Here is a 55750-nt window from a genome sequence, read left to right on the forward strand (position 1 = left end):
AGCAACAGCATCAACACCAGCAGTGCCGCGCCGCCCACGGCCACCACGGTGCGCACCGGGCGGCTGATCAAGGATTTCGGCGCGAGGATTTCCACGTTCCAGCCGGTTTCGGCGATGGCCGTGGACTGGCGCAACCAGGCGGTGCTGCTCAGGTTCAGCGGCTGTGGATCGCGGGTCGGGTAGGGCTGGATTGCGATGATAGCCTGCCGCTCTTCAGCGGTGAGCGGGCGCGTGGCGCGGAATCGCCATTGCGGGCGTGACGTCAGGATCACCACGCCGTTGTGGTCGGTGACCAGCAGTTGTTCCGGGGTGTTACCCCACAGGCTTTCGGTGTGATCCAGGTCCACCTTGACCACCAGCACGCCGATGACTTTTTCACCGTCGCGCACCGCCGCGGCGAAGAAGTACCCGCGCTTGGCGGAGGTGGTGCCCAGGCCGAAGAATCGACCCAAGCGCCCGGCCATGGCTTCACTGAAGTAGGGGCGGAATGAAAAGTTACGTCCGACGAAGCTGTCCTGTTTATCCCAGTTCGACGCGGCGAGGGTCTTACCGGTGGTGTCCATTAGATACATCACTTCCACGCCGGCCTGGGCCGCCACGTCTTTGAGCAGCAGGTTAGCGTTGGCCAGGTGGGTACTGACCTCGGGCGCCGCCAGCGCGGTGCGCAGGGCGGGCAGATCGCCGAGGATCTGCGGCAGTACTTCGTAGCGGTGCAGGGTACCCAACAGGTTGGCGACGTACAGGTCGAGGGTCTGGCGGTTTTGTCCGGCCAGCTCACTGCGATAGTAGCGCTCGGCCAGGTGTTCCAACGGCCACAGCAGCGGGGCCAGGCACAACGCCAGCAATGCGAGGCTGCGCCAGCGGGGTCGTCGCGGAAGAGGTGGAGTCATGGGAGTCGTGCGCCTGGGGGTACAGGCGCATTATGCCTAGTGCGGCTGTGCAAGACACTCGCGCAGTGCGTCCAGCCAATGCGGTTGGGCGACATGCCACTGTTGCTGCAAGCGGCTGCAGTCCAAACGCGAGTTCAGCGGGCGTTTGGCGGGTGTCGGGTAAGCGCTGGAAGGGATGGCCTCCAGCTCGGCGCAGGCTTTGCCGGTGGCCCGCAGATGCTCGCCGATGGCTTGGGCAAAGCCGAACCACGACGTTTCGCTTTGGGCCGTCAGGTGATACACCCCCCACGCGCCGGCGGCCCCAGCCTGCCAATGTTCGATCAGGGCGCGAGTGCTGTCGGCGATGGTGCCGGCCCAGGTCGGCGCACCGATCTGGTCGGCGACGATGCGCATCTGCGGCTTTTCCTGCAGCAGGCGTTGCATGGTCAGCAGGAAGTTCTTGCCGTGGTTGGAATACACCCAACTGGTGCGCAGAATCAGATGCTCGCCTCCCACTGCCGCAATCGCCTGCTCGCCGGCGAGCTTGCTTTGGCCATACATCCCCAACGGGTTCGGCGTATCGGCCTCGGTGTACGGCGCCGGTTTGCTGCCGTCGAACACGTAGTCGGTGGAGTAGTGGATCAGCGGCGCGCCCAGGGCCTTGGCCTCCTCAGCCAGAATGCCGGGGGCGATGGCATTGATGGCGAAGGCCACCTCCGGCTCGCTTTCGGCCTGGTCGACCGCCGTGTGGGCGGCGGCGTTGATGATCAGGCCGGGGCGGTGGGCACGGACCTGCTGGCGGATTTGGTCGACGTTGGTCAGGTCCAGTTGCTCGCGACCCAGCACGATCAGTTCGCCGAGCGGGGGCAGACGCTGCTGCAGAGCCTGGGAGACTTGGCCGTGTTGGCCGGTGATGAGGATTTTTAGGGCGCTGTTCATGGAAACACTTCGGCCTCATTAAACCGCACGCCGTTCTGGTCCTTGGTGGACAGGGTCGGCGGACTGCTCAACTGCCAATCGATGTTGAGCTCGCTGTCGTCCCAGCGAATGCAGCGCTCGGCCTGCGGGGTATAGTAGTCCGTGGTTTTGTAGAGGAACTCCGCGTAGTCGCTGAGCACTACAAAGCCATGAGCGAATCCAGGAGGTATCCATAGTTGACGATTGTTATCGGCTGACAGGCGCACGCTGACCCACTTACCAAAATTCGGCGAGCTGCGGCGGATATCTACTGCCACGTCCAATACTTCGCCTGCCGTCACACGCACCAACTTACCTTGGGCATGTTCGATCTGATAATGCAGGCCTCGCAACACGCCTTTTTGCGAACGGGAATGGTTGTCCTGCACGAATTGCAGTTGCAATCCTGTAGCCTGGGCGAAATCCCGGGCATTGAAACTCTCATAAAAGAAGCCGCGTTCATCGCCAAACACCTTTGGTTCGATGATCAAGACACCGGGCAGCTCAGTGGCGGTTACATTCATTTAGAATCCTTGGCGAGTGTGAACAAATACTGGCCGTAACCGGTTTTGCCAAAATACTTGGCTCGCTCAAGCAGATAATCTCGGTCGATCCAGCCGTTCTCATAGGCAATTTCTTCAAGGCAAGCGACTTTCAGACCTTGGCGATGTTCGATGGTCTGCACGTACGTCGAGGCTTCGAGCAAGCTGTCATGGGTGCCCGTGTCGAGCCAGGCAAAGCCACGCCCAAAGCGTTCCACATGCAGATCTCCACGCTGCAGGTACGCGTTGTTGACGTCAGTGATCTCCAGTTCACCGCGAGGCGAAGGCTTGACCGCCTTGGCGATCTTGATCACATCGTTGTCGTAGAAATACAGGCCGGTCACGGCGTAGCTGGACTTCGGCTTGGCGGGTTTTTCTTCGATTGAGAGGGCGCGGCCTTCGTTGTCGAAGTCGATCACGCCGAAGCGCTCCGGGTCTTTGACCCAATAGCCGAATACAGTCGCTCCGGACGGGCGATTGGCGGCTGTGCGCAATTGATCGCCGAAGTGCTGGCCATGGAAAATGTTGTCGCCCAGGATCAAGCAGACCGGGTCGTCACCGATAAACTCTTCGCCGATGATAAACGCCTGCGCCAGGCCATCCGGAGAAGGCTGTTCGGCGTAACTGAACCGCACGCCGAACTGGCTGCCGTCGCCAAGCAGGTTGCGGTATTGCGGCAAGTCCACCGGGGTTGAAATCACCAGGATGTCCTTGATCCCCGCCAGCATCAGCACTGAGATGGGATAGTAGATCATCGGCTTGTCGTACACCGGTAACAGCTGTTTGGACACACCCAGGGTAATGGGGTGCAAGCGCGTGCCGGAGCCACCGGCCAATACGATTCCCTTCATCATGCAATCAGATCCTTCGTGTCGGTGTTGCCCAATCGTTCGCCCTGATAACTGCCGTCCTGGACCCTGCGGCACCATTCCAGGTTATCGAGGTACCACTGCACGGTTTTGCGCAGACCGGTTTCGAAGGTTTCTTCCGGAACCCAGCCCAGTTCGCGTTCGATCTTGCTGGCGTCGATCGCGTAGCGTTGGTCGTGACCTGGCCGATCCTTGACGAAAGTGATCAGGTCGGTGAATTGCGCGACGCCTGCGGGCCGTTGCGGCGCCAGTTCTTCCAGCAGGGAGCAGATACCGCGCACCACGTCGATGTTCTTTTGTTCGTTATGGCCGCCGATGTTGTAGGTCTCGCCGACCACACCTTCGGTGACCACTTTCAATAGAGCGCGGGCGTGGTCTTCGACGAACAGCCAGTCCCGCACCTGCAAACCATCACCGTAGACCGGCAATGGCTTGCCCGCGAGGGCATTGAGGATCACCAGCGGAATCAGCTTTTCGGGGAAATGGAACGGGCCGTAGTTGTTCGAACAGTTGGTCAGCAGCACAGGCAGGCCGTAGGTACGGTGCCAGGCGCGCACCAAGTGGTCGGATGCGGCCTTGCTGGCTGAGTAGGGCGAGCTGGGAGCGTAGGGCGTGGTTTCGGTGAACAGGTCATCCACGCCGTGCAGGTCGCCATACACTTCATCGGTAGAAATGTGATGAAAGCGAAAGGCGCTTTTGGCCGGCTCGGTCAGCGTATGCCAGTAGGCACGGGCGGCTTCGAGCAGGCTGTAGGTGCCGACGATATTGGTCTGGATAAAATCCGACGGACCGTCAATCGAACGGTCGACATGGGACTCGGCGGCCAGGTGCATGATCGCATGGGGCTCGAAGCGTGCCAGCACGGCGCTGACGGTGGCCTGGTCGATGATATCGGCCTGGACAAACTCATAGCGGCTGTTGGAGGCGATGCTGGTCAGCGACTCCAGGTTGCCAGCGTAGGTGAGTTTGTCGAGGTTGAGCACTTCGTGATCAGTATTTTGAATCAGATGACGAATCAAGGCTGAGCCAATAAAACCGGCTCCGCCGGTGATGAGAATACGCATGTCAGGGGCCTTTTCCTTAGACGGACATAGAGCAAATGGGGCATAGCTTGGGTTGTGATGCTTGGCAGCGCAAGTGCGACACGCGTGGGGGTTGCTTAACCCCCCAAAACAATGGCGATATACACGCCTAAAAATCAGAGGCTCTGACCATGCTGCTCGCCACGTTGATCCATCGCGCCAGTCTACCTTGCCCGCAAGTAGGCCTCGATCAGGCCACTCAACTCTTGGCGCAGCACTATGGCCTTGCTGGCACTTTGCAGTCGCTGGGCAGCCAGCAAGACCTCAATTACAGAGTCGACACCCCCCATGGGCGGTTTGTTCTGAAAATCTGCCGGGGTGACTACGCGGCGTTGGAGCTGCAGGCTCAGCACGCGGCGCTGGGTCACCTGCAGGCGCACGCCGAGGTGCGTGTGCCTAAGGTCATCAAGACCCTGGCTGGCGATGAGTTGCTCACCTTGACCATCGGCGGGCAAACCCTGCATTTGCGGCTGCTGGACTATCTCGACGGCCAGCCGTTGACCCACATGCCGCACTTGGGTCGCGAGGTGATAGCCGGGTTCGGTGACCTGTGCGGCCGCATGAGCCTGGCGCTCGCGCCGTTCGAGCATGGGGGCCTTGAGCGCACGCTGCAGTGGGACCCGCGCCATGCTCCGGAACTGATCACCCACCTGCTGACCAGCCTGGAACGCCTCCCGCACCGTGACGCGTTGGAGCGCGTGGCCGCGCAGGTTCAAGCCCGAATTCGCCCTTTGGCCGAGCGCCTGCCGTGGCAAGCCGTTCACATGGATATCACCGATGACAACGTGCTGTGGCAGCGCGATGCCCAGCGTCATTGGCACATCCAAGGGGTGATCGACTTCGGCGATCTGGTTCACACCTGGCGCATCGCTGATCTGTCGGTGACTTGCGCGGCCCTGCTGCACCATGCCGAAGGCGACCCCTTTGCGATTTTGCCGGCGATCCAGGCCTGCCATGCCGTGACCCCTTTGCAACGCGAAGAGTTACAGGTGCTGTGGCCGCTGATCGTTGCGCGGGCGGCGGTGCTGGTGCTGAGCAGTGAGCAGCAGCAGCGCTTGGACCCGGATAACAGCTACCTGCTGAAAAATGCCGAGCATGAGTGGGAAATCTTCCATGTGGCGACCTCGGTGCCGTTCGAACTGATGGAAACGGCGATTTTGAGCAGCGTTGGCGAAACGCCGATGCCCATCGCCAGCCAGGATTTTGCCCCACTGTTACCGGAGCTGGTCGGTCGCGAATTTGCGTTGATCGACCTCGGGGTGCTCAGCCCGCATTTCGAGGCTGGCAATTGGGAGACACCCGGTGTCGATCGCAGGCTGCTGGACGAAGCAGCAGCAGTTCACGGGTTGGCGGCCAGCCGCTACGGGCAATATCGGCTGTCGCGCACCGTCCCTGACAGCGCCGCCGAGCCGGAGACCTTTCCCCTGCACGTCGAGCTGCATGTGCCCCACGGCACGGTGCTGGAAGCGCCTTTCGCCGGTACATTGCACCAGGACGCTGATGGGGTCGTGAGCCTGCAGGGCGTCGAGTCGAGCGTTCGCTTGATGGGGGTCAAACCCTCCCTCAAACCGGGTGCGCTGCTGGTCAAAGGGCAAGTGTTTGGCGAGGTTCAAGCGCCGCTGACCGTACAACTGTGCCGCGCCGATCTCGAACCGCCGCTGTTTTGCACGCCTTCGCGCGCATCGGCCTGGCAAATCCTCTGCCCGTCGCCTGCTGCTGTGCTGGGGCTGGCTTGCGACGCCGAGCCTGAACTGGACGCTCACGCTCTGCTGGCTCGCCGCGACGCCAGTTTTGCGCGCTCGCAAAAGCACTATTACACCGATCCGCCGCGTATCGAGCGGGGCTGGCGCAACCACCTGATCGACATGCAGGGGCGTTCCTACCTGGACATGCTCAACAACGTGGCGGTGCTCGGCCATGGGCATCCGCGCATGGCTGCGGTGGCGGCGCGGCAATGGTCGCTGCTCAACACCAACTCACGCTTTCACTATGCCGCCGTCACGGAGTTTTCCGAACGCCTGTTGGCCTTGGCGCCGGCGGGCATGGACCGTGTTTTTCTGGTCAACAGCGGCACCGAAGCCAACGACCTGGCCATTCGCCTGGCCTGGGCCTACAGCGGCGGGCGCGACATGCTCAGCGTACTGGAGGCGTACCACGGCTGGTCGGTGGCGGCGGACGCGGTGTCCACCTCGATTGCCGATAACCCCCAGGCCTTGAGCAGTCGTCCGGACTGGGTGCACCCAGTGACGGCGCCCAACACCTATCGCGGTGAGTTCCGTGGGCAGGACAGTGCCCCGGACTACGTACGCAGCGTGGAGCACAACCTGGCGAAAATCGCCGCCAGCAAACGCCAACTGGCAGGCTTTATCTGCGAACCGGTGTATGGCAACGCCGGTGGCATCTCGCTGCCGCCGGGCTATCTGCAACAAGTGTATGGCCTGGTGCGCGCCCAGGGCGGCGTGTGCATCGCCGATGAAGTGCAAGTCGGTTATGGGCGCATGGGGCGGTTCTTCTGGGGCTTCGAGGAGCAGGGCGTGGTGCCCGACATCATCACCATGGCCAAAGGCATGGGCAACGGCCAGCCACTGGGGGCCGTGATCACTCGCCGCGAAATCGCCGAAGCGTTGGAGGCTGAAGGCTACTTCTTCTCGTCTTCTGGCGGCAGCCCGGTAAGTTGCCGGATCGGCATGGCAGTGCTGGATGTGATGGAAGAAGAAAAGCTGTGGGAAAACGCCCAAGTGGTCGGTGGGCATTTCAAAGCTCGCCTGGAAGCCCTGATCGAGCGTCACCCGTTGGTCGGCGCGGTGCATGGGTCCGGTTTCTACCTTGGCCTGGAACTGGTTCGCGACCGGCATACCCTGGAGCCTGCCACCGAGGAAACCAAAATACTGTGCGACCGCTTACGGGAGTTGGGCATTTTCATGCAGCCTACCGGTGATTATCTGAACATCCTCAAGATCAAACCACCGATGGTCACTTCCCGCAGCAGCGTGGATTTCTTCGTCGACATGCTGTCGAAGGTGCTCGATGAACAGTTATAAATAGTCGATTCTTATCGATAATGAGGCCGGATGCTTCAAGCTAAAGCCTCTTAACTGCTTTTAAAGCCGATTTTTATCCGTTATAAAGTCGGCCATCACCCCTTCGGAGCACCGAACGCCATGACCACTTTGCACAGCACTCCCCGCGCCGATGGCTTCCATATGCCCGCCGAATGGGCGCCACAGACCCAGACCTGGATGATCTGGCCTGAGCGCCCGGACAACTGGCGCCTGGGTGGCAAGCCGGCGCAGGCGGCCCATGTGGCCGTGGCCAAGGCCATTGCGCGGTTCGAGCCGGTGACGGTGTGCGTGTCCGCCGGCCAATATGAAAACGCGCGGGCGCGTTTGGATGTGCCGAATATTCGCGTGGTGGAAATGTCCAGCGATGACGCTTGGGTGCGGGACACCGGCCCGACATTCGTGATCAACAACAGCGGCGAAGTGCGCGGCGTCAATTGGGATTTCAACGCTTGGGGCGGTTTCGACGGCGGCCTCTACGCGCCGTGGAACCGTGACACACAAGTAGGCGGCAAAATCCTTGAGATCGAGCGCGCCCCCCGTTACCGCACCGAAGGTTTTGTGCTGGAGGGTGGTTCGATCCACGTTGATGGCGAAGGCACCCTGATCACCACCGAAGAATGCCTGCTCAACCGCAATCGTAACCCGCACCTCGACCGCGCCGAGATCGAGGCGGTGCTGAGCGCCAATCTGGCGGTGGATAAAATCATCTGGTTGCCGGACGGCCTGTTCAACGACGAAACCGATGGCCATGTGGATAACTTCTGCTGCTACGTGCGCCCGGGCGAAGTATTGCTGGCCTGGACCGATGACCCACAAGACCCGAACTACGCGCGCTGCCATGCCGCCATGGACGTCCTGCAACGCAGCACCGATGCCCAGGGCCGCTCGTTTACAGTGCACAAAATGCCGATTCCGGGGCCCTTGTATGCCACCGAAGAAGAGTGCGCCGGGGTCGACCCGGTGGACGGTTCCCAGGAGCGTAATCCGACCGTGCGGTTGGCGGGTTCCTACGTCAACTTCCTGATCGTCAACGGCGGCATCATCGCGCCGAGCTTCGACGATCCGCTCGACCTTGAAGCCAAGCGCATCCTGCAGGACCTCTTCCCGCAACATGAAGTGGTGATGGTGCCGGGTCGTGAATTGTTACTGGGTGGTGGCAATATTCACTGCCTGACTCAACAGCAGCCTGCGCCGCATAAAAACTGAGTGCGGTTGTAACAGCGCTTTAACGACGACCTGGCGCTACGCGCCTCCAGCGTCCAAGGCAAGCCCGCGGCCTTACTAGCCCGCGGGCTTTTTTGTGCGCGCAGGCCCCTGAATCTGGCGCATTGGCATAGCTCTTGTATCGGTTTTGCCATAGCAGTGGCCCAAGGTGATGACTGCGCAGTTCTGTCATAAACCTTGAGTAAGTTAGCCGCTCACGCAGTCGGAGAGAGCGCTGAAATGAACGTCGAAATCAACCCCATGCGCGCGCGCCCGCTTCATCCTTCCCGGGTCGACAGTGACGCCATCCATGCCCTGGCGCTCTGGTTGAAGGAAAACAGCGCGCGGCAGGTCAGGCAACCCGACCTGCGCAGTGTATTGAGTGAACGCTACCCGCAGGGGTTGTTCAGTGAGGATGAAGTGCACGCGCTGTGCGAGGTGATGCGCAATTAGTTGTCGTTTTTAGACATGTCATCAGCATCTCCTTAGAATTATTTCGCCTAAATACAGACGATTCGCGAAATTGACACATAGTTCAACGCGCGACTAGGATTGCGCCCAACGCCTGTGGCTAACCGCCATGACTCTTCCAATAAAAAAAGGCCCGCGGCATGTTCAGTCGTCCGCGGGCTTTCTTTTTTCTGGAAAAAGTCGATATCAGAAAGCGACATGGAGCCTGGTATCACAGCGCGTACTCAACCCGTAATAAGGAATACAAGAACATGTTGAAGCAACGGATGAGTCTGATCGCTCTGGGGATTTTGAGCGCATCGACAGCAATGGCCAACGACCAAGACCAATCCAAGGGTTTTGTCGAAGATAGCCACCTGAATATCGCCGCACGTAACGCCTACATCAGCCGTGACTACAAAAACGGCAAGCAAGACAAAGCCGAGTGGGGCCAGGGTTTCATCGGTAAATTCGAGTCCGGCTTCACCCAGGGCACCGTCGGCGTGGGTGTGGACGTGATCGGTCAGTACGCTATTCGCTTGGACGGCGGTAAAGGCCGCAGCGGCGCTGGCGGCATCGACTTCTTTAAGCAAGGCGATAGCGGCTCGGCCGCAGACGACCTGGCCAAAGGCGGCGCTGCCGTGAAGTTCCGGGTGTCCAACACCGTGCTCAAGTACGGTGATCAGTTCCCTAACGTCCCGGTTCTGGCCTACGACAACTCCCGCCTGTTGTCCGAAACCTATACCGGCACCTCGATCGTTTCCAAAGAGATCGAAGGCCTGCAACTGGACGCCGGTCATTTCACCAAGGAAGCGCGCAAGAGTGCTGAAGGTACCGACAGCGGCCGTCTGAAAAGCATCGATTACATTGGCGGTAGCTACAAATTCACCGAAAGCCTGTCGGCCGCGCTGTATGCCTCCGACATGCAGGACGTGCTGAAAAAGCAATACGTCAACGTCAACTACGTGCTGGCCCTGCCAGAGAAACAGTCGCTGACCTTTGACTTCAACGGCTACAAAACCAAGTTGGACAAGAGCTTCGCCCTGCAAAACCAAGGTGACGAAGATGCTCGCGACAACAAGATCTGGAGCCTGGGCGCTACCTGGGCCGTTGGTCCGCACAGCTTCACCGTCGCTCACCAGCGCAGCACTGGCGACACTGGCTACCTGTACGGCGGCTACCGCAACGATGGCGGCATCGGTGACGGCGGCAACACCATCCTGCTGGCCAACTCCTACTGGTCCGACTTCAACGGCAAGGACGAGCGCTCCTGGCAGGTCGGTTACGGCCTGGACTTCAGCACCTTCGGCGTGCCTGGCCTGACCTACAACGTGGCCTACGTACGCGGCACCAACATCGATGACGGCTCCAACCGTGGCGATGGCACCGAGCGGGAAATCTTCAACCAGTTCAAGTACGTCGTTCAGAGCGGCCCGGCCAAAGACCTGAGCCTGCGCGCTCGTGCGTCCTGGTTGCGCGTCTCCAACAACGCCAGCAACTACAACGTGGGCGGTAACGAACTGCGTCTGTTCGCCGACTACCCAATCAACGTGTTCTGATTGACCGCACGTTGCGCCTGATGTCAGGCGATAAAAACCCCGACTGGTTCGGGGTTTTTTTATAGGCGCCGATCAGTCCTGACGGCTTTGCAAGATGCTGCGCGCCAGCGACGCATTCACGTAATCGGTTATCAGCGACAGCCCTTCGTAAGGCGCGATCTTTCGGTTATCGATGCACAACTGCGCCATCTGCAACACCACCAGGCGCTTCTTCTTATTGAGTCGCACCCCCGGCACGCCGAACGCCGCTTTGCGCAGTTCGGGCAGCGGTGCTTCGTCCGTCAGTTCAAGCGTGAGCCAGATGCCTTGAATCGGTTGCAGCGACACATTGGCGATATGCTCGATCGGCAGCGGTTGCGCCAGGTTGGCAAACACAAAATGCTCCGGCGTGAGCCGCAGCGCGATCTGCGGCGCGCGTTTGTAACGGCGCACGCCCAGCCACACAAAGATCAGCGCGATGCTGGCGATGGCCCCGCCGGCACCGAAGGTCGACAGCGGCGTGCCTTTCACGCGCGATGGATCGAGCCAAGGCAGACTCATGATCAGCAGCCCGAGCACCACAAACGGCGCCGCCAGTACCGTCGTGATCAGGGCGCGCCGCCGGCCACCCTCGTGTAAGGCGTGTTCGCCCTGAGCGGAAGCGGCCAGCGTTTCCAGCAGTTCGGTTTGTGCCTCGTCTTCGGCGACCACGGCCTGGATCAAGTCGTCGGACAGCTGTTCGCTAAGCGCTGACACCGAACTGAAAAAAACCGCCAACTGCGCCTGCGCCGCCTCGACATCCACCGCGCGGGTAGCGTTGCGCGTGGTCTCATCCAGCGACACGTTCAGGGCTTGCAGGCGTTCGCCGTTGGAAGGGTGGGAGTCGGTTGGGTGTGGTTGGTGAATGTCCAGTGCGTCAGGCGGTAGTTGCAAGGCTTGTTCGCGTAATGCAATCAGCAGGCCCTGGGTCAGGTCTGCTGTCGACGCCGTCTCGCACAACGTGATCAACGCGTCCTCTAGGTGCGGTTGCAACACCGAAACGCGCAGCAAGGCCGAGGCTGCCGCCCCATTACCGGCCAACCGCGCGCCGGCGGCATCGGCCAGCAGTTCGCGCTCGCGACTCCAATGGTTCACCGCGTGGTCGAAGCGCTGTATGAAAAACACCCCGAACAGAAACGACGGACGCATCAGCCACCCTTGGATCAAGTCACTGGCCAGCAATGTCTCTTGCAGCGCCTCCAGGCTGCGATTGACCCCATCGTAGATCGGCAGAAAACGCAGGCTGTACTCCGTGTCCTGCCCCACAAAGTGCGCCAGCTCATGACCAATCACGGCATTGATTTCCGCCGGATCCAGCAGCCCCAGGTACGGCAACGGCACATGCAACGTCCGCCCATGCAGCGAGGAGTGCGCCGGCAGCAACGTGGCGTCGCTGGAAGTGACGTAAAAGCCTTGGGCCAAGCTCACCACGATATGGTCGGGCGGCAAAGCACCGAGCCGCCCCGCCAATTCACTCACCTGGCGCCATAAACCTGGAGCCTGTACGGGCGTAACTTCCCGCGCGAAAATCTCCATGGGCGCCGGCGTGAACATCACCAGCATGTGGCGCAATTGCCGCAGCAGCAGCCAGATGGAATACAGGCAGAACGCCGCAACCACCCCCAGCACCGCCATCAACTTGACTTCACCACTGCCCAACCGGCCTACATGCCACATCCCCAAGCCTTCGAAGCACAAGGCTAGCGCCACTGCCGCCGCCATCGCCACCACATGGCTCACCAGCCCATAGGGCAACAACCGACTGCCTTGGGTGAACACACGTAGTAATGTTTCTCGCGATTGCAACGCCCGCCGCCCCGCCCAGTGCGTCCCGGCCAACGCCGCCAGGCCGATCACCGCCGCCAGCAAACCGAACCCCACCACCCACGGTGCCAACACACGCATCGCCCGATTCACCCGATGAGCCGTGGGTAACTCCGCTTCGATCTTTTCCAGGCGCGAGAGCGCCAACTGCACGCTGATCTTCTCATTCGGCAGATCGACACTGGCCATAGGGTTCCTCGCCGCCAGCGCCCGCAGTTGCTGTTTCGCAATGCTCACATTGCTGTGGTAATCGATCATCGCATTGCTCATCTCCTCCGCGCGCTGACGCTCCCAGTTACCCAGGGCGGCCAACAGCAGCGGGAAAATCACCAAAAGAGCGACGAGTTTTAGAGCGTTCATGGGAATTCGTTCGGGACGCTTGGGGATGTTGGTTATACCCAAAAGTGTTGGGGGTGGGCAAAGTGCTTTGTACACGTCTGGCGGTCACCTCGCTGACCGAAGCCCTTATGCATATCGATCAGCAGCCCCCACGGCCGGATATCTGAAAACACAGGAATTGCCAAACGCCAACGGACTTCCTCTTCATTTCTCTTAGTCGAAATTGCGCGAATTATTGATGCTGTAACCGGTGCTATCCGCAGGCAGCTTCTTCTTGGCGAATCCGTTGATAACGATGTAAAGCAATGGGCCAATCGATACGAAGACTGCCGTTATTAGAAAGTAAGGCACAAGAGAGACCGCAGATCGGCCTTTGGAACGAGCGTCTCGATACATCCAGATGCAGGCGAGGACGCCGAGCAGATAAAGGTCAATAACTACTTGGGCAGTGTCCGGGCTGGATATTAACTCCCGGCCGAAGTCGATCAGCGATTGATCGGCAACGAACATAGTACCCGCTGTATACATTGAAAAAATCACCAACGTGGAAAGCGAGAGGTAGGGTCTGTTCATTTGTCCTCCTTGAGCAACAAGCGATGATCAACGCTGACAAGGTAGTGATATTGTCACGACGAGATCAATGACCTCACAGGTCATGGACTCAGCCAACTCGCGCCGTCAGAGTCGAACAATGAGCCCCCGATCTTTTTCTCGAACGACACCCTCCATCACCGCAAGTGAGCAGTTGCGGCAACTGCGACGTCAGGCGAAATTGAGCCAACTCGACCTCGCCTTGATGTCGGGTATTTCTCAGCGCCATCTCAGCTGCATTGAGACAGGGCGCGCCAAGCCAAGCCCCGGCACCCTGCATAACGTACTTATGGCACTCAATGCGCCTCTAGAGCTCTGCAACAGTGTCTTTCTCGCCAGTGGTTACGCACCGCGCTACGAAGCGACACCTCTTTCCTCGCCAAGCATGGAGGCTGTTCGTGACGCTATTACTCATCTCCTTCATGCCAACAACCCCGCACCAGCGATTGTCTTGGGGAGTCAGTGGGAGATATTGGCCGCCAACGCCAGCGCTGGAGTGTTGTTCGAACTGGTCGGTCTGAGTACCGATGCGGCGATTGGCCTAAATCTTTTGGTAACGCTGCTGGAGCCTGAAGGGTTGGGCGATCATCTGAGCAATGCCGAGGAAATCAGATTGATTGCCTGGCAAAGGGCCGCTAGAGAGGCCCTGAGCAACCCAGGGCTCTCGACGCTTCTGAAAAGCCTCCCCGCGCCTCAAGAGGCTTCCACGTTGGCAAACGAACCGCCTCCGTTAGTGCTGACACGTATCGACTCAAGGCAGGGGGAACTGAAATTCATGTCAACTTTCACAACATTTGGCATGCCTCTCGACATTACTATGGAGTCGCTGCGTATTGAGCATCTGATTCCTGCTGATGCGAGAACCTGGGAAGTCATGGGCCGAGCCTATGAACAATTGAAACGCTGATGCCCCTTATCTTCGGTTCAATACATTCTAGGGGTTGTTAGCCAGACGCTTAGTGCGCCAGTTAAAGCGGGCGGAGGATGAATTTTCCAGCCGCGTCTGCCGATCTTTTCTACTCCCCCTGAATGAGCCTATTTCCCGGCGCCGAAATGAGCTGTTGACGCAACTATCCAATTTCATGCAAGGCGCCTTAATTATCGCTGTTTGTAATCTTGCTTAAAACTCGGTGCTAGAGAGTTTGTAGGGGGGGAAGGACGGGCACGGGGTTCGGACTTTTCCGACTCAATTAGTACAAAGTAGATTTGATGTGTTTTGAGATACATGTATTCGCCCGGGATGAATGAACTTAACCAGTAATGCCGCTGTCGGGTTACATGCCGGAAAATGCTGCGCGGTTTGGGGGTGTGGAGAAGATTGATCGGATTATATGATTAATGAGATGGCCGATCAGACAATGTTTCAAGTGAATGAAGCCTTGCTTATTGATAAAGGCTCAGGCTGGAAAATGAATGTGGCCGAATGACTTTGATTGCGAAAATCTCTTTTGATAGAGGTTTTAGTAATGATTAAATCTGTTTTGAAAGCATATTGGTATTAATGACTGTTACTTTTCACAGGTGTAGAGGGGGTGCCTATGAATTAATCTTTTTGATGAGTCGTCACTTGCCCAGTGACGAATATTTTTTATCGGAGATTGATCATGCCATTTGTTGAAAATCAAAAAGGATCCCAGTCAAATACCGTTTCTGATTCCGCTGTAGAGAACATGTTTAAGGGTATTGGCGTGGGGAATGAATGTAAGGTCCAATATGTATCGGCCGCCGATAATATGAAAAGTTACTTCATCGTTGGTGTGCTTAAGTCTTATGATATGACGACCAAAACGTTCAAAGTGGCTCGTGATGAAGGGGAAGAAGTTATTGATATGAATCTTGTAACGAGTCTATCTGGTCTGACGGTTTTAGATCACCTTAAAAGAAAGCGGCCTGCGCGGCAGGAAAGAATGAGAAGGCTTTCGTTGGTTGTTGATGGATTGACGAAGGCACTTATGGCGAATGATAAAGAAGCCTTGGAATTTCCTGCCTTTAAAGAGTTCAATATGTTGACACTTGATGATGTGAAAAATTTTCAAGCGTTTGACTACTGGCGTAGAGATATGATTCTGATGCGGTACGAGGCGTATGAAATATACGGCAAGGCAGCGCCTATAGTTCTTGACAGTGTTTTGGTGGAGAGTTACAGGCGTATGCTTGATGGCGCTGTGTAAAGTTAGTCAATTTTCTAAATTAAAGATTGAGACTTGTATTCAGGCGCTTGCTGCATTGCACAGTAAAAGCGAGGTCAGACCCCTTTCTTCTCCGCGGTTAGGTGCGCTTTCTGCCATTGTCCCGGTGGCAGCGTATGAAAAACCGATTCAAAAAATGAGCGTGGACGTTTTGTGGACGTTTTGACGAAAACGAGACATAGGATTTTCGCCGTCTCCCAAACCCCAGAAACCACAAAGCCCCGCATTGCGGGGCTTTGAGATATGGTGCCGGCACCAGGAGTCGAACCCGGGACCTACTGATTACAAGTCCTAACAAAAGTGCTGTATCCATTAGAGGCTTCCGCAGAAACAGAGGCTCTTATTGATCGTCTGCGTGTATGTGCCGGATATATTCTTCGATAAATTGGACGGAGTTTGGACGGAAAAATGACGGGGATTTTGTATCTGATCTCCCTCTCGTTGCTGCTTGATGCGGCAAGAAAAAGTAAGCGATTTGAACGCTCTCTGACCGCGCCGGTAAGCTGCGGTCGTTCTCTTTCCAAACCTCTCACTGCGGGAAATCACCCGATAAATCGCCGGAGCCCGAAGCTGGTTGCTCTGGAGGCCAAGTTTCATCACGCGGAAATTTTCACAAAAAAAACATGCTTACCTCGCTGGCGGGAGGGGGAAAAGTGCTTTCCTGCCGAATTTTTCTTCGCGGTCAAAAATTCTGAGGCCATTAGACCGCCAGCACTTCGTCGGATGAGCTAGCTGACGCGACATGCGGCTCATATACTGGATATACGCACAGTAAATATGGGCATCCTTTGAAGGTAACCGGCAATGAACGACTCTCCCGACACCACACTGACCGCTGCCTGGATGGCCATGTTGAATGATCAGAAAGCGCTCCTCATACACCCAGGTCTCCACCATAAAAAGCTGGTTGCGGGGGCGAATGCTCTGTATCGAGCTCAACTGATTGGTCGTGATGGCTTGGGTGATCTGCTCGAACTGGCAGATGGAGCTTTGGCTTATGCCGTCGAAGCCTTGTTGGATGACTGGCGCAGCGAATAGGCCGGATTTCTCATGCACATGTTGATTACTCCTATGCGCTGCAAAGGCGTGGCTTTAACCGTTCAGGAGCGAAGGAGATATAGCGCGATTCGGGGGGACGTTCGGGTTTCTAGCGAGGTTAGCGGCGAGTTGGGCCGTAGCTCGAATGTTGCGCGGATATGGGCGGGGTGGCCATTAGAGCCTGAACCTTTGCCTCGGCTGCTGGACGTGACTTTGGCTGGTATGGCTCCTACAGGGTTCGTTTTGAGTGGTATCGAATACATTGACGGATGTGCGTATGCACAGTCCTGGTGGTGCCGGCTTGAGTAACCAGTGCTGAGAAATTAGCTAAGCGCCGGCGCATTGGTGCTCTATTCTTAACGTGCGCTATGGCGCGTAGCGCGTAGTAACTTTGACGCCGGTCTATTGGCAGAGTTTGTTTTCAGGTGAAAATTAACTAGTTTGCGTAGATTGTGCTAAGGAAGCTTTAGAGTACGAGTTAGGAGAGCAAATGGTCGCTGATGGAACGTTTTTTTTAAAAGTTGCGGCGATTGGAAATTTTCCAATTTTGACCATTAGCAAAGATGAATATCAATTATTGATAAAATCAAAATATATATTGTCTGTGGCTTTGAGTATTGAAGAGAAGTACGATTTAACGCTGTGCAACTTTTTGGATTTTGAGAAAGAGTTGCTAGTGCTTGCTGCTGAAAATATGGTTAAACTAGATATTGAATATGATCGACTATATTTAGTTAGGTCGTCCATGAATAAAAGAGTTGTCAATTTCTTGTGTTCAGCGCGAATGTACACTGAGCAGATATCACGACAAGCCTCTAAATGTGTTGTTTCTGAATCTGATGTTTATACATTGTTAGAGTGTCTAAAATCGGAAATTTATGATCAGTCTTTGAGTTACCGCGCTATGGAGGCAATGCGAAATCATGTGAATCACAGTGGAGTTGCCGTGCACGGCCTCAGTTTGCCTAGTTGTTGGAAGTTTGAGAATGATGCTAACTTCAAAGAATTAGTTTTTAATATCGATATTTTTTCAGAAAGAAACATTTTGGCGGAAAATCCAAAGTTTAAGCGTGGCGTTTTGGCTGAGCTTCCTGAAAAAGTTGATCTTAAACGAGCTATTAGATCTTATATGGGAGCAATAAGTCGCCTTCATGAAGAGGCTCGTAAATTGATTCGAAATAGTGTTGAGGAGGCGCGCGCAGTAATAGAGTACCATCTGGACGAGTATAGCAAAATTAACGAAGGAAAAGCTTTTGCAGTAGGCGCATACAATTACCCAGTTCCGCAAAATAAAGGTTCTAACAAAAAACCCGTCATGCTAACGCTCAATTGGGATAACGTGAGACGGCAGTTGGTAGAAAGAAACGATTGTATTTCAAACATGGATAAACGGTTTGTTACAGGTTCATTAACTATGAATTCGTAACTATTTTGCTTTCACCAGGAGGGGCCATGCTTAAACCAATAATTAAAGAAAATAGCGTAAATGAAAGCGAAAGAATTTTAGCAAGGCTTGCAACCAAAACTTTTTTTAGCTTGTGGAGTTATCCAAGTCTGTTTCGCGCAGTAGGGGGTGGAAAGGAGCTAATAGATCTTACAGTATATTTCAACAACACTCTGATTTTATTTTCTGATAAGGGAGAGGTTTTGTTTCAAGAACAAAACGAGAGGAAGTTGGCTTGGAGCAGGTGGTATCGCGGAGCCGTGCAAGATTCCGCAAAGCAACTATATGCAGCAGAAAAATTTATAAGGCATTCTCCGGAAAAAATTTTTATAAATAGCAAACTATTTGAAAAATTCCCGTTTGATATTTCTCAAAAAAACCTAAAGATACATTTGGTAGCTGTTGTTCGGGGTATTGGGGATGTTGCTAAGGCTCATTTTGATTCGTTAATGCCGGGTAGTTCTGGTACGCTTGGTTATTCATATGGGGCGTCAACTGAAGAGCTTCTACAGCTTCCATTTTTCGTGGGCGAGGTAGATAGGAATAAAACTTTCGTTCATGTGCTGGATGAGGTTGGAATTGGGGTTTTGCTTGATGAGCTTAACACACCGACAGATTTCATTAATTATCTTGAAAGTAAAGAGCGCGCCGTACGAGAACGGAATCTACTATTTAGCTTGGGCGAGGAGGAAACATTAGCTTATTATTTGCAAGAGGACGGTGGCTTTGGGTATGGTGATATACCTAATTTGACACCAGGAGGTAGTCAACCATTTTCAATTCCTGAAGGAGAATGGAGTTACTATAAACGAACAGTTGCTTATGCTCTTCGTTATAAAGAAAAAAAGAAAGCGGACGTTTGGGGCGAAATTGTAAAACGCTTCTCTGACTGCATAATTGAAGCTAATGTTGGAGAAGCTGCTGAACAACCGTTGTTAACACATGCCAAGGCTGTAGAGGTGTTAGCATCCGAGAATATTCATTCGCGGGCCTTTCTAACGACAGCACTAATGGAGAAATACGGATCTGTTCCTGAAATGGTGCGATCTTCAAGAGTAGCACCTTCACTATCTCAAACGGGAAGGTATTATATTTTTGTATTTTTTCCATGGGGCTCTTCCTATAGTGACTATGATGATTACCGAAGGGACCGCTTTGAGTGTATGGTGGCATATGCTTTTGTGGCTAGATATAAATTCCCTCATGCTTCAGAAATTGTAGTATTTGGTTCATCTACCAAAGGCAATGGTCCTGCATCTGAAACTATATTCGTTATTGATGGGAGCGTGCCTTTAACACCAGCAGAACGTTATGAAGCTCAACAGATCATGAAGTCTGAAGGAGTTCTGGACGATATGAAAATTTTCAAAGAAAGAAAATTTGAAGGAAGCCAGGTACCTGCTCGTAATGATTTATGTCCTTGTGGATCAGGAAAAAAATACAAAAAATGCTGCATGTAATCGCTAATGAACGGCCTGCTATATCTCGTGATAGGTGGGCCTGAAAATACTGATTTGGCCAGTGAGTATTGGCAGCCCAGGCATTCGCAGATCATGGTCAGTGCACTGATTGAAATGCTGGAGATATAGCGCCTGCTAGCGCGTCGTAATCCGGAGGTGGGTGAGAGGGATTCACCGAAAACCTATAACCAAGAACACGCAGCACCGTTGCTTGGATGCCTCGAATATTGAGTTTTAAAAAATTTCCAAAACCCCCAAGCGTGGGAAATCCGCAAGCCCGCGTAACATCATCTAATTTCGCCGATAACGATGATAGCGAGCAGGTTGACGAAGTACTCAGGTACTATTCTTCGAAAATTTTGTGAGGCTACGCGTAAGCCCCTCACAAGAAGGGCCATGCGTCATCTTGCTTGGCTTCGCTATCGATGAAATTCTGGCCAACAGAGTTACATCGATAGCGACATAGGCAAAGCTGTTAAAACAGCCGTAGACGAATCAGAGGCTTATAGCTAGGAGGCTGCAATAGCCTTCAAAACAACCTTGATTCCGAGGAGCATCGGCGTGCTGCCATTAACGTCGGGCTCAGCGAGCTTTTTAAAGCCAAGCTGTTCGTAAAATGAAACAGCGTTGGGGGCCGAATCCAGATAAATCCCTTTGATTGGGATCTCTTTGTGGACGCGAGCAGCCTTTTTAAAGGCCTCCATCAGGAGTTGTTGGCCTATGCCCAAACCCTGATAATTTACATCAACGCCAACCATCACAATCCGTATCACGGGGACTTTGATAGGTAGATTGGTATCGCTGATAGCTTCCTGCGCTAGCTTTCTTTCGATATCTGCCAAGGTTACCGTGCAGAAGCCTGCAACCTCTCCGGTTTGCACCACTGCACCGATGGCGTTGATGTTTTCGCTTTTAAGGGCCCGTTTAAGGCTGCCTTTATAATATGAATCAATTACGCCTACACCAGAGCTGAACCCTTTGATGTAATTGTATTTTTCGAAATTGGAAAGCAAATTGCCGTCAATTTCACATGTAGGCATCCCGTCGGTTTTCATGTTGACCTCTCATTAGTCTAAGTAAAGCGTTTGAAGGCTCGGCAGTTTCGTCCTCTACGAGGATTTGTTGTAATCTATTAAACGATTTTTCCGATAGTTCTATTCTCCTGTGGTTTTCTATTACTTCTTCTGCTTTTGCGAAAGCAGAAGCGATGATGAATGCGGTCATGTCTAATCCAGAAATCGATGCAGCTTGCTTTATCCTTTCCTTTGCGAACTCAGTTGTTTTTATTTCAAGTCTTGCGTTTTTCGCAGGCTTCAATGTTTCGTCTAAAGTTTTCATGTTCAATACCTACTTAATATCTCAAATATTTCTTCCTTTTTAGTTTGGTTTAACTCCAGGATCGCTTACGGGCTCTGGAAGGCTTCTTGGTAGTCACAGGACATTCCTCACATATTCAATTTATTTAGTTTAATTTTCGTAGTTTAGTTTTTCAGTTTTTCAGTTTTTCAGTTTTTCAGTTTTTCAGTTTTTCAGTTTTTCAGTTTTTCAGTTTTCAGTTTTCAGTTTTCAGTTTCAGTTACGATCGCTAGCGGTACGGATATTAGCCGTACGACCCGTCGCTGTCAACCGGTACGGGTATCATCCGTACGTGGTCGGCCAGCTTGAGTATGACTATAGGCAGCAATGGCTGCATGAGATCAACCCCCGCCCAACCCACTCCGCCACCTGCGTAACAACGGCATTTCCGGCACTGAAAGCCTCCGCAAGGTTGGCCGCATCCAGTCCGAGGCAAAGCCCATCATTTTCAGCCGTTCGCTGCCGCTCAACCATCTGATCCCATCCGTCCGGCTCAGCGACGAAAGTGGTACAGCCCATAGCGATCTGCGATCCGGCTTTGTTTGCCAATAAAGTATTGGCAGCCCAGGCATCCGCGGGCCGTGGCCAGGGCTGCGATTGAGACGCTGGAGATATTGCGTCCACTGGCGCGGCGTCAGCCAGGAGCTGGATGGGGGGCATTTGTCGATAACCGGCGACCAGGAATACGCGGCGACGTTGCTGGGGGACTCCGAAATATTGAGCATTAAGCACTCGCCAAAATCCCACATACCCGCAGTCCGCAAGGGCCCGGATGACTGTCTCAAAGTCACGGCTATCGTTGACAGCGAGCAGGTTAACGACGTTCTCAAGGACCACCCAGCGAGGTTGTATTTCTTTGAGGATTCGTATGACTTCCCAGAACAAACCGCTGCGTTCGCCTTGCAGTCCTCGTGTAGCGCGGTTGCTTTCGCGGCGTCCGGCGACGCTGATGTCCTGGCAAGGGAAGCCGGCGGTGATGACATCGACGGCTGATAAATTGTGGGCCCCGCAGGCGCGCACGTCTTCAAATTGGCGTGCATGGGGAAATCGATCGGCAAGCACAGCCCGGTTGATGGGGTTAAGTTCGACTTGCCAGACCGTGCGGTAACCGGCGTTTTCAAATCCGACATCAAAGCCTCCGATGCCTGCGAACAGGCTGCCAATGGTGGGTTGTTGCATTCATTTACTCTGTGATGGGTTTCAATTTCAAAGCCAACCCCGCCGCCGAAGCCGCATGCGCAGCAAACTCCGCAGCGTTGTCCGGCGGCGGTGTCGGGCCGTGTTTGTGTGAGGCGAGGGCGGTGTTCATTTGTTGGAGCAGATCGATCACATCACCCAATACCTGCAGCACATTGACCCCTTCTGATCCCAGCCAGGTCTTGGGCGCCACCAGCCGTTGGCCGATCGCCGCCACGCTTTCGCGCAGTCCCTGGATGCGTTCGTGCATGTCGCCGCCGACGGTCGCGTTGTGTTTTTGCCCCACCACCAAGTTCAGGTCTCGGCCGGTGGCTTGGTGCAGGTCGTCGACTGCCGCCAGGCTGGCCGATCCGCCGGACAGCAGCTTTAACGCGCCCAACGCCTCGACCGTCTTAATTCCGCCGACGGACTCCGTGCTGTGGTCATCCACTTCGACGGCGCTGATCTGATAACGCTCGGCGTTCTCCAGCGCCTGCACCTGGCGCTCGCTGGCTTGGTCGGTGATGCGGGCGTCGGTCTGGCGTAACCAATTGCCTTCGGCGTCGGCGCGTTGTTGCACGGCTTCGCTGTGTTGCCACAGTTGGTCGCCTTTCGGCACCTGGGGCAGGCTTAAGCCGTAGGGCAGGAGCTGCAAAATAAACGGCTTGTTCGGCAGCCCATAGGCGAAGCTGACCACCACCAGGGTGCCTTCCTCGGGAAAGGCATAGAAACCTCGCTCGGCACCGCCGCCGGGTACCGGGAGGGCGACTCCTGGCAGCGCCGGTAAATCCGGATCCGCTTCGCCGTCCGGTCCCAGTACTTGCAGGTCAACGGCATAGCGCGGACGGAAGTCGTCGCACAGTCCTGCCGCAGCGGGTGGATCGGAGACGGCCAGCACACGCGCAAAGCGCGGCAGGTGATAGGCGCCGGCCAGTTCTGGGAAGCCCCGTTCGACGATGCGGGTTACGGCTTCTTCCACTTGAGCACCATATGAGTTTCGGTCAGCGTCACAGCGGTGATGCGCTGGCCTTGGTTGATCATCGCACCAGGACGCAGGCCGGGCAGGGCAGCAATCTGCGCGCTTTGGTTGCCTTGATGGGCGTCGAACAGTTCGACGGGCAGTTGCAGCGCTGGCCGAGTGCCCCAGTAGCTGTCGGCCCAGCTGCCGACGTACACCTCGCCATCACCCTGCTGGTGCCAGATAAAGTCGGGGATGTTGAAGACCTTGGCCAGGCTGTCCAAGGCCTGGATGCCGCTGGCCAGTGAGTAAAAGTAAGGCGCGCGATTCCTTGAATAGGGCGCGTTCGGCACTCGAAAGCGCAAGCCCGTGAGGCGGCTTGCCTCAGTCAGTACGGCATGTAGATCCACATGCCGCAACGCCATGGGCAGTGGGTAATCGAGTACTGCCGCCAGCTCGCGGCAGAACAGCACCTGCTCGCGATGATTGGCCGTGGTGCACTGTTCGACGTAACCCACAAAGTGCCGGTGCATGGGCTTATCGTTGTAGCCCACATCGAGCGTCACCAGTCCGCGTTGAGCTTGCTGCGATCTGATAGTTAAGCGCGCGCGGCCAGGAGTGTGCAGGTCGAGCCGTACATCGTGTTGCACCAGGTCGAAAGGCTGGCCGTTCACTCTCACCACTATATGAGACTTCATTCCGCAGGCCCTAGGTAGTCATCCACGCGCTTCAGGATCCGCTCAAACCCACTCAAGCCGGGCTCGTCCGCTTCCGCCGATGGCGCCGCCACGCTTTCCCCACTACCGCTTTGCTGTTGCACGCCGTTTTCCGGCCGGCGCGTCTCTACCCGCTCGGGGTTCGAACGTTTTTCAGTCAGGGTGAATTGCACGCGCCAGGCGGCCAGGTTGTCGTCTTCGCGTGCGGTGAGGGTGTCGGCAAATACCGCTTGGCGCACGCCGAACGCTTCGGCCGTATCGTTGACCACGCGATAGGTTTGCAGCTGCCCGCCGCCGGCCGTGGCCTCCGCCAGGCGCATCAGGTCTACCAGGTGCGAGTGGTCGCGATACGGGATCAGGAGCGAGACTGTCAGCGCCTTGGGTTTGAAACCCTTGTGCGCGCTGTCGGTGTTGCTGGTTTGTCCCGACAGGTCTCCACTCTCGATCCGCAGACTGGCGGTGACCTTGAGGGATTTGCCGTTCACCTTCTGGCCATTGAGCAGCAGCGTCATAGGCCCACCAGTTCCTGCACAAAGCTCAGACCTTCGCGCGGCCCGGCCAGCAAAAAACCTGCGCACAGCACCCATTCGTGCCCCGGCGTTTTGCCGGCTAAGAGTTGTCGACGTAAATCGCTGCCGCTGCCGGGACCGACCAGCCGGGCGACCATTGCCGAGTCCGGGGTGGGATTAGCCAGTTGCTCCTGCAGGTCCTCCAATTGTTGATCCCGCGCGGCCGTGTGTTTCGCTTTGCGCGCGGCGAGGGCGGATAAATCTGCCATCGGCGAACTGTCTGCGGTATAGCTTTCCAACGCTGCCAATTGCCCAGACAGCGAGTGTTTTGCTGCTTGGGTGATGGTGCAACGCTCCAACGGTAAAACGCCCCACGCGGGCAGCGAGGCGGCGCTGGGTAATGTCCACTTTTCTGCTTCGAGGCGCGACAGATGTCGTGCGCGCTTTTCAGCGCGCTGCAACTCCTGGATGGGTAACAACGCGTTGAAGCGTGCCAGCGCGGCCGCCAATTGGTCGTAGCGAGTGGACAGGAACACCACGGCCAACGCATAGCCGCCCGGTCCGGTTGGCAGTTTGTCGGCGAGCACCTGCAATAGGTTGGGCGCGGACAAGAAACGCTGATACCCGCGCCCTTGGCCGATGCCGCTCTGGAATGGCGTCACCACCAAGCAGGCGGGGATCTGCCCCATTTGCTCGGCCATGGCCGCACGGCCGGCGGCTATGGCGGCTTTTGCAGCAGGACCCACGGGGCTTGGGTTGGTGGTCGCTACCCCGTGCAGCTCGGCCAGACGTTTGGCCGTTCCCACCCGTTCGGTTTCGGCCAAAGCTTTGGTGGGCTTCAGATCATCCAACCACCGAGTAGCATGGGATGGCCAGCGCATCGATACAGGCGTCCAGCTCAATCGGCTGCGCTCCAGTGGATCGCCTGCATCGCCGGCAGGTCCTTATCGGTCAGCGCTTTTGCGAGCGCATGTTTGAGATGGTCGGCCAGTTGCAGTGCGGTCTGCTTGTGCTTCAACAAATGCAGGCCCACTGCGTACAACTGCTCGGCCGTATGCTCTCGATAGCGCTTCTGCTCGTTGGCCGTGTAGCAAGGGTAGGGCGCATCCAGGCCGCTTAAGATCAAGCCCGTGAGGTTGATCTGATCTTCCAGTGCGCTGTCGTAGAGAAAAGGCTGTTCCAAGGCATCCGAGGTAAACCCGGATTCAATCACCTGGGCGCAGGTGCGGTTGATCATCTCCAGCTTCTGCGAATGCAGTTGGGCCAGCAGTGTGTCCAGATCATCCACCCACCGGCCGTTTTCCCACACCTGACCCGGCTGAGGGCGCGACACGGTATAGCCGTGGGGGATAGGGCCCACTCCGTCCAGCGTAAGGGGCTCTCCTGTGCTGGTGCTATAGATGATCAGCCCGTTGAAATAGTCCAGCAAATGCCAGCGCTTACCGTCCCACTGCTGAATCTTGCCGTCGGGCGCTTCGGGTGGCGCCACGTCCACACAGCCTCCCGGTATTAGAAACACTCCGGGTTCCAGCGGGGACTCTTCGGCGGTAGCGGTGCCGATATACAAGCCCAATGAGTTGGTTTGATAGACGGTTTTGCTCGGCATGCGGACCTCAATACTTGATGCAGATAAGCAGGGCTTGGTTGACCGGGCGTGCTTCGTTACCGCCCGAGGCGTCGACCGACACGCTGTGGCTGTGCTCGCCCGCGTGTTCCATTAGAAGGGTGTGGCTATGCAAGCCCGCATTGATCAGGGATATCGAGTGCACATGAGAGCCTGACGGCTGCGTTGATTGAACGCCGTAGTACCCGTGACCGCCGCCGAAGTTACCGCTGTCCAGGTTGGTGTAACCCATGTTGAGGTTGTGCCGGTGGTCACCGGCCGGTGCCATGGTCGCCGCGTGCGTGTGGCTGCCTGTGGGGTTGGTGGTGCCTTGGTGGTGATGGGAGCCGGCTGCCTGAGTCACGGCGGTATGCGTGTGCGAGACGTTTTGCCCTGGTTGTTCGCTGCCCAGCGCTCGGCCCGGATCCACACCGCGACCTTTGTCCAGGCCTCGGAGAAACATCCCTCGACTGTCACCGATATTGAATGTGGTGCTGCCATCACCCGCGCCGTATCGGGTCCCGATAACGGCAAACAGCTTGGCGTAGGCGGTGCGAGACACGTTTGCGCCGTTGCGCTCCAGCCAGCCATGGGGCGCTGTCGGGCTGTCGAATGCGGCCACCATGCCCACCAGCGAATCGCTGATTCGTTGGTCCAGGTTATTCAGGGCCTTGGTGGTCGCCAGAATCTCACTGCTGTTCGTCGACGGATCATCACTTTTCGCGTTGGGCAGTTGGTCCAACTCGACATCGGCCTTGGTTGTCGCCCGCGCGCGCAAGTCTTGGTAGTCGCCGTCGCGCGCCGCGAAGTGCTGCACCAGCGGCCCGCCGATCGGCTCGACCTGGCGTAGGTCGTTCACAGTTACAGAGTCGGGCAGGTGTGCCAGGGGCACGAGATAGTGCTGGGTGTCGGCGCTGTCTTGATAATCGGAAAGGTCGTCACCCCATTTGACCGACCAATTTACGCCCACACTGCTGTCCTCACGCATCAGGGCTACATCAAGGTACGCTTTCACTGGCAAGGCTGGCGGGGCCACTGGCCGAGCAGCGGTCAGCTCAATACGCAACCCTTCGACGAACGCCACCCCAGGCTTGAGCTGATATGCCCCGGCCACGTTGACCAGTTGCAGCCCTTGAGCAAAGAAACAGGCGCGCCCGAACACATCCCGGTTTGCCCGGCGCTCGCGCTCGTCTATGTCCCGCAAGCGCACGGTAAAGTCGTGTTGCCAGGTACTGGCGTCGATCGTGATGCCGGTCAGCGCTTGGGCGCCGTCGAACATCAGCAACATATTGCGAGTGACGTTGTTGCCGATCTGGTGCGGTGGGATGTATTTGCGCTTCTGCTGCACCGGCACATAGCCCACCGCCAACAGCACCCCCTCTTCGCTCTCCAGGCCGATCCAGTTCCAGTCGAAGTCTCCGATGTCGCTGCCCATCAGCAGGCTGTACACCACTTGGTTGGGGTTCACGAATCCTTTCTGGGTATAGCGCTGCGTATGCACGATCTGCTCGGGGGGCGGTTTGGGCGCGTCCCTGTCCACTGGTTGCGAGGGATCAAGGCCAGGTACCAACGCCAGCACGAACTGGCTGACCAGCAACACATCGTGCGCTGCCTGTTTCTCGGCGATCAGCCGTTCACCGGCTCGGGTAATGCTCGCGGCCATAGCGGCTCCTACAACGTGGCAACCAGCGTTTGCTGGTCGTCGTTAAAATCGGCCAGGGCCACCCCCAGGGCCACTGGGGTGAGAGTCGCAAAATCGTAGCGGCGGCAGGTGCGGCCGTACTGCTGAACGATCACGCGCAACAGCTCGGGATTGTCTGCCAATTGCGAGTCGCTGAGCTGCAACAGCACCACGTCCCAATCTCGGTCAGGCAGGCGTTCTTCGATCTCGACGTAACCCACACCCAGCCGATTGAGGATGCGCATCAAACCAGCGGTGGAACCTGCGTCGACGGCGTTGATAAAGGCGAACTTCACGCGCAGGCGATACAGACTCTCGGGTTCACCGCGAAAGCGACTGATGTCGCGTTGCCAGGCCAGCAGGTCGAGGATGGTCAGGTGGCAGCGTTGCGGATCCATTTGCAGCAACGGCCAGCGCAGCCAGCCTTCGGCGGTTTCCCACCAGGCTTGGGCGGTGGCCTTGAGTGTGGCCAGCTCGCCAGCGTTCAGCCAAAAGGGCAACTTGAGCTTAAGCATCGAGCAGCACCTTCAGCGCTTCGATTCGTGGAATGTTCAGTTCCGACAGGATGTCGGCGTTGGTAAACCGCAGTGACTCAATAAGCGGAAATTGCGCATGCAGTTCTTCGCTCAGTCGGCTGAATGAGAACCGCGACTGTGGATAAGTCAGGGTCGGCCGGTAGTCGTTTGGAGTGCTCTCACGAAACGCGGCGCGTATGAATTGTTCGACCTGAACGATCAAATGATCGCGCTGCTCCTGATTCAGGTAAGCGCGCGGCCACACTTTCAGTTCGAGGGTGTGCCGCGTCTCTGGCATGACATGCACCAACAGATCGTCACCGTGGCCATGATTACCGCCGTCGCGAATGTGCGCGTTGATCTTCTGCAAATACTCGTCCGCCGGCACTCCAGCTTCGAACAGCACATACGCGTTGGCACTGCCGGGCCCGCGTGGGGCGCCGTGCTCGAAGTACACCCCGTCGGGATGAACGCCCGCAAACGTGGTGATCATGGCGCGGTACACCGCGTCGGTGTGGTACTGGTTCACGGCTGAAAATTGGTTGCGAACCCGTAGGCGCAACTGCTCGTTCGGTTCGGCATCCGCGCCTGGCTGGGTCAGCCAGTCCTCGGTGTTCACCACTTGGACAATGCCCGGTACCGGTGCCGGTAAGATCGCGTAGTACCCCGGCGCCAGGTTAAAACCGCTGCCAGCCTCGACCGCTTCTACGGGGATGGCCAACTGCGACTGGCCTTCAACAAAGCGGCCGGGCGAGGTGGTGATCAGTTCGTAGATATGACCGTTGATGGCCGCCGACTGCACTCGCGTGCCCTTCGGCACCTCCAACGCCCCGGCGGCAGTGCCGCGAGTGAACAGCAACTGTCCTTGGGCCTTGGTCGAAGGCTTACGCTCGACGTTCACCGCCCAGGCAAGGCTATCCAGCCAGGCATCCACGGCGGTCTGTACAAAGGCATTGGGCAGTACCGTATCGATCAAAAAGTGAATCAGCCACAGCACTGGCTGGGTGACCAAGGCTGAGACGATGCGCCAGAACGGCGAATAGGCGCTGGTATTGCTGATCTTGCTGCCTTGCCTGATCGCTTCTTTTTCCCAGGCCTGTTTCAACTCGGCCTCGGTGGTGGGGATCCCGGCGTCGCGCAGAGCCTGTTTGAAGTCCGCGCTCACACCGTCACCCTCACGTCGCCAAACTTCACGGTGGTCGCCGTCACCAGATACTCGTCCGAGGCTTGCCGCAGGATCCGCACCGTGCCCGGCACCAGACGCACGTCGTCCTCTACCAACAGCTCCAATTGCTGTAAACAATCGCGCTGACGCAACGGGTCGCGCTCGGCCACCAGCGTGACCAACAAACCGGTTTCGCGGATCATGTGCGCAATGTCCTGGGCGATGCTGGCGCGGTCGTCGATCAGCAGAGGCTGGTTGGACGGGTCCAGCACCAGGTCATTGCCAGTAATCAACAGGTCAACGTACTCACTCATCCGGCCATCCCCATCAGCCCCTCCAGTTCGTGGGCCGTCATGGGTTTAGCGGTATGAATCTCGATTTTTTCCACATGGGGGCCTCGGTTCTGTGTGGTGCTGTTTTGAATGCTGGTCAACAAACCACCTGGCGGAACGGCGCTGGTGCGGGTAGGGGACAGCGAAGGGATTGCCGCGTTAATGGTTTGCTGAGCACGTTGCGCAGCCTCCAGGCTTTCCAGATTTGGCCCAGCGGGCAGGTCGCCGAACTGCGCTTGAATGTCGACGCCGGGAATCTTGTTGAGCAGCGCGATTAAGCCGTTGATGGCGCTATGGAAGACAGCCACGATTGCGTCCCAGGCCGCGCGCGCCATGCCCGACCAGCCGCCCATGGATTCGAACCACGTCGATAGCTTCGCCAGTTGCTCGCTTACCCACTGGAAGGCGGCGCTGTCTATTAACGCCTGGGTCCATTCATCCCAGCAGTAAACGGCCGCAGCGATCACCGCCACCAGCGCGACGATCCCCAGCACGACCCACGTTACCGGGTTGGCCCACAGCGCGGCGTTGGTTAGCCAGATCGCGGCCTGCCACAGTGTCATCGCGCCTTTTACCAGACCGAACCACAGCACCAGTGAAGCCAGCCCCGCGACGTACAACGTCACCAATAGGATTTGCATCAGGTAGGCGCCGACGTTGCGCCATGCCACCAGGTTCAGCAGCTTCCAAAGCGCGATCACAGGGATCGCGGCCGTGCGCCAAATGCCGAAGGTGAACGTCAGCAGGCCGACGGTGGCGGTCAGGCCCAGCATGGTCAGGGCAGTCAGGCCGATGACGCGGGTGAGGTTGGGAAACAACGATGTCCAGCGCACCACGGACGAGCCGCCCGTGGCCAGGCGCTCAAGGATCGGGTTAAGGATGGGCAACAGCTTTTGGCCGAAGGCGATGCGCACGGCCAGGATCGCGTATTCGAAGCGCTCCCATGGGTCGGCAATGGTCTTGGCCATTTTCACCGCTTGTTCCATACCGGTGACCTTGCCCAGTTGATCAATGCTGGTGGCCAACTCGGCGGTTTTGGCCAGCAGCTGGGTCATCAGCCCCATCGCCTGCTTGCCACCAAAGGCTTTGCTGATCAGATCGGTTTCCGCTGCGTCCAACTCGCCGTACTTGGCGTTGATCCTGCCCAAGATTTCGAGCATCGGCAGGAGCCGGCCATGGCTGTCGGTGAATGACAGGCCCAGCTTGGCCTGAGCACCGTAGGCACCGGCGAGGAAAGCGCGGTATTTGGTCCCGGCTTCACCGCCACTCATGGTCGCCTGCAACGTACCGAGGATGGCGATCTGTTCAGTCGCTTGAATCCCGGCCGAGGCGGCGCTGGCGCCCAAGGCGGTAAAGGCATTGCTCATGCCTTGGCCGGTGGTTTTGAACATCTGCACGGCGGCCGCCGTTTGCCCGCTCAGCTGCTCGACCCATGCGGCTTTGCCCATGGCATCGGCCTGCTTTTGAAAGAGGCCGTACATCGTGCCGACGTAACTGGTGATCGTCGCGGCGTCCGCTTTGGTGGCCTTGGCCAGCACGTTTGACGCGTGAGTGAACACCGCCAGCTGATTGCCGGTGAGCCCAGCGATAGCGCTTTGAATGTCGTAGGCCGAGCGCACAAAGGCAGTCGCGCTCTCGCCGTAGGCAATGCTGAATTGCAATGACTTGCGGTTAAGCAGCTCCAACGCATCCGCCGCCACCCCCAGGCTCTCCACCTCGCCCAATGCCGCTTCCTGGCCCAGCGCGGGCGCCATCGCTGCCTTGAGCGCATGCGCTGCGCCGATCATTCCGGCCATGCCCACACCCATCTGGACCAAGCCTTTTTGCCCCTGGGCAGCTAGGTCGCTGAAGCTGGTTTTGACCTTGCCCAGTGGCTGGCTGACGCGGTCGACCAAACGCAGAATGAAGTCCAGCTTGCTGGTGGCGGCGGCGCTCATTTACGGACGGGCCTGTGCCTGAAAACCGGTGGGAAGTAGTCGTTTGCTCAACAGAAGTCACCCCTTCAATGCCCTGGCAATCCCGTTTGCCACGGCAATTTCCATGCGTTTCCAATACTCATTTTCCAGCCACAAAGCAGTGCCCAGGTTGTCTGCCGTCGGCGCGGTGCCGGGTAGCCAGCGTTCGCCCAGGGCCAGCAGTTGGCCCAGGCTGTCGTCGGTTAAGCGGTCAGCACGGCCGAGGGCTTTTTTACGACCACTTCCACGTCTGGTGCGTACTCATCCAGCAACGTGCCGGCCAGTTGCATGGTCAGTACGGGGTTGCGCAACAGCGGGCGAAGCCCGTCCAACTGCGCGGGCAGTACAGTGGTGGTCAACAGGTTGTTGGACGGCGCCACTTTGTTGTTGGGGGTGACAGCGTTGAAGTACTTGGTCACGTCCTGCGGTGCGAGGCTGAAGGTGAAGTCCTGTTCGCCGATTTGCAGGGTGATATCGCGGCGGTCGCTCATGGTTTGACCCTTTGGTTGAGGTTGGAAAAGTAGGTGTCCAGGCACTGTTCCAGGCGTTTCTCGAAGCGGTGCTCCAGCTTGTCCAGGGCCTTATCGAAGGCTTCCAGGCGGCCGTTGTGGGTCGCCATTTCGATACGCAGCTCCAGGGTCTCGCGGCGGGCGGTGCTGACCTGGCGGAATAGATAAATCTGGAACCCGGCGACCCAGGTGAGCACCATTTCGGTCAGCAGCAACATGGCGCTGATATGCAGCGGAGACATCTCCATCACGGTTGCCCCCAGGCACCGCGGCCGCCCACGCGCACGGCTTGCCACATCATCCAAGCCAGCGATTTGCCGGTGCCTTCTTCCAGGAGCGCTTCATAGAAAAACCGGTCGGCCTCGTACTTGGTGAAGCGATGCGTCAGGTCCGTGTAGATGTAGTCGTGGATCGCACACGGTCGGCGCGTGGTGGGGCGCTGAGCGTCCACCACGGGACGCACCAGTCGTGGAATGCTACCCAGGTCTGTCAGGGCGCCGGCCGGCATCAGGATTTCGCGCCCGTCGAGGGTGGTGTAGGTCAGCGGACTGATCAGCTCCCAACGGTTATGCCCAGGGCGATGGCGTAGCTCCAGTTGGCTTTCAAATGGCACGTTCAGTAGCTCCAGATCGCGGGGCAGGGCAACCGCCCGCCGGCGGGTGCCAGGCCCAGGTGCAGAAACCGCGCGGTGCCTTTCTGGTGAATGCCGACGCGGTTGAAGCCCAGCGGCAACGCTAGGCGAAGTAATGTCAGTGCTTCTGCTCCTCGACAGCGCACGTCCACCGCGCGCCCGTCAAAATGTTCGCCCGGCGCGGCCTTGTTCGCCTCGCTGGGATGGCGGGCGCAACGGTAAGCGCTGGTCAGGTGCATGGGCTGGCCGTAGGCATCGCGTAGACGTTGCAGGCGCGCCATAAAGACCGGATCCATCTCGCGTCCGCTGCTGGTGCAGTGGCCGCACCGGCAGCGCAGCTCCGTGTAGGCAAAGTTCGGCCAAGGGCTGTCACTCATCAGCGCAGGCCCTCGATCTCGCTGGCATCCAGATAAGGCACGCCATTGATGCGGATAAAGTCGGGGCTGGTGACGTCGAAGGGCACCTTGTGCATGGACTTCTGCCCACCTTTGGGATCGATGTCCAGCAGGCTGGAGATTTTCAGGCGGCAGCCGAACGCCTCCACGCGCAGTTCATCGGTGGCGGTCTTTGCAAAGAACAGCGCGTCGAAGGGCTCCAGCTTGCGAAAAGAGCCGGCCCGATTGGCCGCTTGGATCAACAGGCCGAGGTTGGCGCTGTCGAGTTCGAACTCGCCGCTGGCTGCCACGTCGCCGTCCACGTACCCGTCTGGCACGCCTCGGGTCTGCGCGACGGCGCTGTTGTCGGTGATGTCCAGGGTGGCCTTTTCGATATGCACCTGCAGGTCGCCCAGGCTCACGTCGAAATTCATGCCGCTGATTCGGGCCATGGCTTATTCCTTGTCATCCAAGGACAGGTCGAGCGCGATGTTCGCCGTCAGGTCCTTGGGGCAGTTGTACGGGCGGATGAGCAGGTACGCTTCGATGGTGGTGCGGTTTTTCCATACCAGGGTGATGTCGCCGTCTTTGGGCGGTTGGATTTCGCCGGGAAACTGTTGCCCGGCCACGATCACCGAGCGGGACATCTCACGCAGCGGGCGCATTAGCCGCAGGCGTGTGTTGGCCATGCTGTTCGGGGTGTTGTTGACCTTGCGATCGGCGACCATCTGAATCAGCAGGATCCGCACGCGGCGCGCGGCCTTGTCGACGATGCGCAGGTTTTCCACCACGTTGAAGTCGCTGCCGGGGGCGTCGAGCAGGTTGGCGTCGCCCCAGAACATACCGGGGTAGTCCGGATACTGTTGCGGCACTGACAGGCGCATCTTGTCCAGCTCGGCCAGCGTGGCGGATGACAACGGCATGTCGTCTTTGTCTGTGGGCGTAGGGCCCAGGCCGATGAGGGCCCCGGTGGCGACACGCATGGGGCTGTCGGCGATGCTGACGGCGGCGTTCGCCAGGCGGCCGGCCAGCACGCCCAAGTCATTGCCGTGCAGTTGTGGGACCACCACCACGCGCGGCGCGGCCACGTCGCGTAAGAGCCCACGTTGCTCATCGCGGTAACCCGCCCAGTCCTGAGCCGCAGCGATACCGGCGCTGGCGGCCATCACGAATACCCGACGGCCATAGCGATTGATCAGATTAACCGCAGCGGTGTGCAGGGCTTGGATTTCCGCGCTGGTGCTGATGGGTTTGGTGATAACCACGGCTTCGGCCGACAGCCCGACGCTTTGTGCTTGGTCCAGCGCGGCCTGCCAGTCGCCATCGGCGGCCAGTGGCGCGGCGGCGCAGGCCCAGCGGGCGCCGCCGTTATTGCGCGCGGCGATGATCTGAGTTTTCAGGTCGCTGGCCGCTACACCCAGCTCGGTATCCAGATCGCTTTGAGTATTGAGCGCCAGAAGCTTGCCGACGTTTTTGGTCGCCGGTCCGATGAACAGAAAATGGCGTTCAATCGCCGCCACCGGGCCCTGGCCCAGGTTGAGATTGTTAACGCTGACTTGACCTTGAGCCATGGGCGGCCTCGTTACTTGGGCGATTGAAGGGTTTGGCGCAACACGGTGCCCACCACATCGCGAATGTCGCTTGGGTCGGCGCCGAGGGCATCGCGGGCGGGCAGATCGATTTTCCAGCTGTGCCGGCGAGCCACCCCTTCAAGCCTGGCGAGCACCAGCCCTGCCTGGCCGGACTTGAGGTGCTGGACCATCCACTCCCGCGTGGCCGGTACCCAGCGATCACCGTCGCGCATCTGGTAACCGGCCTTCTCCAGCGCGCGTGCTTGTTTTCGAGAGAGTGGGGCGTCGTAGTCGCGTGTGGTTTTCTTCTGCCGGCGCATCAGGGCCGGGGTCATCACGGTCGAATGGCCCGTTTGATGTTCGCTGGCGATGCGTGCGTTACGGGGCTGCCGCCAGCCGAGCGTTGCGGCGTCGGTTGACAGCCGTGTGACCTGCAGGCGAGTGCTGAGTCGGCGTAACATCTTGCGCTTGCCAGTGGCTTTGCGAGGCTCGAAGGCCGAGCCGTCGAGGTTGCGCTGGGCGCCGATCCGGCGCGTGTTGCGGGTGCGCAAGCGCTTGCTGGCGTGGTTGAGCAGGCGCCGACGTTTTGCCGCCGGCAGGCCCAGCAGTTTCAGCTGTTGCTGCGCATCGAGCAGCCCGCGAATGTCGATACTAAACAACGGGACGGTCATGGCTGACGGCTCCTTGCTCGGCGACCCACAGGTCGTACGGTACGAATGCCCAGCGTTTGCCGAACGCTTCTATCTCGCCGTCGTCGGCCTCGGCCAGGTGCAGCGGTTCGATAAAGTCCAGTTGCAGCTCGATGTCGGCTACGTCCGGGGTGAGCTGATCGATCTCGATTACCGGGGCGGCCAGTTGCTTGTCCTCGCGGCCAGGGTCGTTCACTTCCAGCCAGGCGCCGAGCAGCGCCATCAGGCGCGCGGCGTTGTCGGCGAACCGCGCGATGACGATGACCGCGCGGTAGCGCATATCCCCCATGTGCAGGCCCTGTTCGGTGGGCTTCCAGTCCAGGGTTAACGTGACCTGCTCGGCCCAGCTGTCGAACTGCTCGGGTGGAACCAGGAATCTCTCCACCAAGGCGCGGGTGAGGGCGCGCAGCTTGTCCATCAGATCAGCTCCGCCGTGACGCGGCTGCGGCCTTGGATCAAACGCACGGCCTGCTGGCTAAACGACAGGAAACGCTCGGCGGTCTCCGGGCCTTCCTTTGCCAAGTTCTCGGCAGACTCGCGGCGGATAAACGTAGCGAATTGGCTTAACAGGAATGCTTTGGCGCGGCAGTACACGGCGCGTTTATAGCTATCGGCCATGAAGGCGCGTTCGGGCAGAATCATCGGGTCGGCGCTGGTGACGCGGGTGATGCCAACGTTCTGCCATTGCGCTTTGCGCCGGGCCAGGTCGTGGTTCACTTCGCCCATCGCCAAAGCAATGCCGTCCACCAGCAGTTCCACCAGATATTCGGCCGGCAACCGGTAACCGCGCTGGAACTCGGCCACATCCAGGTCGGGCCAGAAGCCGTCATTGGCGATCGGTTGCGCGATCAGGGTGGTGGGTCTACCGGAAAAGCTCATGGGCGGCGGCTCGCTAAAAATAAACGCGGGGGTGGCTGCTTGTGGTCATTGGCGCGCGGCCATGGCCTCGGCAGATCCCCGCTGGGGGGGGGTAAGTCGGTTCAGGTGGCTTGTTGCCGGCGCAGGGCTTTGGTGGCGTCCTCATGCCGGGTTTTGACACCGATGCCGGGGTACAGCGCGGTGGCGCGTTCGAAGTGGGCGATGGCCTGGGCCCATCGTTGCTGGTCCATGGCCAGGATCCCCAGCAGCTTGTGGTAGCGCGCGGGGATACGTTCGAACAGCTGCCATTCGCCGTCCACGCGCGGCAGTAACTGCGACAGATACGGCTCGGGGCTGCGCTTGGCTTCGTGCTCGGCCTCGGCCCAGTCGATCACTGCGTCGGCGATAAAGGTGGGGATGTCACGCTTGAACCGCTCGGGCATGGTCTGGCCTTGGCGCAGGGCAAAGTCGGCCAGCTCCAGACCTGCCTCAAATTGTTCGGTGTCGAACAGCCACACCAGCACCTGCATCAGCACCGGGTTGGGGTGGTTCAAACCGGAATCGCGATAGCGCTGCACATATTCCAGGTACTTGGGCAGCAGCTCATCGCGCTTGAGGCGCTGGCGTTCGCCCATGTTGTTGAGGTCGGACAGGCGAGCGCAATCCTCGGACAACGCGGATGTCATCAGCGCCAGGTGTTTTTGCGCGTTGGCGGGGCCGGCCAGCGCGGTGGTCGGGGTGTAGACCTCGGCACTGGCGGCGGGGCCACGCTCCAACACACGCTGTTTATGCTTAAGGGCCAGGCTCATTCCTCGGGCTCCTCGGGCACGTCCGCCTCGACGAATTCCAGATTGCCCGCCTCGATGGCGGCGAATTTGCCCAACTGCTCGACCACGTAGCCCTCGTTACGGCTGTTGTAGTCCTCTGCGCGGGAGCGTTTGGGGTTTTCCAGCATGTGACGGCGCCAGGAGCTGTCCTGAAAATAGATCGACAGGTTGTCGAATGAGGTCACCACCACGCCTTTGGCCGGAAAGTGCGGGCAGGTGTAGGAGGGGAGGCCGCCGTAGGTATTGATCACCTGGGCCATCTCAACCTTTTGCTTTTCGCTGGGCGTATGGCCTTGCAACGCGTACAGCTTGCCTTTGTCGTGGGCCAGTAAGTCACGGCCGATGATCGCCACCAGGTCACCGCCGTCGCGGAACTCTTCGTCGATCATCAGCGACACATCGTGCACCAGGCTATCGAGGTTCGCGTAGTCGCCGCCGAGCCCCAGGCGGATTTTGCCCTTGCTCGCACCTTCCACCAGGATCTGCTGGGCGGCTTGTTCGCGCACGATTTGCAGCCAGCCTTTGTTCACGTCTTGCAGCAACGGGAAAGCGTCGCGGTCGGTGTCCGGCGCCACCTTGATGCCATGCCAGCCGACCATGATGCGGTCCAGCGCGATTTGGCGGCGCACGGCGGCGGTGTAGCGCTGGGCGAAGTCCTTGAACTTGGCCCAGGCATCGATGGTGGAGAATTTGAGGGTCACGTCGCTGTGGGTGTCGTACAGCTCGTAGCCCTTGCCGTCGAGCCCCAGCACATTGCGCGGTTCACGGTCTTTCTTGTCGGTGTCGGTGCGGCCGGTCACGGTGCCGTTGACCCCCAACATGACTTTTTCGCCCTTGATCTCGTTCACGCCGATCACGTTGATCCGTTGCAAAAACGCCGAACTGAGGGTGATCTGCTCGTTGAGGGTTTGCGCCAGGCTCGGTTCGACGTTGAATTCTTCACGGGCCGATTCCACGCCATAGGTTTGCGCGATGCGCACTTGCAGCGCGTGGTAACGCTGGCGGGCGTTGGGGCTGAGCTGGCTCATCAGTAAATGGGCTCCAGTTCTTCGGTGGCAGGTCCGGTGCTGGGCGGAATGTCTTGGCCGGTGCTCTGGTTGAGTGCGTTGTTAAACGTGTCGTGGAGCTTTTCCAGCGAGGCTTTCAGGCTGTTGAATTGCTCGGCGGTGACGCCGGCCGGTTCGGAGTTGTGTGGTTCTGCCGGGGCCGGTGCGATCTGTTCCAGGCGGGTGGCCACGTTGTCGAGTTTGTCCACGGCGGCGGCGAAGGCTTCGGCGGTTTTTGGGTCCATGGGGGGCGTCTCGTGCTTGGGGGTGTGTTTGCCGCTCAACTGGTGAAACAGGCGGGTAACAAAGTTGAGCGCTGATTCATCGCCCATTTCTGGCGCAAGCAGCTCGCCCAAGGGTTCAGGGGCGGCGAAGTAGTTACCGGTGTCGGCTCGCCGGGAAAAATGCAGCGGCTCGGTGCCGAGGCTGGCCGGGTCGTCGGTTACAGCCAGGCCGCGCAAGTAAGGCTTACCGGTGCCGGCGAACTGCGGCTGGATCTCGATGCTGGTGAACAGCTTCTGGCCATCTTTGTTCAGTTGCAGCAGCCGGTCGTTGGGCGCGAGCTTGGCGAACAGCGCCACCTTGTCGTCGCCGACGGGCTCTGCTTTGAGTTCGGTTACGTTGCCGAAATTGCCCATGAAGCGGATGTGCTCGAACCAGATCACGGCCGTGTAGACGGCTGGGTCGTAGGTGTCGGCCATGTCGCGCAGGTCTTGCGGATCGATCGTGCGGCCGTCTGCGGTTTTACCGCTGGTGGCAACACGTTTCCAATCAGAAACAAGGGTGCGGGGCATGGGTTGATCGCTCTGGCTGGGTTGCAATGGCCGTCACGATAGGCAGCCGGATGGGCCCGAACAAACCGTTCGACTGCGCGTCATTCCTATCCGTAGCCGCTAGGAGTGCTGAGGAATTTCGGTGCGGGTTTAGGGCGGTTACGGTGCATAGACTGCGGTTTATGCCCTACTCGATTGAAGTCAAAGACACGGCCAAGCGCCTGTACTTGCGCCGCTGCTCGCCGCGTGAAATCCAAGCCGAACTCAAGCTGCCCAACGTGCGGATCGTCTATTACTGGATCGCGAAAGGCGCCTGGGATGAGTTGCTGACGGATGAGGAACCCCTGACGGCGGTGAGTCGGCGTATCACGTTGATTTTGGAACGGCCAAGCGCTCTGGTTAAGGCTGATCTGGACGAGTTGGACCGACTCACCACGTTGCGCGAACGCCTACTGAAACAGTGCGGCAAGCCCGCTGCGGCCTCGGCGCCAAGTGGTGAAAAAAACGAGCGGCCCAAGCGCAAACCCAAGAGCACAAAAAACGACATCTCGGCACTGACCGAACTGGACTTTGTAGCGCAATTCACCAGCAAGCTGTTCGGCTACCAGAAAGAGCTGTTCGCCGCCAAACAGAACCCCCTGACGCGGCGGATCCGTAACGTGCTCAAGTGCCGCCAGTCCGGCCTGACCTATTACTTCGCGGGTGAAGCCTTCATGGATGCGGTGCTGACCGGCGACAACCAAATGTTCTTGTCAGCCAGTCGCGCGCAGTCGGAGATTTTCCGCAACTACATCATTGGCTTTGCCCGCGCTTGGTTCGGCCTGGAGCTGACGGGTAACCCAATCATCTTGAGCAACGGCGCCGAGCTGCGTTTTTTGAGCACCAACAGCAGCACCGCCCAGGGTTACCACGGCCATGTGTACGTGGATGAGTACTTCTGGATCCGCGACTTCGCCAAGCTCAACACCCTGGCCGGGGCGATGGCCACTCACAAAAAGTGGCGCAAAACCTACTTCTCGACGCCCAGTGCAACCAGCCATCAGGCGTACCCCTTTTGGACGGGCGACGACTTTCGCCGCGGCAAGCACAAGAACGCCAGTAAGCCCTTCCCCAGCGAAGCCGAGCTACGCCAGGGCGCGCTGTGCCCGGACGGTCAGTGGCGCAAGATCATCAACATTCACGACGCAATTGCCGGTGGGTGCGACCTGTTCGACCTGGAGCAACTGCGGCTGGAAAACGCCGATGAGGTGTTCGAGCAGATTTACCTGTGCCAATTCATCGACAGTACGCAAAGCGCGTTCAGCCTGGCGGACCTGGAGCGCTGCTACTCGGACCAGGCGCTCTGGACAGACTTCGACCCGGACCCGAAAGCCGATCGCCCCTTCGGCAATGCCCCGGTGTGGATCGGCTATGACCCCAGCCGCACCCGTGACGATGCCACCTGCGTGGTGGTCGCGCCGCCACTGGAGCAGGGCGGCAAGTTTCGCATCCTGGAGAAACACTCCTGGCGCGGGCACTCGTTCACCTACCAGGCCGGCCAAGTCAAAAAACTCTGTGATCGCTTCAACGTGCAACACATCGGGATCGATGTCACGGGCGTGGGGTATGGGGTGTTCGATCTGGTGCGCGACTTCTTCCCGCGGGCGACGCCCATTCACTACAGCCTGGAAACCAAGAACACGCTGGTGCTCAAAGCCCAGGACACGATCCAGGCACGCCGCATCGAGTGGGACGCGGGCTGGAACGACATTGCGGCCGCGTTCCTGACCATCAAGCGCGGCGCCACCACCAGCGGCCAGATCACCTACAGCGCATCGCGCACCGACGCCACCGGCCACGCTGACATCGCCTGGGCGGTGATGCACGCGCTGGCCCACGAACCCCTTAACGTCCACAAGAAGCGGCGCAGCCGCTGGTCTACCCTCGAAGGCAGCCATGAACGATCCCAAGCCACCGGCCACCCGCACGCACCACAAGGTCAACACGTTCAGCTTCGGCGCGCCCGAGTCGGTGCTGACCGGCAACCTGGGCGAATACATGGGCGTGTTCGCCAGCGACGACGGGCAACTTTACACCCCGCCCGTATCCCGTACCGGGCTGGCTAAGCTGCTGCGCGCCAACGCTCACCACGGCACCATTCCGCGCTTCAAACGCAACCTGTTGTTGCGTGACTTCATCCCGTCGGCCGGTTGCAGCACCCAAACCATGGGCCGCGCAGCGCTGGATTTTATGGTGTTTGGCGAGGCGTACTTTCAGCGCAAAACCAATGTACTGGGCCAGGTGCTGGAACTGGAGCACCTGCCGGCGCTGAACATGCGCAGAAAGGTCGGCGGTGGGTTTGTGCTGCTGTTGCCTGGGGGCAAGCAACTGCACTTTGCGGAGGACCAAGTGGAGCATGTGATGGACTACGACGTGGAGCAAAACATTTACGGCGTGCCCGACTACCTAGGCGGCATGCACGCGCTGTTGCTCAACGAGTCAGCTACGTTGTTCCGACGCCGCTACTACAACAACGGCGCGCACGCGGGATTCATCTTCTACACCAACGACCCCAACCTCTCGGAGGCGGACGAGGAGCGCATGCAGGCTCAGATCGGCGCGAGCAAAGGCGTGGGGAATTTTCGGTCGTTGTTCGTGAACATACCAGGGGGCGGGGACAAGGCCATTCAGATCATCCCGGTGGGGGATATTGCGACCAAGGATGAGTTTGAGCGGATCAAGAATATTACGCGTAACGACGTCATAGCGGCATGGCGGATGAACCCGGCGCTGGCGGGGTGCATGCCGGAAAATGCGGCGGGGTTTGGGGATGTGGAAAAGATTGATCGGGTTTATATGAATAATGAGATACGGCCGATTAGGCAGTTGTTTCTCCAAACAAATATAATTCTGAGGGGAGATAGGTCTATTGGGTGGAAAGCATAGCCGCCTGCACTAGCGGTTTTATAAGGAACACGGGGGAGCTAGTTGGCCAATCCCCCGCTAAGAATTTTTAATCATGAACGGGCGGGTAAATCGTATAGACGTCAGGGTTGAGTTGCTTCATATCGGACATGAAGCGGTCATAGATATTCACAGCGTCATTGTAGGGAGGGTGCTTCACAAAATGGTTGGCAATCTGATCAAGAATAACCTCATACGATTTTTGATCTTGTTCACTAGAGTCCGCCCATTCCCTGCCAGGGTGTAACGTGTCCCATGGAGAGCGCTTATTTGCTCGAGTGCTGGAGCTATCACCGTGCTTCCCCAAGCCGTAACAAATCTTCGTCTCTGAGTTCCATATTGGTTTAAAAAATTTTATTAGGTATTCTTCTGCTGATCTTTGAAAGCCTGTCTGCACGATCAGGAATCGGCATTCAAAGTCTTTAATGGAGAGTGTAGTGTCAGCTTTGCGAATATTCTTTGCATGTTCTTGAAGCCTAAGTGAGACCTTTGGTCCTTGGCTGACTGCATCTTTAGCGGCTGACGCGTCTGGGTCCGCCTTGCCAACGTAGATTGGGTGCTCACTACCGGAGAGTGCTTTGTACGGTTCAAAATCTCCCCTGTAATATATTGCATAAACCCCTGCACCATAGAAGCTAGGTACTGCAGCTAGGGGGTGCCGATCCTGAGCAACGAGAGTCAGAGCAACAATTCTGCCTGCAGTGCTGGGATCAGTCGGATCAAAAATTGATGTAGGGCGGCGTATTGGATCAAGGGTGGTAGAAATATCTGTGAGTCGCTCAGTAATGTTTTCTAAAGCACTGCGCGCTTTCTTAATGGTGCGCACATTCTCGCCGACTTCAGTCTCTGTAAGGCGCTGCGTTAAAGTGTGAAGTTCCACCAGCAGAGCTTCAAATTCTGTTGTCGGCGATTTAGATGCCATTACTATATCCTTGTATTTTCATTGGGACCGCAGTAGCTCACAGACACTCTCAGCGACACTCTGAGCTAATTTCACCGGTACGGCGTTTCCTAGCTGCCGCATTACCTCACCCCATGTTCCGTCAAAGATGAACTCATCCGGAAATGTTTGAATTCGAGCGCATTCGCGAACTGTAAAGTAACGAATAGAACCATCCGGTCGACGCAGCATGTTCTCACCACCCGGAACCCCATGCCCTCCGGCTTTCAAAGCTTTGGCCGGCTCATCCATAGGGCTCCCGGTATGACCTGGATAACTTTTCGCTCCAGGCTGAAACTTATGGGCCTGAACTGAGTTTTTCAGCGCCTTTTCGGGATCAGGCAGGTCGGAGATCGCATCCCGAACTGTCTGCCATGGCAATAGCAATGCAGACGGATCTACCTTTTCGAGCTCTGCGAATTTTTTTTCCATTTTTGCGGGACGTTCGGGCCGTTGTCGCTTTGAGACCTTATGAGTTTCCCAGTAGTTGCCCGTAATCCATTGATCATGTATCAACGCGTCTGAACTATGCGTTGGTTCTGGAAAATTCCAAGGTCTATGCACGTCAGCACGAAATCCTACGATGAACACACGTTCGCGCTTTTGAGGAACTCCATAATTCGCCGCATTAACTAAGCGAGTTACGATGTGATACTCACTTTTACCGCCCTTGGTTTTATGCTGTTCGAGACGGGCTAAGTGGTCGAGCCACTCTTCGCCAACTTTGGCTTGGAGACTAGGAAACTCTAGCTGAAGTTGGATGTAGTTAAAGTAGTTATAAAAGGCTGCCCTTGTTAACCCGCGCACATTTTCAAATACAAAGGCCCTCGGCTTAACCTCCCGCACTGCCCGCACTGCTTGTGGGAACATGTCACGATCATCCAGGAAACCTTGGTGCTTTCCGCCCATTGAAAAAGGTTGGCAAGGTGGGCCCCCAGTAACAAGATCGAGCCCTTCAAAGCCCGCGAAACTAAAATTCCGCACATCTCCTTCGGTTACATCGGCCCAATGAGCGATTGGCTCAATTCCTTGTCGCTTATTTGTGCGCAACGTTTCGCAGGCGTGTTTGCTCCATTCTACGACGGCTTGATGACCTACTCCGGTGAGGGAAAAGCCTAAACCTAGCCCTCCGGCGCCAGCAAAAAGCTCTATCGATTGAAGCCCATTGAACGCGGTCCTCTCGCTTCGCGAGGCATCACGTGGGAATATATCTGCGACCATTAATCACCTCTGTAATAGGTGGTGTGGTTGGCGGTGGCCCGGTGGCTGCCGGGACACCGCCACTTTTTAAACTGGGCGCGGATTCTACACTCATGTAGCGCTCCGGTCCGGTCCTTATGTCGATGCTGAGGCCTAGATCTGCAGAGCTGCTGATCGAGGCCTTCTGGTTATCCGAGTTTTTAACGGCAAATAAGTAACATTTTACTGTTTTTATGTACAGTAAAATTGATTTTGAATTAGTAGACGTTCCGGATGGAGTGGTTCAAGCGCCCGATGCAGAGCACCGGGCGGACACTACTTATTGTGGTAAAGACCCATCAGGCTGAATTGCGAGCAAAAGATCATCAATGATGGCTTTACCCATCTCACCCAGATAATGCGAAGCGAACGCGAACCTCTCCGCCCGAGGATCCATGGCGGCTTCGAGCGAGAGCATTTTTGCGTAGTAGAGAACGTGTGAAGCATGTTCTAGGGCTTCCTTGATAGGAATCCCTGCGTTCACGCTGAACAGCTTCAGATCGCTTTCGTTTTCCCCGCAGTCTGCGAATGTCACGGAGCCGATAGTTTCGATTGGATGAGGCAGACTCATTGCAGACCTCCAGATTTCCGGCGGTCTTGAGCGCATGTAGCGTTTTTTGTTGAGTTTCTTACGTACGGCATAGCTTGCTCCTTGGTACTACCCAAAAGAGCTGCCGGTCACGATTCCAAGCGTGAGGGTGGCAGCTGTACGCAGGTTGGAATCCGAGAAGAAGCAACTCGGCAGGCGCAAGGCCTCCCACGTACAGCCGCCAAAAAGCACAAAAAGCAGGCACAAAAAAAGCGCCTTCTAATTGTTTGACGACGCTGTAGCGTCTTCTTTCTCGGGATTCCACGCCCGGTCACTGGTTAGCAGTGACCTAAAAAGATTAACTGCCAAATGTTCTCGTTGCAAACCTGTTGTTAAGCAGCGGTAAAAGCACGGGCAGTTTTCTAATCGTCTTCAGCCTAGGTCCCCCTTTCGTATCGGCACTAGTCGCTATCCCTTAGGAGGCTCAATAAACGGTGTTGACGGGGCCATATGCCATCAGCGGTAAAGTGTGGCATATTGCCAGCTGGAACCTAGGAGAAAATTCGTAATGGACACAGGGAATCTTAAGACAAAAATCATCAGCGCGATTCAGCGCGGCAGCAATGGTGAGGATGTGCTGGCCTGGCTGAAGATCGACGACACTCGTCTGATTAACGAAGAGTCCGAGTTGTGGGATTACAAATTAACTGTAGGGTCCAGCAAACTTGAGCTTGCCGAATTTGTTAGAGATGTAGTTTCATTTTACAATAGTTATGGCGGATATTTAATAGTAGGCGTTGCTGATGGTGGGGAAATACAAGGCTGCGAAGATCTAAATTTACAGCAGTGTAAGCAAGCGTTAAGAAACTACTCAGGGGTAGATGTTTCAATTGGGATTACTAAGTTTTCGATAGCCCAAAAAAACATATTGTTAGTATCAATTCCTCAGCGTCCGGATGCCGATGTGCCTCTCGCTATATCAAAAAACGGGCCGGATTTGACAGATAGAAAGCCATTATTTCGCCCTGGCGATATTTTTTTTAGAGCTCTAGATAATTCACAGCTCATACGTGATTCTGGTGATCTACGATTTTTAATGAGTGCAAGGCAGCATCCTTCGATGCAGTTCGAATTGAAGAGAATTTATATAGCTTTTACCACGAATAATTTGCCAGATCGAAGCGCGATATTTCAAAAGTTCATTGGCAGAGAGTCAACCAAAGAGGCTCTGTGGTCGTGGTTGGCAGACCCAATGTCCCGATATCGTGTTTTAGCAGGCCCTGGGGGCGTAGGGAAAACGTCTGCGGCTTACAGCTTTTGTGAAAATGTTTGTTCTGAAACACCTCTCGGTTTAGAGCAAGTAGTTTGGTTAAGCGCGAAGCTTGAACAGTTCTCCCCTGCGATTAATAAACCAGTTGTTCTGCCCTATAAACGGGATTCCAGGCAGTCAGGTGAAGCTTATTCCTCATATGAAACGCTACTAGACGCGATCTCTTTCCACTTTTCAGTACCCGATGACGAATGGGAAGGGATTGATCACAATTCCAAAATCCGAATTTTGTCTGAAGGCTTAATAATTACACCATCTTTAATAGTTGTAGATGATTTAGATTCTCTCCCTCCAGATGATCAGCGTAAGGCAATTGAGCTTGGGATGGCTCTGGGAAACTCTAAGTCTAGATTTTTATTCACTACTCGAAAGAACTATCTGGCCCCGCTCTCTTCAACTACAGAGATAAAGGGGATGTTGGCAGACGAATTTGCCACTTATGTAGATTATCTCGAGAGCGCATATAAGCGCACATTAAATAATTCTGAGCGAAAAACTTTACATCGTGACACCGAAGGGTCTCCGTTATTTACTGAGTCGATTTTTAGGCTGTTGAAAGTTGGGGTTTCATTTGGTGATGCGATCGGGCGCTGGAAAGGAAAGGATGGCGAGGCAGTAAGAGCGGCATCTTTCCGTCGAGAATTCGAGCAGTTGAGCTGGAATTCAAAGCGAATTCTATATTCAATTTCTATGTTTGAGACCGCCTCAATAGCTGAAATCAAAAAGATGACAGAATGTGAAACTTCTGAGGTAGAAGGAGCAATTGTTGAGCTAGATAGATTGTTCTTGCTACAGACCAAGCAAATTGGCGATCAAAATCGGTTTGGGGTGTCATCAAGTTTGCGTAGGCTCTTAGATGAGTTGAAGGTGGATATACAGGGATACAGCGAGATAAACCGAAGAGCGGGTAATCTCCGAATCGAAAGTAAAGAAGATGGGGCGAGCAGAGGCCGTAATAAACACGTTGCAAGTGCAATTCAACAAGCAATGGCTCAGCTAAGTGGCGGGGACTCTGATGGTGCTCTTAATACTGTACAGGCTGCCTTGAAGGACAACGGTAATAGCCCAGACTTATGGATGGTTTGTGCTCGTTGTCTCGCTGAAGTCAATCCGAACGATATAGTGAAAGTTCGTTATGCTTTCCAGCGCTCCTATGATTTAGGTAAAAGAGAACCTCAATTGTTTTTGAAATGGATACAGTTTGAAGTTGATTTCGGGAATTCAAATGCTGCTGTGGACGTGGGAGTCAAGGGGCGTACGTTTTTTTCGACTAAAGACTGGAGTTGGCATAAGTGTGTCGCTATCGCGCATGCTAAGCGAGGTAGCGAGCGTGAGACTCGAAGGGAATACCGTGATTCAGTTACGGATCTCTTTGCCGCTGCTAAGCGCTTGAAAGGAGTCTTACGAAGCTGTCCTTCAGCAGCGAGAGCAACTATTGCTCCGATAGCACAGGACGTTCATGATTTACTGTGGAATATTCATCAGGCCAAGGGCGAGAGCTTCACGTATGTAGATCGCTTCAAAGCTGCGAAGTTTGCCGTGGACGCAGGTGACAAAAGAGAAATTTGCTTGAGTCGGGTGATGGATGCTATCGAGGAAGCCTTGCTCCTTCCGAAAGGTCGCGGATTAGGCCATGCGGTAGATTGGTTGGAGGATGTGAAGTCCGCCATTGAGCTTCGTCGGTCTGAAAGATTTAAGGTAAGACTAGAGACGATAAAGAAACGCATTAAAATGGCTGCGGTGTAAGGGCGTTTACTTCTGGTTGCTTAATTTTTAAGTATACTATTAAGTAACGTCCAACTATGAGCTGCGGGGTACTCATGCGCGTGTATTGCAAGGCATGTGGTGACAAGGGAAGAGTTTCCTCTCGTGATGAACTATCTCTTGAGTTCGCCCGCCTCTACTGCCAATGCACCTCCGTGCAATGCGGCCACACCTGGGTGGCCAACCTCACCTTCTCCCACACCCTGAGCCCTTCCGCCCAGGCGGTCGACCGTTTGCTGTTCGACCGCCTGCGCAGTTTGTCCAAGGTTCAGCAGCGGGACCTGTTTGATCAGTTGGGTGTCGTGTCTGCCACGTAGCCGCGCAGCATCGCTTCTGCCTGTTCGAAGCGGTCCAACTGGGCGACCCCGTATTCAAACAAGGCCACTTTGGCGCGTGGTGTCAGGTGCAGATCGGCGCTGAGCAGGTCGACCAGTAGGGCAAAGCTGTGGCCGCACGCTTCGAATTCTTCCTTTAGTTTCAGCCCGCTTACTTCGGAATGGTTCACAACGATTCGTCCTTTTTTCGATGTCGTTGTTCGCCAGTTTATTGAAGGTTTTTTCCTGCGCCAGTCGTCTGCCGGTAAGGAAATGTAAGTAGGTAATATCGCCAGCGCACTGGTGAAAACACATAGTGAAGTCTGCGGATTTGCCTCTGTATCCGCTAATTCAAAATGTGTTTCGCTGAGCAGTTTTGCGTCTATTTCTGCAAAGTCGAAGTGTCTGGACTGCGGGTTCTGGCGATCCTGCGCGCAGAGGAAGGGCTAAAGTGCAGCGATACGACGGTTAAACGGCTGTCGTATCTGATTACAAAAACAAGGGCGCGGGCGCCCTTGTTTCGTTTGGGGTGATAGATCCGGCTCACATTGGGTGTAGGCAGTAAGCCAGCGCATCGAGCGTAACCACTCCGTAGAAGCGCTCACCGTTTGGCCCTTCGAAGGCGGTCACGACTTGTTTGCCAGGCAGTGGAATACGTACCACGCCGCAGCCGCTATCAAACTCTAGCAACCGGGTGGCCCCCAGTAGTTGGGCGTCCGAGCGCAGGCCCAGTTGCTGTCGGGCTTGTTTGATCTGCTCTTCAGGCACCACGACCAGTTCGCCGTCGATGCACAGGCAGAATGTGCCGACGCGTTGCCGGGTGGGAAAGTGTGCAATTCGCCGCTTATCCATGGTGACGTCCTCGGGTTTGGTTGGCCGTGGTAGCCTTGCGCCCGCTGCTGCGGAGGTGCTGTGCTTGCATGGTGTTGCTCCTTTTCGTGGTAGCGGGTGTCGGGGAGGTGCGAACTCCTCGGCTCCCTCTCTTTTTAACCTTGGTGCAGCTGGCAGGCCGTAAACACGGGCCGGCGTTCGCAGCGCACCTCGAATAGACCCAGGTCACGACCCTCGACGTTGTGAAGGTGCACGACTGTGACGCGTGTCGGACGACTGTCGGGGTGGGCGCGCCAATGCTCGGCGGCGGCCAGTTCGGCGAGGTCTTCGGCGCGGCAGTTCTCGGAATAGCGAGTGGGTAGGCATAAGTGGCCGATCAGCGCATTAGCGCTGTAGTACAACGTCATGGCCGGGCCTCGGTGTTGGCTTGGTAGTGCATGCGCAGCATGTCGACGCAGGCTTCGAACAGGGCGAGGTCCAGGCCGCGCAGATCGGTCAGGTTGAGGCGGTAGTGGTTGTGATGAATCAGGCTCATCAAAAACAACCCGGCAATGCGACCTTGCCCGGTGCTGCTTTCAGCGGCCTGGAGCAGGTGGTCGAATGCCTTCATGCCTTTGGCGTTGACTGCACGGCTTCGCGTTGCGCCGCAGGTTCGGGTGGGTTGACGCAAAGGAACTCCACCTAGGTGTTCTTGTGGCTGGGTGCGCCATACCTCCATCAGTTCCCTCCACACGGTTTCGCCTTCTTCGACCCGCTCGTGGACCTCGACCTCGGGGATGTAGTCCATCTCCAACACCTGTAGGCAGTCCTCAAATTCCTGGGCGCTTAATCGTTGCAACTGTTTTATGTCGAATCGGAAGGTCGCGCCGTCGTACAACCCCAGCAGAAAGTGGCCGACGGCGTTGCCCGATGCGGTGCGGCTCAGTGCGACTGGAATCAGCCGATTTAACGCCTCAGTACCGCTGCGGATGATGGCTGGCCTGCGTCGTTGATAGGCCCATATTTGCGTCAGTGCGTTGATCAATGAATCGCTCATGTGTTGCTCCTTGCTTGGGTTAAGCCTGGGGAACCAGGTAGACGGTGAATTGCTCGGGTAGCTCGATGTTCTGCACGGCGTTGATCTGATCGCGGGTGCAGTTGTCGCCTAGGAAGTAGCGCGCGCCGGCCTTGGCTTGTTGCTGGATGCGGTCCACCAGATAGGGGGTGGTGCAGGCGTTGCCGGTGACGATCTCGGCATCGATGCCTTGAACTCGCAGCTCGGCTTGACGGGCTTGCAGGCTGCGGTTTGTGCCGGATTCCTTGGGGTCGGTGAGGATGTGTAGTGGCATGGGTGATGCTCCTTTTTCAGTGGGCAGGGCATGGCGCGCACGGGGTTTTCCGCGCGGGGGTTGGTTGGGAGTGGAATGTTTGAACTGTTCGCGTCAGTACTGGGCTGGGGGCCCTGTATTGGCTGGAAGGCAGTGGCCGAAAAGGTAGTTCGGTGCAACTGGAATGCACTGAACTATGAGAACCGGCGTGCTTGGCTGTAGGCCTTGTGGTTAAAGGCGTGTAGCGATTTTGGGTGTGAGCTTGGCGGATGGAATGTGGGTGGAATGAAAAGTAGTGCAGCACCTTCCAGCCACATTCCAGCGATGTTTTTTTGTAAGTAATTGAATTCATTTATAAATACCTCAATAGTTCAAAAATTACAGACGCATGACGGGCTCACTCGCAAAGCCACTGCTAAACGCGGGCAACACTTCCCCATGGGCGAAAAACGCCCGGTGTTCAGCGGGGGGCTAGGGGGCCTTGAAGATCCAGCAGTTGATGGTGCGGCGTTCGATCCGGGAGTAGGCCTTACGGGTTTCCACGAAGGTGTATGTAGTGCTTTGCGGCAGGGCGCGTTGCAGTTGAGCGCGAGTGAGGACTTCCTGGCCGGCCTTTCGGCAGGCTTCTTGGAAGTGCTCGATGTTGATGGCCACCACGCCGCGTTCGTTGCTGTGGTTGAGGGTTTGGTGTTTTTCCTCGCGGGTGCCGCTGCTGTCGGTGATGGTGACCACGCGTTCGTTGAGGTAGTGGTAGATCTGCCAGAAGGTGGCTGCGTCTGGATGTTCCGATCGGCAGCGTTGCTGACGGGCGATCGCGCGTTGTTCCAAGTGCTTGGCCAGGTTGTCGGTGTGGGCGTCGGACCAGGCAGGGAAAAAGGCTTGGGTGGCGTAAGCCGCAGCCAGCACCTGAGCATGACATTGCACGATGCGCGCCTCGGTGATGGTGGAAACGCGCTGCAGGCGCTGTTCGCAATGTGGGAACGCTTCGAAGTAGCGAGCCAACCACTGCTGTTCGCAGGCCAGGCAGCGACGCAGGTAGCCGCCCAGGTCATTGGCACTCATGCTTTTGAGGCGGTCGGCGCGTGGTTTGAGGGCCAGGCTGTGGTGGTCTTTGGTGGCGTGGAACTCGACGATCCGCGACAGGGTGGCCTCGGAGCCGTCCACGCTATTGTTTTGCGAGATGCCCAACGCACCGCGCCAGTAGGTGATGCGGGTTTCATTACCGCCGGTTTTAACGCCGGTTACGCGCAAGGTGGCGTGGTAGTCGTAGAGCCGTTTGAACTCGTCGAAGTGGAACTGCACCACGACTTTGCGGCCTTGGCTGTCGGTGTGTTCTTTGTCCGACTCGATCAGGATCACCGGGAGGTTGCTGACTTCGGCGAAGCTTCGTGACAGGCCGATCATGCTCGCCCCCGCGCCACTGGGTTGGATGCCTTCGAAGTTCTCGCGGCCGGTGAGTCGCCACAGAAAACGCAGCAGCGTGGATTTACCGGCACCCGGTTTGCCGGTGAACTCCATGAAGGGGAAGGATGCTTGCTTGGCACCGATCTGTTGCACGAAGTAGGCCGCAGTCCACCAGGACAGGATGGCCAGGCCGTTCAGCCCGTTGACGGCGAGGAAGTCTTCAAACCATTCGGGGTCAAAGTCCTGGCCACGCTCGATCTTGAAGTTGGCCAGGGTGGTCTTGATGCCGTTACCGGCGATGTCGATAAAACCGTGATTGTTCACCGGCAGCTCCTTGCCTTGGTGAAAGCCGAAGGTGGGGTAGCAGTAGAGGCCGGTGGTGTCGTCATAGCCCACGAACGGCAAGCTGCGTACGGTTCGCACAGGGCGGCGTTCGTCGTTGAGCCATTTGTCTCTGAGGATGGCCAGCACGGGCTCGCCGCCTTCGAAGTTGCCACCGGGGGTGTGTTCGAGCAGTGAGCGGGCAAAGCTTCGGGGTTCTGCGATGGCGTTGGGAGCGAGCGGTGCTTTGCAACTGCGGGACTGATCAGGGAAGCGAAAGTCGAAGAAGTAGCGTTGCTCGCTGGTGATGATGTCCTTCTCCAGGTACTCCAGGTTGGGAATGCAGTTGGAGACCTGTTTGATTTTGACGTGCTTGCTGAACAGCTCGCGGTTGCCCTCGACCTTTTCCTCGCCCAGGTCGCTGGTGAGGTCGGTTTGGGCGACCTTTGCGGAGTACAAGCGGTTGCGAAACTCCATCAGGTAGAACGCTACGGGCCGGCGCAGGTAGAGCAGGTAGGCGAGTTTGCCGGTGTTTTCGGCGGTGAACAGCCGACCTTGGTATTCCGCCTCGGCCATGAAGGCGGCGTCTAGCTGGCCGTCGCGGTAGACGTCGTCCCAGTCGCGTTCCCCGGCAAGCGCGACCCAGGCGATTTCCTTTTGCTCGCGCAGTTGGCGCAGGTATTTGGTGGTCATCGTATGCCCCGCCGGGTCGTCGTCCAGGGCGATCACCCAGGTAATGGACTGGCCCTTGTGAGCCTCGACCAGGGTCCAGGGGAAGTTATTGGCGGATATCGAGGCGATCACTTTGAAGCCCGCCAGGTGCAGGGCGATGGCGTGGAAGATGCCCTCGACGATGTACACCCGGTCGCTCCTGTGGATGACCATTCCCGGCGGCATCCAGCCGTTGCCCAGGTAGGTCATGCCTTTTTTGATGCCCGCCTTGACTCCCTCGTTAGCTGTCACGGCCGTGGCGTCTATCAGCCGCTCCCAGTGGCCGTCGCACAGGGGGAAGCGCACGGTGTCGGCCCACTGGCCGTCCTTGACCTTGCGCCGGCCTTGTACGTACCAGCCTTTCATCTTGCTGATGTCGAAACCGCGATTGCGCTGCAGGTAGGCGTCGGCGGTGGCGTTGGGGTTTTCGTTGGTCTTGGGGAAGCGCTCGCTGAGGTTTTCGAACAGGTGACGGTAGCGTTCGCGGGTTTTTTCCTCGTACTGGCAGTTGTTCAGGCGGTTGCATTTGAGTTGGTAGGGCTTGTCGACGGCGATGTACACCGTGCGTTCGCCGCATTTGGGGTTGGGGCAGATTCCGTTCTGCATGTACTTGGCATCGATGGTTTTGAAGTCGAGGTCGCGGTCGTGTTTTAGGGCTTCGACGACTTCGTTTAGGTAGATGTCTTCGAAGTGTTTTGTGTCGATACGTTTATGCCGGGTCATTTGCGTGAGCCTGCTTTTGCGTTGGCTCTGGTGCCGTTGACGCGGTCGAGTTGATCTGCAGCTTCGGCAGCAAGCGCGACCATGTTGACCAACACGGCTTCTTTGGACCCATCGGTTTTTTCACGGATGAGGATGCGCCCGCACTGGATGTCATTTCGGATGGCGCGTTCCGATTGGCCGGAGCGCCGCGCCAACTCTCGGACGGTGGCGTAAGGCGTATCGAGGAGGATCTGCATTTGGTAGGCTCCATGTGTGTATATGCAGGTTATGTTTGCATATGCACACATTAATATGTGCATATGCACACGTCAATAGGAGGTTGTGTGTGGAATTAGGTCAAAAACTCAAGGAAGTACGGCTGACCGAGCGGTTGACTCAGTCCGAGATATGCGAGATCGCCGGCATCAAGCTTGAGACGTGGAAGGGCTACGAGTACGGGCGGCGAGATTCAGTTAGCTCTGTTGAGTTACTGAAAATTACCAAGCACCCGCGGTTCAAGCGCTACGCGTTATGGTTGGTCACTGACGAGACTGCGCCAGAGGTAGGGCAGATCAGTCCCGTTATCGATATTCAGAGCCCAAGTGCCTGATGAATGCCAATCTATCCCGGAGGCAGGGCAGGGCAGGCCTGCCCTGAATAACTGTTGCCTATCAAAAAACTACCTGATGGACGCTATGAGGTAGACGCTCGCCCCGACGGAAGTTGGGGCTATCGGACCCGCCGGATCTTCAAGACCAAGAACGAGGCACAGCACTATCACAGCCAGGTGATGGGAAAAGCGGCGTTGGGTGAGGTGGCCAAGCCGGCCAAACATGATCCGAGGACCCTGCTTGATTTGGTCAATCGCTGGTATGCCGTTCATGGAAATAACCTGAAAACCGGTGAGGAGCGTCTTTCCATGCTGACCGCGATGGTCAATCGCATGGGAAACCCCAAGGCTTCGAAGTTCACGTCGGCGCATTTTGCTCAATACCGGGCTGATCGCGCTGAGGGTAAGTACCCGAGGACGACGCCCGGCGCTGGCTTTCGCAAGTCGGATGAGGCGCCCAAACCGGTTAGCGCCAATACGCTCAATCATGAATTGAGTTATCTGACGGCGGTCTTCAATGAGTTGCAGCGGTTAGGGGAGTGGGAGGGCGATAACCCGTTGGTGAAAGTTCGGAAGCTGAAGTTTGACGAAACCGAGATGGTGTACCTGGCTGCTGACCAGATCAAAGCGTTACTGGCAGAGCTGGCCACGCGGGATTCGGATGCGGGGTTGATTGCAGAGGTGTGCTTGGCTACGGGCGCACGGTGGGGAGAGGCGGAGAAGTTGTTGCCACGGCAGGTTAGCCACCAGCGGGTTCAGTACAACAAGACCAAGTCCGGTAAAAATCGATCAGTCCCCATCTCACAGCGGCTTGAGGAACGACTCAAAGCGGCGTTGCCGTTCACGCCTGCTTACAACACTTTTCGCCGCGCCGTTGAGGCGGTCGGTTTGGAGCTGCCGGAAGGGCAAATGACCCATGTGCTGCGGCATACCTTTGCAACGCATTACATGATGAATGGGGGCGACATCCTGACGCTGCAACGTGTGCTTGGGCATAGCTCCTTGGCTATGACGCAGAAGTACGCACATTTCAGTCCTGGGCACATGGCGGAGGTCGTTTTGTTGAACCCGTTGGCTCGGATATGTGAAAAGAAGAAGGTGAGAAAAACAGCCGTCCGAAAATGAAATTGGACGAATCTTGGACGGAAGCCCGTTTTTGATAGTTTTGAGGGTGGTGAATTTCTAAACCCCAGAAACCACAAAGCCCCGCATTGCGGGGCTTTGAGATATGGTGCCGGCACCAGGAGTCGAACCCGGGACCTACTGATTACAAGTCAGTTGCTCTACCAACTGAGCTATACCGGCGTGTTAGGGCGACGATTATAGCGATTGGCAAGGTTCTGTAAACCCCTGAAATCTGACTATTTTTGCGAAAACCCAAGTTTTTTCACAGCGCCCTGCTTTTCTCCGCCCCTTCAGCAAAAAATCAACGCTCGTGCAGTGCCTCTGCCCGGGATTTGATGATGGGTTTGAGCAGGTAGCTCAAGATGCTTTTCTTGCCGGTGATGATGTCTACCGACGCCACCATGCCGGGGATGATCAGCAGGGGTTTTTCGTCGGTGCCCAGGTGGCTGCGTTCGGTGCGCAGTTTGATGACGTAGAAGGTGTTCTTCTTTTCTTCGTCCATCACGGTGTCGGCGCCGATTTGTTCGAGCTTGCCTTTGAGGCCGCCGTAGATGGTGTAGTCGTAGGCGGTGAATTTGATCATGGCTTCCTGGCCGGGGTGCAGGAAGGCGATGTCTTGCGGGCGGATCTTGGCTTCCACCAGCAGGGTGTCGTCCAGCGGTACCACTTCGGCGATGTCGCTGCCGGGTTGGATCACGCCGCCGACGGTGTTGACCAGCATCTGCTTGACGATGCCGCGCACCGGGGAGGTGACCATGGTGCGGCTGACGCGGTCTTCCAGGCCTTTGGAGGTGGCTTGGGCCTTGCTCAGGTTGGTGCGGGCTTCGTTCAACTGGGCCAGGGCTTCGCTGCGGAATTTACCCCGGGTTTCGTCGATTTTGCGCTGCACTTCGTTGATCGCGGCTTGGGCGCGCGGGATGGCCAGTGTGGTGCCGTCGAG

Annotated in this window: 59 protein-coding genes, 1 tRNA gene and 1 pseudogene (2 of these 61 cut by a window edge); 16 read left to right on the forward strand and 45 right to left on the reverse strand. The window is 57.0% G+C overall.

Features of this window, described 5'->3' with window-relative positions; genetic code table 11:
• The 5 genes in view from QRN41_RS16980 to rfbB are tightly spaced (at most 36 nt apart) and all read right to left on the reverse strand, a layout consistent with a single transcriptional unit that may run on beyond the window.
• A protein-coding gene (locus QRN41_RS16980) for a sensor histidine kinase (protein WP_123478606.1) crosses the window boundary here: on the reverse strand, nt 1–890 show its start. Its footprint begins 919 nt before the window's first position; only the first 890 of its 1809 coding nucleotides appear in the window; the start codon lies at nt 888–890; its stop codon lies off the left edge, out of view.
• Between the two features lie 36 nt (nt 891–926).
• Nucleotides 927–1808 carry a dTDP-4-dehydrorhamnose reductase gene (rfbD, locus tag QRN41_RS16985; RefSeq protein WP_285421866.1) on the reverse strand — a complete coding sequence of 294 codons (882 nt, stop codon included), beginning with the start codon at nt 1806–1808 and terminating at the stop codon, nt 927–929.
• Nucleotides 1805–2350: a dTDP-4-dehydrorhamnose 3,5-epimerase gene (rfbC, locus tag QRN41_RS16990; RefSeq protein WP_169868576.1), complete on the reverse strand. Its 546-nt coding sequence runs from the start codon at nt 2348–2350 to the stop codon at nt 1805–1807. Before rfbC ends, rfbD begins: the two co-directional genes overlap by 4 nt.
• Nucleotides 2347–3222, reverse strand: a complete 876-nt coding sequence (rfbA, locus tag QRN41_RS16995; RefSeq protein WP_285421867.1) for a glucose-1-phosphate thymidylyltransferase RfbA — start codon at nt 3220–3222, stop codon at nt 2347–2349. The genes rfbC and rfbA overlap by 4 nt, the downstream gene beginning before the upstream one ends.
• Nucleotides 3219–4301, reverse strand: coding sequence for a dTDP-glucose 4,6-dehydratase (gene rfbB, locus QRN41_RS17000; RefSeq protein ID WP_285421868.1), 1083 nt, complete (start codon nt 4299–4301; stop codon nt 3219–3221). Before rfbB ends, rfbA begins: the two co-directional genes overlap by 4 nt.
• A gap of 149 nt (nt 4302–4450) precedes the next feature.
• Here rfbB and QRN41_RS17005 point away from each other — a divergent pair, with 149 nt between their 5' ends.
• The 4 genes from QRN41_RS17005 to QRN41_RS17020 all read left to right on the forward strand — a co-directional run bounded on the left by QRN41_RS17005 (nt 4451) and on the right by QRN41_RS17020 (nt 10593).
• On the forward strand, nt 4451–7360 hold the full coding sequence (locus QRN41_RS17005; RefSeq protein WP_285421869.1) for an aminotransferase: 2910 nt from the start codon (nt 4451–4453) through the stop codon (nt 7358–7360).
• Nucleotides 7361–7480: 120 nt separating this feature from the next.
• A complete protein-coding gene (gene aguA, locus QRN41_RS17010; protein WP_040265321.1) occupies nt 7481–8587 on the forward strand; it encodes an agmatine deiminase in 1107 nt (368 codons plus the stop codon).
• 237 nt (nt 8588–8824) lie between these two features.
• Nucleotides 8825–9037: a hypothetical protein gene (locus QRN41_RS17015; RefSeq protein WP_034136507.1), complete on the forward strand. Its 213-nt coding sequence runs from the start codon at nt 8825–8827 to the stop codon at nt 9035–9037.
• A 269-nt stretch (nt 9038–9306) separates the two neighbouring features.
• Nucleotides 9307–10593 carry an OprD family porin gene (locus QRN41_RS17020; protein ID WP_213632852.1) on the forward strand — a complete coding sequence of 429 codons (1287 nt, stop codon included), beginning with the start codon at nt 9307–9309 and terminating at the stop codon, nt 10591–10593.
• A 72-nt stretch (nt 10594–10665) separates the two neighbouring features.
• Here QRN41_RS17020 and QRN41_RS17025 read toward each other — a convergent pair whose 3' ends face one another.
• A complete protein-coding gene (locus tag QRN41_RS17025) occupies nt 10666–12795 on the reverse strand; it encodes a M48 family metallopeptidase (RefSeq protein ID WP_285421870.1) in 2130 nt (709 codons plus the stop codon).
• A 192-nt stretch (nt 12796–12987) separates the two neighbouring features.
• Complete coding sequence (locus QRN41_RS17030) at nt 12988–13347, reverse strand: hypothetical protein (RefSeq protein ID WP_034136509.1); 360 nt, start codon at nt 13345–13347, stop codon at nt 12988–12990.
• Nucleotides 13348–13465: 118 nt separating this feature from the next.
• On the opposite strand from QRN41_RS17030, the gene QRN41_RS17035 reads away from it, so the two are divergent.
• The 6 genes from QRN41_RS17035 to QRN41_RS17060 all read left to right on the forward strand — a co-directional run bounded on the left by QRN41_RS17035 (nt 13466) and on the right by QRN41_RS17060 (nt 19496).
• Nucleotides 13466–14272: an MmyB family transcriptional regulator gene (locus QRN41_RS17035; RefSeq protein ID WP_285421871.1), complete on the forward strand. Its 807-nt coding sequence runs from the start codon at nt 13466–13468 to the stop codon at nt 14270–14272.
• Nucleotides 14273–14969: 697 nt separating this feature from the next.
• Nucleotides 14970–15536, forward strand: coding sequence for a hypothetical protein (locus tag QRN41_RS17040; protein ID WP_285421872.1), 567 nt, complete (start codon nt 14970–14972; stop codon nt 15534–15536).
• A gap of 822 nt (nt 15537–16358) precedes the next feature.
• Nucleotides 16359–16592: a hypothetical protein gene (locus QRN41_RS17045; protein WP_285421873.1), complete on the forward strand. Its 234-nt coding sequence runs from the start codon at nt 16359–16361 to the stop codon at nt 16590–16592.
• A gap of 12 nt (nt 16593–16604) precedes the next feature.
• Nucleotides 16605–16901, forward strand: coding sequence for a hypothetical protein (locus QRN41_RS17050; protein ID WP_285421874.1), 297 nt, complete (start codon nt 16605–16607; stop codon nt 16899–16901).
• A gap of 181 nt (nt 16902–17082) precedes the next feature.
• Complete coding sequence (locus QRN41_RS17055; RefSeq protein ID WP_285421876.1) at nt 17083–18018, forward strand: hypothetical protein; 936 nt, start codon at nt 17083–17085, stop codon at nt 18016–18018.
• A gap of 26 nt (nt 18019–18044) precedes the next feature.
• Nucleotides 18045–19496, forward strand: a complete 1452-nt coding sequence (locus QRN41_RS17060; RefSeq protein WP_285421877.1) for an SEC-C domain-containing protein — start codon at nt 18045–18047, stop codon at nt 19494–19496.
• A gap of 509 nt (nt 19497–20005) precedes the next feature.
• Here the strand turns inward: QRN41_RS17060 and QRN41_RS17065 are convergent.
• The 26 genes from QRN41_RS17065 to QRN41_RS17185 form a co-directional block, all read right to left on the reverse strand.
• On the reverse strand, nt 20006–20551 hold the full coding sequence (locus QRN41_RS17065) for a GNAT family N-acetyltransferase (RefSeq protein WP_285421878.1): 546 nt from the start codon (nt 20549–20551) through the stop codon (nt 20006–20008).
• Nucleotides 20523–20834 carry a type II toxin-antitoxin system TacA family antitoxin gene (locus QRN41_RS17070; protein WP_285421879.1) on the reverse strand — a complete coding sequence of 104 codons (312 nt, stop codon included), beginning with the start codon at nt 20832–20834 and terminating at the stop codon, nt 20523–20525. Before QRN41_RS17070 ends, QRN41_RS17065 begins: the two co-directional genes overlap by 29 nt.
• 333 nt (nt 20835–21167) lie before the next feature.
• On the reverse strand, nt 21168–22031 hold the full coding sequence (locus QRN41_RS17075) for a DNA cytosine methyltransferase (RefSeq protein WP_285421880.1): 864 nt from the start codon (nt 22029–22031) through the stop codon (nt 21168–21170).
• Between the two features lie 4 nt (nt 22032–22035).
• On the reverse strand, nt 22036–23007 hold the full coding sequence (locus QRN41_RS17080) for a hypothetical protein (RefSeq protein WP_285421881.1): 972 nt from the start codon (nt 23005–23007) through the stop codon (nt 22036–22038).
• Nucleotides 22992–23684 (reverse strand): hypothetical protein, encoded by a 693-nt coding sequence (locus QRN41_RS17085; protein ID WP_285421882.1) that lies wholly within the window; start codon nt 23682–23684, stop codon nt 22992–22994. The genes QRN41_RS17080 and QRN41_RS17085 overlap by 16 nt, the downstream gene beginning before the upstream one ends.
• Complete coding sequence (locus QRN41_RS17090) at nt 23681–24214, reverse strand: baseplate complex protein (RefSeq protein WP_285421883.1); 534 nt, start codon at nt 24212–24214, stop codon at nt 23681–23683. The genes QRN41_RS17085 and QRN41_RS17090 overlap by 4 nt, the downstream gene beginning before the upstream one ends.
• A complete protein-coding gene (locus tag QRN41_RS17095; protein WP_285421884.1) occupies nt 24211–25113 on the reverse strand; it encodes a hypothetical protein in 903 nt (300 codons plus the stop codon). Before QRN41_RS17095 ends, QRN41_RS17090 begins: the two co-directional genes overlap by 4 nt.
• Complete coding sequence (locus tag QRN41_RS17100; RefSeq protein ID WP_285421885.1) at nt 25110–25817, reverse strand: DUF4376 domain-containing protein; 708 nt, start codon at nt 25815–25817, stop codon at nt 25110–25112. Before QRN41_RS17100 ends, QRN41_RS17095 begins: the two co-directional genes overlap by 4 nt.
• Before the next feature lie 7 nt (nt 25818–25824).
• Complete coding sequence (locus QRN41_RS17105; protein ID WP_285421886.1) at nt 25825–27477, reverse strand: phage tail-collar fiber domain-containing protein; 1653 nt, start codon at nt 27475–27477, stop codon at nt 25825–25827.
• An 8-nt stretch (nt 27478–27485) separates the two neighbouring features.
• Nucleotides 27486–28010, reverse strand: a complete 525-nt coding sequence (locus tag QRN41_RS17110) for a phage tail protein (RefSeq protein ID WP_285421887.1) — start codon at nt 28008–28010, stop codon at nt 27486–27488.
• Entirely contained in the window at nt 28003–29175 is a 1173-nt protein-coding gene (locus QRN41_RS17115; protein WP_285421888.1) for a baseplate J/gp47 family protein, read from the reverse strand. The genes QRN41_RS17110 and QRN41_RS17115 overlap by 8 nt, the downstream gene beginning before the upstream one ends.
• The gene (locus tag QRN41_RS17120; protein ID WP_285421889.1) at nt 29172–29489 is read right to left on the reverse strand and encodes a DUF2590 family protein; all 318 of its coding nucleotides are present in this window, start codon (nt 29487–29489) and stop codon (nt 29172–29174) included. Before QRN41_RS17120 ends, QRN41_RS17115 begins: the two co-directional genes overlap by 4 nt.
• Entirely contained in the window at nt 29486–31444 is a 1959-nt protein-coding gene (locus QRN41_RS17125) for a phage tail tape measure protein (protein ID WP_285421890.1), read from the reverse strand. The genes QRN41_RS17120 and QRN41_RS17125 overlap by 4 nt, the downstream gene beginning before the upstream one ends.
• 57 nt (nt 31445–31501) lie before the next feature.
• Entirely contained in the window at nt 31502–31645 is a 144-nt protein-coding gene (locus QRN41_RS26355; RefSeq protein WP_502941902.1) for a DUF6890 family protein, read from the reverse strand.
• A gap of 20 nt (nt 31646–31665) precedes the next feature.
• Entirely contained in the window at nt 31666–31953 is a 288-nt protein-coding gene (locus QRN41_RS17130) for a putative phage tail assembly chaperone (protein WP_285421891.1), read from the reverse strand.
• On the reverse strand, nt 31950–32219 hold the full coding sequence (locus QRN41_RS17135; RefSeq protein WP_285421892.1) for a hypothetical protein: 270 nt from the start codon (nt 32217–32219) through the stop codon (nt 31950–31952). Before QRN41_RS17135 ends, QRN41_RS17130 begins: the two co-directional genes overlap by 4 nt.
• On the reverse strand, nt 32219–32584 hold the full coding sequence (locus QRN41_RS17140) for a DUF1353 domain-containing protein (RefSeq protein ID WP_285421893.1): 366 nt from the start codon (nt 32582–32584) through the stop codon (nt 32219–32221). The genes QRN41_RS17135 and QRN41_RS17140 overlap by 1 nt, the downstream gene beginning before the upstream one ends.
• A 2-nt stretch (nt 32585–32586) precedes the next feature.
• Nucleotides 32587–32979, reverse strand: coding sequence for a D-Ala-D-Ala carboxypeptidase family metallohydrolase (locus QRN41_RS17145; protein ID WP_285421894.1), 393 nt, complete (start codon nt 32977–32979; stop codon nt 32587–32589).
• Nucleotides 32979–33428, reverse strand: coding sequence for a DUF2597 family protein (locus QRN41_RS17150; RefSeq protein ID WP_285421895.1), 450 nt, complete (start codon nt 33426–33428; stop codon nt 32979–32981). Before QRN41_RS17150 ends, QRN41_RS17145 begins: the two co-directional genes overlap by 1 nt.
• A gap of 3 nt (nt 33429–33431) precedes the next feature.
• Nucleotides 33432–34547 carry a DUF2586 domain-containing protein gene (locus tag QRN41_RS17155; protein WP_285421896.1) on the reverse strand — a complete coding sequence of 372 codons (1116 nt, stop codon included), beginning with the start codon at nt 34545–34547 and terminating at the stop codon, nt 33432–33434.
• Between the two features lie 11 nt (nt 34548–34558).
• Complete coding sequence (locus QRN41_RS17160; RefSeq protein ID WP_285421897.1) at nt 34559–35218, reverse strand: phage virion morphogenesis family protein; 660 nt, start codon at nt 35216–35218, stop codon at nt 34559–34561.
• Nucleotides 35199–35654 (reverse strand): phage tail protein, encoded by a 456-nt coding sequence (locus QRN41_RS17165; RefSeq protein ID WP_285421898.1) that lies wholly within the window; start codon nt 35652–35654, stop codon nt 35199–35201. The genes QRN41_RS17160 and QRN41_RS17165 overlap by 20 nt, the downstream gene beginning before the upstream one ends.
• Nucleotides 35654–36115, reverse strand: a complete 462-nt coding sequence (locus QRN41_RS17170) for a head completion/stabilization protein (RefSeq protein WP_285421899.1) — start codon at nt 36113–36115, stop codon at nt 35654–35656. Before QRN41_RS17170 ends, QRN41_RS17165 begins: the two co-directional genes overlap by 1 nt.
• A 101-nt stretch (nt 36116–36216) precedes the next feature.
• Nucleotides 36217–36903, reverse strand: coding sequence for a phage terminase small subunit (gene gpM / locus QRN41_RS17175; RefSeq protein WP_285421900.1), 687 nt, complete (start codon nt 36901–36903; stop codon nt 36217–36219).
• Nucleotides 36900–37952: a phage major capsid protein, P2 family gene (locus QRN41_RS17180; RefSeq protein WP_502941903.1), complete on the reverse strand. Its 1053-nt coding sequence runs from the start codon at nt 37950–37952 to the stop codon at nt 36900–36902. The genes gpM and QRN41_RS17180 overlap by 4 nt, the downstream gene beginning before the upstream one ends.
• Nucleotides 37949–38761, reverse strand: coding sequence for a GPO family capsid scaffolding protein (locus QRN41_RS17185; protein ID WP_285421902.1), 813 nt, complete (start codon nt 38759–38761; stop codon nt 37949–37951). The genes QRN41_RS17180 and QRN41_RS17185 overlap by 4 nt, the downstream gene beginning before the upstream one ends.
• A 161-nt stretch (nt 38762–38922) precedes the next feature.
• Between QRN41_RS17185 and QRN41_RS17190 the strand changes: the two are divergent.
• Nucleotides 38923–40842 (forward strand): annotated as a pseudogene (locus tag QRN41_RS17190) (terminase large subunit domain-containing protein); the annotation flags it as partial.
• Nucleotides 40751–41665 (forward strand): phage portal protein, encoded by a 915-nt coding sequence (locus QRN41_RS17195; RefSeq protein ID WP_285421915.1) that lies wholly within the window; start codon nt 40751–40753, stop codon nt 41663–41665. The pseudogene QRN41_RS17190 and the gene QRN41_RS17195, both read left to right, overlap by 92 nt.
• Before the next feature lie 67 nt (nt 41666–41732).
• Here QRN41_RS17195 and QRN41_RS17200 read toward each other — a convergent pair whose 3' ends face one another.
• The 3 genes from QRN41_RS17200 to QRN41_RS17210 all read right to left on the reverse strand — a co-directional run bounded on the left by QRN41_RS17200 (nt 41733) and on the right by QRN41_RS17210 (nt 44433).
• A complete protein-coding gene (locus QRN41_RS17200; protein ID WP_285421904.1) occupies nt 41733–42605 on the reverse strand; it encodes an Eco29kI family restriction endonuclease in 873 nt (290 codons plus the stop codon).
• Nucleotides 42606–42623: 18 nt separating this feature from the next.
• On the reverse strand, nt 42624–43844 hold the full coding sequence (locus QRN41_RS17205) for a DNA cytosine methyltransferase (protein WP_285421905.1): 1221 nt from the start codon (nt 43842–43844) through the stop codon (nt 42624–42626).
• Nucleotides 43845–44142: 298 nt separating this feature from the next.
• On the reverse strand, nt 44143–44433 hold the full coding sequence (locus QRN41_RS17210) for a DUF3077 domain-containing protein (RefSeq protein ID WP_285421906.1): 291 nt from the start codon (nt 44431–44433) through the stop codon (nt 44143–44145).
• Between the two features lie 526 nt (nt 44434–44959).
• Here QRN41_RS17210 and QRN41_RS17215 point away from each other — a divergent pair.
• The gene (locus QRN41_RS17215) at nt 44960–47467 is read left to right on the forward strand and encodes an AlbA family DNA-binding domain-containing protein (protein WP_285421907.1); all 2508 of its coding nucleotides are present in this window, start codon (nt 44960–44962) and stop codon (nt 47465–47467) included.
• Nucleotides 47468–47541: 74 nt separating this feature from the next.
• Nucleotides 47542–47802: an ogr/Delta-like zinc finger family protein gene (locus QRN41_RS17220; RefSeq protein ID WP_285421908.1), complete on the forward strand. Its 261-nt coding sequence runs from the start codon at nt 47542–47544 to the stop codon at nt 47800–47802.
• On the opposite strand, the gene QRN41_RS17225 is transcribed toward QRN41_RS17220, so the two are convergent.
• From QRN41_RS17225 to QRN41_RS17255, 7 genes are all read right to left on the reverse strand, one after another.
• Nucleotides 47775–47990 carry a hypothetical protein gene (locus QRN41_RS17225; protein WP_034095394.1) on the reverse strand — a complete coding sequence of 72 codons (216 nt, stop codon included), beginning with the start codon at nt 47988–47990 and terminating at the stop codon, nt 47775–47777. The genes QRN41_RS17220 and QRN41_RS17225 overlap by 28 nt on opposite strands.
• A 352-nt stretch (nt 47991–48342) precedes the next feature.
• On the reverse strand, nt 48343–48651 hold the full coding sequence (locus tag QRN41_RS17230) for a hypothetical protein (protein ID WP_034095395.1): 309 nt from the start codon (nt 48649–48651) through the stop codon (nt 48343–48345).
• Between the two features lie 134 nt (nt 48652–48785).
• Nucleotides 48786–49037, reverse strand: a complete 252-nt coding sequence (locus QRN41_RS17235; protein WP_034095396.1) for a hypothetical protein — start codon at nt 49035–49037, stop codon at nt 48786–48788.
• Complete coding sequence (locus QRN41_RS17240; RefSeq protein WP_285421909.1) at nt 49034–49666, reverse strand: DUF7673 family protein; 633 nt, start codon at nt 49664–49666, stop codon at nt 49034–49036. The genes QRN41_RS17235 and QRN41_RS17240 overlap by 4 nt, the downstream gene beginning before the upstream one ends.
• A gap of 19 nt (nt 49667–49685) precedes the next feature.
• On the reverse strand, nt 49686–49958 hold the full coding sequence (locus QRN41_RS17245) for a hypothetical protein (RefSeq protein ID WP_285421910.1): 273 nt from the start codon (nt 49956–49958) through the stop codon (nt 49686–49688).
• A gap of 450 nt (nt 49959–50408) precedes the next feature.
• A complete protein-coding gene (locus QRN41_RS17250) occupies nt 50409–53096 on the reverse strand; it encodes a toprim domain-containing protein (protein ID WP_285421911.1) in 2688 nt (895 codons plus the stop codon).
• Complete coding sequence (locus tag QRN41_RS17255) at nt 53093–53332, reverse strand: hypothetical protein (RefSeq protein WP_285421912.1); 240 nt, start codon at nt 53330–53332, stop codon at nt 53093–53095. The genes QRN41_RS17250 and QRN41_RS17255 overlap by 4 nt, the downstream gene beginning before the upstream one ends.
• Nucleotides 53333–53421: 89 nt before the next feature.
• Here QRN41_RS17255 and QRN41_RS17260 point away from each other — a divergent pair, with 89 nt between their 5' ends.
• Together QRN41_RS17260 and QRN41_RS17265 are read left to right on the forward strand one after the other, a co-directional pair.
• Nucleotides 53422–53685 (forward strand): helix-turn-helix domain-containing protein, encoded by a 264-nt coding sequence (locus QRN41_RS17260; protein WP_250948038.1) that lies wholly within the window; start codon nt 53422–53424, stop codon nt 53683–53685.
• A gap of 54 nt (nt 53686–53739) precedes the next feature.
• Complete coding sequence (locus QRN41_RS17265; protein ID WP_285421913.1) at nt 53740–54810, forward strand: phage integrase; 1071 nt, start codon at nt 53740–53742, stop codon at nt 54808–54810.
• A gap of 104 nt (nt 54811–54914) precedes the next feature.
• Here QRN41_RS17265 and QRN41_RS17270 read toward each other — a convergent pair.
• Together QRN41_RS17270 and QRN41_RS17275 are read right to left on the reverse strand one after the other, a co-directional pair.
• Nucleotides 54915–54990 (reverse strand) — tRNA-Thr (locus QRN41_RS17270).
• 121 nt (nt 54991–55111) lie between these two features.
• Nucleotides 55112–55750, reverse strand: the final stretch of a protein-coding gene (locus tag QRN41_RS17275) for an HlyD family type I secretion periplasmic adaptor subunit (protein WP_285421916.1). Its footprint extends 702 nt past the window's final position; the window shows 639 of its 1341 coding nt (coding positions 703–1341); its start codon lies beyond the right edge, outside the window; the stop codon is at nt 55112–55114.

The organism is Pseudomonas sp. efr-133-TYG-23 (genome assembly GCF_030209215.1).
GTDB lineage: Bacteria > Pseudomonadota > Gammaproteobacteria > Pseudomonadales > Pseudomonadaceae > Aquipseudomonas > Aquipseudomonas rhodesiae.

Coding starts and splice junctions, on each gene's coding strand:
- QRN41_RS17150 (WP_285421895.1), bottom strand. CDS start 33,428: ATGGCCCGAATCAGCGGCATGAATTTCGACGTGAGCCTGGGCGACCTG.
- QRN41_RS17030 (WP_034136509.1), bottom strand. CDS start 13,347: ATGAACAGACCCTACCTCTCGCTTTCCACGTTGGTGATTTTTTCAATG.
- QRN41_RS17240 (WP_285421909.1), bottom strand. CDS start 49,666: ATGAGCGATTCATTGATCAACGCACTGACGCAAATATGGGCCTATCAA.
- gpM (WP_285421900.1), bottom strand. CDS start 36,903: ATGAGCCTGGCCCTTAAGCATAAACAGCGTGTGTTGGAGCGTGGCCCC.
- QRN41_RS17250 (WP_285421911.1), bottom strand. CDS start 53,096: ATGACCCGGCATAAACGTATCGACACAAAACACTTCGAAGACATCTAC.
- QRN41_RS17035 (WP_285421871.1), top strand. CDS start 13,466: ATGAGCCCCCGATCTTTTTCTCGAACGACACCCTCCATCACCGCAAGT.
- QRN41_RS17200 (WP_285421904.1), bottom strand. CDS start 42,605: ATGGCATCTAAATCGCCGACAACAGAATTTGAAGCTCTGCTGGTGGAA.
- QRN41_RS17105 (WP_285421886.1), bottom strand. CDS start 27,477: ATGGCCGCGAGCATTACCCGAGCCGGTGAACGGCTGATCGCCGAGAAA.
- QRN41_RS17165 (WP_285421898.1), bottom strand. CDS start 35,654: ATGGACAAGCTGCGCGCCCTCACCCGCGCCTTGGTGGAGAGATTCCTG.
- QRN41_RS17075 (WP_285421880.1), bottom strand. CDS start 22,031: ATGCAACAACCCACCATTGGCAGCCTGTTCGCAGGCATCGGAGGCTTT.
- QRN41_RS17255 (WP_285421912.1), bottom strand. CDS start 53,332: ATGCAGATCCTCCTCGATACGCCTTACGCCACCGTCCGAGAGTTGGCG.
- QRN41_RS17060 (WP_285421877.1), top strand. CDS start 18,045: ATGCTTAAACCAATAATTAAAGAAAATAGCGTAAATGAAAGCGAAAGA.
- QRN41_RS17040 (WP_285421872.1), top strand. CDS start 14,970: ATGCCATTTGTTGAAAATCAAAAAGGATCCCAGTCAAATACCGTTTCT.
- QRN41_RS17145 (WP_285421894.1), bottom strand. CDS start 32,979: ATGAGTGACAGCCCTTGGCCGAACTTTGCCTACACGGAGCTGCGCTGC.
- QRN41_RS17120 (WP_285421889.1), bottom strand. CDS start 29,489: ATGAGTGAGTACGTTGACCTGTTGATTACTGGCAATGACCTGGTGCTG.
- rfbD (WP_285421866.1), bottom strand. CDS start 1,808: ATGAACAGCGCCCTAAAAATCCTCATCACCGGCCAACACGGCCAAGTC.
- QRN41_RS17245 (WP_285421910.1), bottom strand. CDS start 49,958: ATGCCACTACACATCCTCACCGACCCCAAGGAATCCGGCACAAACCGC.
- QRN41_RS17100 (WP_285421885.1), bottom strand. CDS start 25,817: ATGCCGAGCAAAACCGTCTATCAAACCAACTCATTGGGCTTGTATATC.
- aguA (WP_040265321.1), top strand. CDS start 7,481: ATGACCACTTTGCACAGCACTCCCCGCGCCGATGGCTTCCATATGCCC.
- rfbB (WP_285421868.1), bottom strand. CDS start 4,301: ATGCGTATTCTCATCACCGGCGGAGCCGGTTTTATTGGCTCAGCCTTG.
- QRN41_RS17160 (WP_285421897.1), bottom strand. CDS start 35,218: ATGACCGTCCCGTTGTTTAGTATCGACATTCGCGGGCTGCTCGATGCG.
- QRN41_RS17220 (WP_285421908.1), top strand. CDS start 47,542: ATGCGCGTGTATTGCAAGGCATGTGGTGACAAGGGAAGAGTTTCCTCT.
- QRN41_RS17210 (WP_285421906.1), bottom strand. CDS start 44,433: ATGAGTCTGCCTCATCCAATCGAAACTATCGGCTCCGTGACATTCGCA.
- QRN41_RS17085 (WP_285421882.1), bottom strand. CDS start 23,684: ATGAAGTCTCATATAGTGGTGAGAGTGAACGGCCAGCCTTTCGACCTG.
- rfbC (WP_169868576.1), bottom strand. CDS start 2,350: ATGAATGTAACCGCCACTGAGCTGCCCGGTGTCTTGATCATCGAACCA.
- QRN41_RS17090 (WP_285421883.1), bottom strand. CDS start 24,214: ATGACGCTGCTGCTCAATGGCCAGAAGGTGAACGGCAAATCCCTCAAG.
- QRN41_RS17235 (WP_034095396.1), bottom strand. CDS start 49,037: ATGACGTTGTACTACAGCGCTAATGCGCTGATCGGCCACTTATGCCTA.
- QRN41_RS17005 (WP_285421869.1), top strand. CDS start 4,451: ATGCTGCTCGCCACGTTGATCCATCGCGCCAGTCTACCTTGCCCGCAA.
- QRN41_RS17230 (WP_034095395.1), bottom strand. CDS start 48,651: ATGGATAAGCGGCGAATTGCACACTTTCCCACCCGGCAACGCGTCGGC.
- QRN41_RS17215 (WP_285421907.1), top strand. CDS start 44,960: ATGGACACAGGGAATCTTAAGACAAAAATCATCAGCGCGATTCAGCGC.
- QRN41_RS17045 (WP_285421873.1), top strand. CDS start 16,359: ATGAACGACTCTCCCGACACCACACTGACCGCTGCCTGGATGGCCATG.
- QRN41_RS17070 (WP_285421879.1), bottom strand. CDS start 20,834: ATGAAAACTTTAGACGAAACATTGAAGCCTGCGAAAAACGCAAGACTT.
- QRN41_RS17055 (WP_285421876.1), top strand. CDS start 17,083: ATGGTCGCTGATGGAACGTTTTTTTTAAAAGTTGCGGCGATTGGAAAT.
- QRN41_RS17050 (WP_285421874.1), top strand. CDS start 16,605: ATGCACATGTTGATTACTCCTATGCGCTGCAAAGGCGTGGCTTTAACC.
- QRN41_RS17205 (WP_285421905.1), bottom strand. CDS start 43,844: ATGGTCGCAGATATATTCCCACGTGATGCCTCGCGAAGCGAGAGGACC.
- QRN41_RS17125 (WP_285421890.1), bottom strand. CDS start 31,444: ATGAGCGCCGCCGCCACCAGCAAGCTGGACTTCATTCTGCGTTTGGTC.
- rfbA (WP_285421867.1), bottom strand. CDS start 3,222: ATGATGAAGGGAATCGTATTGGCCGGTGGCTCCGGCACGCGCTTGCAC.
- QRN41_RS17135 (WP_285421892.1), bottom strand. CDS start 32,219: ATGGAGATGTCTCCGCTGCATATCAGCGCCATGTTGCTGCTGACCGAA.
- QRN41_RS17025 (WP_285421870.1), bottom strand. CDS start 12,795: ATGAACGCTCTAAAACTCGTCGCTCTTTTGGTGATTTTCCCGCTGCTG.
- QRN41_RS17155 (WP_285421896.1), bottom strand. CDS start 34,547: ATGGCTCAAGGTCAAGTCAGCGTTAACAATCTCAACCTGGGCCAGGGC.
- QRN41_RS17110 (WP_285421887.1), bottom strand. CDS start 28,010: ATGCTTAAGCTCAAGTTGCCCTTTTGGCTGAACGCTGGCGAGCTGGCC.
- QRN41_RS17020 (WP_213632852.1), top strand. CDS start 9,307: ATGTTGAAGCAACGGATGAGTCTGATCGCTCTGGGGATTTTGAGCGCA.
- QRN41_RS17185 (WP_285421902.1), bottom strand. CDS start 38,761: ATGCCCCGCACCCTTGTTTCTGATTGGAAACGTGTTGCCACCAGCGGT.
- QRN41_RS17170 (WP_285421899.1), bottom strand. CDS start 36,115: ATGAGCTTTTCCGGTAGACCCACCACCCTGATCGCGCAACCGATCGCC.
- QRN41_RS17065 (WP_285421878.1), bottom strand. CDS start 20,551: ATGAAAACCGACGGGATGCCTACATGTGAAATTGACGGCAATTTGCTT.
- QRN41_RS17015 (WP_034136507.1), top strand. CDS start 8,825: ATGAACGTCGAAATCAACCCCATGCGCGCGCGCCCGCTTCATCCTTCC.
- QRN41_RS17130 (WP_285421891.1), bottom strand. CDS start 31,953: ATGAGCGACCGCCGCGATATCACCCTGCAAATCGGCGAACAGGACTTC.